We start from the raw sequence: 56,521 nt of genomic DNA, 5'->3' as shown, positions 1-56,521 counted from the left end.
GACACTATTGTGCGTCCGCCTTCCCTCAAAAATGGCTTGCTTGCGTATCACTGCGGGGCAGCGGGAGGAAGGGGTCGCAAACTTGACGAAAGGGGGTGCATGTTATGGCCCAGAACGTTCCGACGCTTACAGCAGGGGAAGGCGGTCTTAGCCGGTATCTGGACGAGATCCGCAAGTTTCCGATGCTTCAGCCGCAGGAAGAGTACATGCTCGCCAAGCGCTACAAAGAGCATGAAGACCCTGAAGCTGCAGAACGCCTAGTCAATTCCCATCTACGCCTCGTCGCCAAGATTGCCATGGGTTACCGCGGGTATGGCCTGCCGATCGGAGAAGTCGTTTCCGAAGGCAACGTCGGCCTGATGCAAGCGGTCAAGCGCTTTGAACCGGACAAGGGGTTCCGGCTCGCGACCTATGCCATGTGGTGGATCAAGGCGGCTATCCAGGAATACATCCTGCGCTCATGGTCCCTCGTGAAAATGGGAACCACGGCCAACCAGAAACGCCTGTTCTTCAACCTGCGTCGCCTCAAGGGCAAGATCCAGGCGTTGGACGAAGGCGATCTGAAGCCGCATCAGGTCTCTGAGATTGCCACCAAACTCGGGGTGTCCGAGGAGGAAGTGGTGTCCATGAACCGCCGTCTGGGCGGCGATGCCAGCCTGAATGCGCCTGTGCGCGCGGAAGCTGATGCCGGTGAATGGCAGGACTGGCTTGTCGATGAAAGCGACAGTCAGGAAACCCTGCTTGCCAATCAGGAAGAGCTGGACATGCGTCGCAAGATGCTGAACGACGCGATGGACGTACTCAACGAGCGCGAACGGCGCATCTTTGAAGCACGCCGCCTGGCCGAAGATCCGATGACGCTGGAAGACCTTTCGGGCGAATTCGGTGTCAGCCGCGAGCGCGTCCGCCAGATCGAGGTTCGCGCTTTCGAAAAGGTTCAGAAAGCCGTGCGCAACAGCGCCCGCACCATGGACCAACCCACGGCCTGAGATAGCCAAACCTGGAAAAAACAAAAAAGCGCTGGAGCCCAGGCTCCAGCGCTTTTCTTTTGCTTGAAAGTCCTTCCCGGTGTCATCCCGGACGCAGCACAGCGAAGATCCGGGATCGGAGAGCCCGGAAGCCATCGCCTGAAAACCACAGACACTTACAGAGACTTCCGCCTCCCCGGCCCCGGCTCGCGCTACGCTTGGCCGGGGTGACGACGGAGAGAGGGAGCTTCTTTGCCGGTGGTCAGAAGCGCTGGAGACTGGCTCCAGTGCCGTCTTGTCCCTGGCAACGTTCCTTCAACCCCTCAGCGGATTTCGGCCGTGTAGCTCTCCACCGGCACGACCTTGCTGATCAGACCGGCTTCGGCCATGAACTCTGCAAAGCGCTGGTAGCGGCCTTCATCAAGTGCAGCCGGACGCTTGGCGAACCGCGGCAACGTATCGAACCATGCACGCCTGTTCAGCTCGTCATTGAGGTTCGGATACGCTTCTATGAAGGCATTCCAGGCTTCTTCCGGGTGATTGCTCAGGTAGATGGTGGCCGCTTCCACGGCTGCCAGGAACTTGGCGAAGCGCGGATCGTCCGTCTTGTCCTTGTTGACGACATAGATCAGCTCATCAAAGATCGGCACGCCGTTTTCTTCGGGGAAGAAGGCCTTGCCGGGTTTGCCTTCGATTTCGAGCTGGGTGAGCTCGAAATTCCGATATGCGCCGATCACCGCATCCACCTGACCGGCAAGCAGAGAGCCTGACAACGCGAAATTCACGTTCACCAGCTCGACATCATCCATGGTCAAACCGGCCGAACGCAGCATCTGGCCCAGCATCGCGTCCTCGAAGCCGGAAACGGAAAAGCCGACACTCTTGCCCTTGAGGTCCTTCAGTTCCTGTATCGGGCCGTCCTTCAGCACGATGAGAGAATTGAGGGGCGTTTCCACCAGCGTACCGATCCATTTCAGCGGCAGCTCTTCCTCGATTTGCGCATGAAGCGTCGGCTGATAGGACACTGCGATATCGCCCTGCCCGGCAGCAACCAGTTTCGGCGGCATTGCCGGGTCCGCCGGTTCGATGATCTCAACCTCGAGACCTTCTGCCTCGAAGAAACCCTTGGTCTGCGCAGTTACCAGCGGCGCGTGATCCGGATTGATGAACCAGTCGAGCAGCAAGGTCAGTTTCTCACTGGCCTGTACCGGCCCCGATGCCAGCAGCCCGGCGGCCAATGCGAGTGACAGGATTTGTTTTTTCATGAGGTCCTCCGTAGAGCGGCAGCTAGGTGAGCGGCTGCCAGGGAACAAGAAGTCGGGTGAGATGGTTCACGGCAAAGCGCATGATCAGCACCATCGCCGCGAGCAGGATCAGGGCGGCGAACATCATGTCCGCCTGCATCCGGTTGCTGCTTTGAAGCATGATGAAGGCAAGGCCTCCTTTTGCCCCGGCCCATTCGCCGATGATCGCCCCCATGGGAGCGAACACCGCGGCCACCCGCAGGCCGGAGGCAAACGCCGGCAAGCCTGACGGCAGGCGAAAGAACCAGAGTTCCTTCAGGCGAGACAGACGATAAAGCCGGGCGAGATCGCACAAACCCGGGTCAAGCCGCTGCAGGCCATCGAAAAACGTCGATGTAACCGTGAAGAAGATGACCAGGATGATGACGACGATCTTGGAGGCCAGCCCGAAACCGAGCCAGAGCACCAGGATCGGCGCGATTGCGAAAACAGGCAGGGCCTGCGTCACCAGAATGGGCGGCATGGCGAACCTTGCAGCAATCGGAAACAGCCACAAAAGAACGGAAAGCAATGCCCCGGCGGCTGCCCCCAGCACAAACCCGAGCACCGTCTCATAGGCGGTGATGCCGGCATGATGCAGAAGGAAGCCTGCGTGTTTGACAAAGGCTGTAAAGACGCGGTCCGGACCCGGCAGGATATAATGCTGGGTGTCGAACACATGGACGATTGCCGCCCAGATAGCGACAGTCAGCAGGAGGCCGAGTATGGTCCTGGCAACAGCTTTCACAAACGCCATCATCCCGCAGCCCCCGCCGCCATTGGCCAACAGGAACGCATGAAAGCCGATACCGGCATTCGGATGTGCGGCGACCGCAGTGGTCGCAGACAAGTACGCATAGGATCTCCCGTCTTCGGACAAGCCGAAAATGACAATGGAGATCCGGGAATAGGCTAAGGATTCCGTCCCTTCGCCGGCATGACCCGGATCAGGTTCTAAGGGTTCGGCATTACGCCATCTCAGCTCCGGTAACCGGAACACCCCTCGGACCAAGGCGGACCATGCCTTGTGTGACGGAAAAAGGCAAGCCGCCGTGAGGCGGCTTCTTCAGATTTTGAAAGGAGGCAGGCTGGCGCTTAGCCGGCTTGCCAGGACGTGATCGCCTTTTCTACGGCTTCTGCACCGGCGGTTCCCTTTTCCAGGGTCAGGATGCCGCGCTTGCCGTTTTCGTAAAGCATCGGAATGTCGATCCAGCCGCGTTCACGCAGCAGGGCGAGATTGCGTTGCTGCTCGTTCGGCAAGCTGGAAAGGGCAATCCAGAAAAAGCCCGGAGACACTTTCACGGAAGCGCCGATCAGCGCATCGCCACGAGCTTCTTCCGTAGGCTTCATGACCAAGCCTGGCACGTTGACGACGTCACCCGGAGCGAAGTTTTCCGGGAACTCGTACTTGATCTCGACCAGATGGCTGGCGGGCAAGGAAGTATCGTCATTCGGCTTGATGCGAATATCGACCTTCACATCCCGCTCGGGGATTTCAATGGAGGCGCTCAGAACCGCGAGAGCCTTGCCGTCCAGATTCGTTTCTTCATCGACACCCCAAACGACTGCGCCTTGCGCAGCCGTTCCGGCACCACCGGACTCTTCCCCTTCTTCGTAAAGGATAGAGCGCTGCACCGAGGAATCCGCCGCCGTGGCGGACGGAGCCGGTGAAGTTTCGTCAGGCGAGATGGCCGAGAGATTGTCTTCCGGCACCGCAATCGGGCTTTCGGTGGTCGCAGAAGACTGATCGTTTTCTCCGCTCGTCACGATGGACGGCTGGGAAGGTTCGGGCGCAGCGGAAGCTGGTGTATCGACCTGCGGTGTATCGGCCGGCGCAGGCGAATCAGACTGTCCGGTAATCGTCGTCGTGGTTACCGTGCGTGCATCCGGGGCAACCACATCCGTCTCGCCTTCGTTCAACAGGCGGTCGGTGTTTTTCGAAGGCTCTTCACCTTCTACGGCAGGGGCAGCGGTCGAAGGCTCCGGCGTGGTGTCCGGCTGCGTATCGACAGGCGTTTGCGAAGAAGACGCGACCGGCACATTGCCGCTGTCGGCTGTCTCATCGCCCGCAGGCATCAGGAAATAGGCTCCGGCGCCCAGGATCACCAGCAACAGGAAACCCGCAGCAATGACGATCGGAACGGTGCGGCTGCCGGATGAATCACCGCGCAGCGCATCCGAAGCACTCGGCTTGGCGCGCTTGGAGCGGCTTTTCTTGGAGGCCGATTTGTCCTTCGGCTTGGCTGTTTCCTCGCCTGGATAAACCTGGTCGGCGGGATCGGCCGCACCGGTGGTATCTGCAGGCTCGAACAGGCCATCATCTGTCTGTTCCGGCTGCACAGGTCCGCCGAAAGAGGGCTCCTGGCGCACAGGCGCAGTGCTCGGGTCGGCAGCTTCCTTGGCGTGGTGAACAGCCTGGCTGGCCGCGGTGCCAAGCGCTTCGGCCTGTGTCAGGGTTTCCTTCAAGGGCGACGGAGCCGGGGTATCCACCACCGGTGCTGCAGTTGTTTCAGGTTCCTGTGGTGCAGGCGCAGGCGCTTCCGGCGCAGCCTCTGCCACCGGCTCAGCCGGAGGCGGTGTCACGGGCGGCGCGGAAACCTGCGGCGCCGGGGTCGGCGTTTCGACCTTCGGAACAGTGGGGCTGAGACCGAGGCTTTCGCGGGCGGCTTCGGCTTCCACCTTGCGAATGGCTTCTTCCAGACGCAGCTGCTCGGCCGTGATCTCGGACGGCGCCAGCGGCGGCTCATAGGCTTTCAGCTGATTGACGATGGCATTGCGCGCACGGCTGTAGACGCTTCTGCGTGCAGCACCATTGTTTTCAGGTAAAGACGCGATCGTTTTCTTCAGAATTGAATAGTAATCAGCCATCTTCCTGCCTACCGGCCGACTGCAAGGATCTGTTCTGCGGGCCCGAGATTTCGTTTCATTCTCAGGCTTATAGCAAGTTTTTCGAAAACCGGTGCTATTTCTTCAATAACTTCGCCGCGACAGAGAACCTCGCAGTACCCTTTTCCTAACACAGATTGTTTGTTCGGCACACACATGGAACGCCGAAAACGAAAGGTGGTTGCGTGCGGTGATTCGCGGCACGCAACCGCAGTCCTTAATAATGTGCTTCTAACGTCACAGATCTCAATCCTGGAAGGGATTCTGCACAAGAATTGTGTCGTCCCGTTCCGGACTTGTCGACAGAAGAGCGACCGGAGCACCGATCAGCTCTTCGACGTGACGCACATATTTGATCGCCTGCGCCGGCAGATCGGCCCAGGTGCGAGCACCTTCGGTCGATTCCTTCCAGCCCGGCAGGCTTTCGTAAATCGGCTTCACGCGCTCCTGGGCACCCTGCGAAGCCGGCAGATAATCGATGCGCTCGCCGTCCAGTTCGTAGCCGATGCAGATCTTGATTTCATCAAGACCGTCCAGAACATCCAGCTTGGTCAGCGCGATGCCGGTGATGCCCGAGGTGCAGACGGTCTGGCGCACCAGCACAGCGTCGAACCAGCCGCAGCGACGACGGCGGCCGGTAACCGTACCGAACTCGTGACCGCGCGTGCCGAGGAACTCGCCGATCTCGTCCTTCAGTTCGGTCGGGAACGGTCCCTCACCGACGCGTGTCGTATAGGCCTTGGTAATACCGAGCACATAGTTGATCGAATTCGGGCCAAGGCCACTGCCTGCCGCAGCCTGGCCGGCGACCGTGTTGGACGACGTCACGAAGGGATAGGTGCCGTGGTCGATGTCGAGCAACGCGCCCTGTGCACCTTCGAAAAGGATACGCTTGCCCTGACGGCGCAGATCGTCCAGCAGGTACCAGACCTTGTCCATGTAGGGCAGGACCTTGTCCGCAACGCTGGCAAGTTCGTCGTAGATCGCCTGGGCGGAAACCTCATCCTGGCCAAGACCCCGGCGTAGCGCATTGTGGTGCGTCAGCAAGCGGTCGATCTTGGCTGGCAGAGTGGCAAGGTTCTTCAGGTCCATCAAACGGATAGCGCGGCGGCCAACCTTGTCTTCATACGCAGGTCCGATACCGCGCTTGGTGGTGCCGATGCGCGTTCCGGTGTTGGAATTCTCGCGCAACGCATCAAGCTCGCGGTGCAGAGACAGGATCAGCGTTGCGTTCTCGGCAACACGCAGGCTTTCCGGCGTCACCACGACGCCCTGCTTGCTGAGGCGTTCGACTTCCTCTGCCAGCGCATGCGGATCCAGCACGACGCCGTTGCCGATGACGGACAGCTTGCCTTCGCGTGCAACCCCGGACGGCAGGAGAGACAGCTTGTAGCTGACACCGTCGATGACAAGGGTATGACCGGCATTGTGCCCGCCCTGGAACCTTACGATGACATCGGCTTGTTCCGACAACCAGTCGACAATCTTGCCTTTGCCTTCGTCACCCCATTGCGAACCGACAACAACCACATTCGCCATCTAGACTTTGCTCTCCTGAAGCAGCTTCCGCACCATCCAAAACTTGTCCGGGGTGCCAACACGACAAGCCCCGGCAACCGGACCGGGGCAAACGGCGCGGACTATAGACAGGTTTCCCTGCTCATGCGAGTCTCCGCAGGGAGATTGAGAGCCAAAAGCAGGTTTTTTTGCCAGCTCTCCTGATCGGCCCGGTCACCCCTGTGACAATTGACCAGTCATGACGTGCACCTGAACGGACTTTTCCCGGATTAGACTGCATTTGCGGCAATGTCGCGACGGCAGATTATTTAGCCGGTGGCTCACCTGCATCCGGCTTGTCGTTGCGCGCAAGCCTGAAGATCATCGGCGACGTGCGCAGCAGCCAGACAAAGCGATGCCGCTTGCTTGCGGGAACAGCGTCCCGGCTGACGATCCGCGCGAAGATGAACACCACGAGCGACAGGTGCAGCGTGGCGGTATAGAGGAAGAAGGCCGAGGGGCCGAATTGCTCCATCACCAGTGAGGCAATGAACGGCCCCGCCATGGCGCCGACGCCATAGGCAAGCGTGAGCCCTGCCACCACATCGATGAATTGTCCCGGCTCGGCATTGTCGTTGGCATGGGCCGCACAAAGCGAATAGAGCGGCAGGGCAAATCCGCCGAACAGGAAGACGCCTGCAAAAAGCTCCAGCCGGGTCGAAGACCCCGAAATGAAGAGACAGGCCAGCCCGGCACCGACGGTAAAGACACCGAGCACGACACGCCGGTCGAGCCGGTCGGACAGCCAGCCTGCGGGATACTGGAAGATTGCCCCGGCAAAGACCCAGATCGCGATGAACGCGGCAACCGTTTCAAGCCCCAGTCCAATTCCTTCCGCATAAACCGGACCAACCATGCGGAACGCACCGTTGGTGAGGCCAATGGTGAAGACGGCGACAAGGGCGACCGGAGACACGCGCCACAACATGAGCGGATCGAAGAACCGCGCGGGCGGCGCTGCGGGATTGCGCTCACTTGTCAGGGAGATCGGCACCAGCGCGAAACAGAACAGGATGGCCAGAACGATCAGAATATCCGGACCAAGCGGACCGAACGCGGGCAGCATGAACTGGCTGCCCATGACGGCGATCATGTCGACTATCCGGTAGACGGAAAGGATCCGCCCGCGGGACGAATTGGTGGCGATGGAATTGAGCCAGCTTTCCAGAACCATCGTCGTGCCGCAAAAAGCCGCCCCGCTCACCAGACGCACGACCATCCAGAGCCAGCCGGCGGGTGTGAAGGCAATCGCCAGAATGGCGATGGCGCTGATTGCAGCCAGCGTGGAAAAGACGCGAATGTGCCCTGCCCGCGCGATCAGAAAAGGTGTCAGCAGCACACCGACGATCATGCCGCCGAAATAGCACGACCCCAGCAACCCGATGAGCGCATCGGACATGCCTTCCGATTTGGCGCGCACCGAAATCATTGTCACGGAAAGTCCGTTCGCACCCAGGAGGCAAGCGGCAGCAACCAGCAACGGTGTCAAACGTCCGGCAAGCGATCTGGAATCCGCTGCGGGGGCAACCTGGGTCATGAATGAAGAACTCTTCCGAGCAGCCGAAGAAAACGCGGCCTCGATACTGTTGCCGGAGTGAACCGACTGCGCAAGCCCAGGACCGACGCTTGCACAGACAAAACGGACAGGCCGCCTCAATTCGTCGTCGAAAGCAGGAAGGCAGCCCGGACAATGCCCACCTTCACCTCACCGGTCTTGGCGGCCCGACGAACAAGGGGCGCCCCAAAGCATCACGCCCCATCCTCACAAGGTCCTCTACTCGCGTTTCGGGTGTTCTTCCTTCCGGTGGGGTGATACCTGAGAGACATCACTCAATCAGAGATCGTGCAATGCCACTTCGTAACTGGATCATGCTGACCGTCCTTGGCGCCATCTGGGGCGGGTCCTTTTTGTTCGCAAAGGTGGCCGTTGCCGAAATCCCGCCGTTTGTTCTCGTGTTCCTGCGTGTTTCCATTGCCTGCACGGTCCTGCTGATGATCCTTTGGCATCATGGCATGTTGAACCGGCTGGAGAAAAAATATGCCGTGCCGTTTCTGGTCATGGGACTGCTGAACAACGCCATTCCCTTTTCTCTCCTGTTTCTCGGACAGACAGAAATCGGTGCGGGCCTCGCATCCATCCTGAATGCAACGACGCCTGTCTTCACGGTGATCGTGGCTGGTCTGCTGACGAAACAGGAAACGCTTCAGGGCAACAGGATTGCCGGTGTGGTGCTGGGTGTTGCAGGTGTCGCCATCATGTTGTGGAGCAGCCTGTCGGGCCTTGCGAGCGACCCGTTGTGGGCACAGCTTTGCTGCCTGGGTGCCGCGATCTCCTATGCCTGCGCGGCGACCTTCGCCCGCCGCTTCAAGACGCTGCCGCCGCAAGTGACGGCAACGGGTCAGTTGCTCGGCTCGACCACCCTCATGCTGCCGGTCGCTCTTCTGACTGCCGGTAGCTGGACCATGGCCGATCCCAGCCTGACGGCCTGGCTCAATGTGCTCGCGCTCGGCGTATTGGCAACCGCCCTTGCCTACCTGATCTATTTCCAGATTCTGGCCGAAGCCGGCGCGACCAACGCTTCGCTGGTCACGCTCCTTGTCCCGGCAAGCGCTCTCTTCTTCGGCTGGCTGATCCTGGGAGAAAATCTGGGTGTGCTTCAGCTTGGCGGCTTTGCCGTGCTGCTGGCAGGCCTCGTTGTCCTTGACGGGCGCATCCTCAAAAAGCGCCGCGCGCCAGCGGTCTGAGCGGCTCGGGAAAAAAGGAGCCTTCTGCAAAAGGCAGAAGGCTCAAGCGCCAGGAACTTGGGCTGCACCTGACGTACATCCGGAAGGCGCGATTAGGGGCACGCACCCTTTTTGACCGGATAGCGGATCAGCGGGCGTTCCGTTGAACGCCAGCCATTCTAGAAATGCAGGGCCTTGACCTGCTTGACGTGGGAAACGGCCTCCAGCCGTGCCAGAACCTCCGCAGACACGTCGCCATCCACCTCCACAAGGCAGATCGCATCGTCACCGGGGGCCAGACGGCCGAGATGGAAGGTCGCGATGTTGACGCCGCTGTTGCCGAGTTCCATCCCGAGGTGTCCGATGAAGCCCGGCTTGTCCTCGTTGGTGATGTAAAGCATCTGCGGGCCGAGCTCGGCCTCCATGTTGATGCCCTTCACCTGGATGATCCGCGGTTTTCCGTCGGCAAAGACCGTGCCTGCGACCGAACGTTCCTGACGCTGGGTGATCACCGTAAGGCGCATGTAGGTCTCGTAGGCGCCGTCTTTTTCGCGGCGGATTTCCTCGATTTTCATGCCCCGTTCCTTGGCAAGGATGGGCGCGGAAACCATGTTGACCGTCTGCAGGAGCGGCGTCAGCAGCCCCGTCAAGGCAGCTGCAGTCAGCGCCTGTACGTTCATCTCGGCAACGGCACCGGCATATTCCAGGCGAACCCCTTCGATGCCGGTCTCCGTCAGCTGCCCCGCGAAAGAGCCCAACTGTTCGGCCAACCGCACGAACGGCACCAGCTTGGGTGCTTCCTCGGCAGTAATGGACGGCATGTTGAGCGCGTTGCGGACTGCGCCCTGTAGCAGGTAGTCGCACATCTGCTCTGCCACCTGCAGCGCAACGTTTTCCTGGGCTTCCGTGGTGGAAGCCCCCAGGTGCGGCGTCGAGACGAAGTTCGGCGCGCCGAACAGCAGGTTTTCCTTGGCTGGTTCCTCGACAAAGACGTCGAACGCCGCCCCGCCAAGTTTGCCCGCGTCCAGGGCCGCCCGCACTGCCGCCTCATCCGCAAGCCCGCCTCGGGCACAGTTGATCAGATACGCGCCCTTGCGCATCTTCTCGATGGCCTTGGCATCGATGATGTTGCGCGTCTTGTCGGTGAGCGGTGTGTGCAGTGTGATAAAGTCGGACCGGCACAAGAGGCCGTCAAGCTCGACTTTCTCGACACCTAGCGCAACGGCCCTTTCCGGCGTCAGGAAGGGATCGAAGGCGATCACTTTCATCTTCAGGCCGATAGCCCGGTCCGCCACGATAGAGCCAATATTGCCGCAGCCGATCAACCCGAGGGTCTTCCCGGTAAGTTCACGGCCCATGAAACGGGATTTCTCCCATTTGCCTGCCTGGGTCGAGGCATCCGCCGCCGGGATCTGACGCGCAACCGCCATCATCATCGAGATGGCATGTTCGGCAGTGGTGATCGCGTTGCCGAAGGGCGTGTTCATGACGATGATACCGCGCGCGGTCGCCTTGGGAATGTCGACATTGTCGACGCCGATCCCGGCACGGCCGATCACCTTCAGATTTTCAGCCGCTGCAATGATTTTTTCCGTAACCTTGGTGGCCGAACGGATTGCCAGACCATCGTATTTTCCGATGATCTCCAGCAGTTTTTCCTTGTCCTTGCCGACGTCCGGCAGGAAGTCCACGTCGATGCCGCGATCCTTGAAGATCTGCACGGCAGCGTCCGACAGCTTGTCGGAAATTAGTACCTTGGGAGCCATTGGAGCCTCTCCTTGAATACGAGAAACGATCCGGGCAGCGCACCGCCCGGGACTTTTGTCGTTGAAGGATGAACAGGCTCAGGCGGCCTGGGGCAGCTTCGCTTTTTCCGACTGGAACGCCCAGTCAAGCCAATGGGTCAGGGCCTGAAGATCGCTCGTCTCGACGGTCGCGCCGGCCCAGATCCGAAGACCGGACGGTGCATCGCGGTAAGCGCCGATGTCATAGGCGATGCCTTCAGCGTCGAGCGTACCGGCAAGAGCCTTGGCAAAAGCGGCCTGCTGGTCTGCAGTGAGCGAAAGAATGCCCGGATCCGTGACCTTGAGGCAGACGGACGTGTTCGACCGCGTTGCCGGGTCAACTGCAAGAAAATCGACCCAGGAGGTCTTTTCCGCCCAGTCGGCAAGCACCTTGAGGTTGGCATCAGCGCGGGCACGCAGGCCGGACAGCCCACCCAGGCCGTCGGCCCACTTGAGGGCGTCGATATAGTCTTCGACACAGAGCATGGACGGCGTGTTGATGGTCTCGCCCTTGAAGATGCCCTCGATCAGTTTGCCGCCCTTGGTCATGCGGAAGATCTTCGGCATCGGCCAGGCCGGCGTATAGCTTTCGAGACGCTCGACCGCGCGCGGGCTGAGGATAAGCATGCCATGTGCAGCTTCCCCGCCCAGCACTTTCTGCCAGGAGAATGTCACGACGTCGAGCTTGTCGAACGCAAGGTCCTGCGCAAATGCGGCGGAGGTCGCATCGCAGATGGTCAGGCCTTCGCGGTCGGCCGGGATCCAGTCGCCGTTGGGAACACGGACGCCGGAAGTGGTGCCGTTCCAGGTGAAAACAACGTCCTTGGAGAAATCGACCGAGGCAAGATCCGGCAGTTCGCCGTAAGGCGCTTCCAGGACCCGGGCATCATCGAGCTTGAGCTGTTTGATGACGTCGGTAACCCAGCCGGAGCCGAAGCTTTCCCAGGCGAGCATTTCGACGCCACGTGCACCGAGCAGCGACCAGAGCGCCATCTCGACAGCGCCGGTGTCGGACGCCGGGACGATACCGATCCGATATCCGTCCGGCACGTTCAGCACCTTGCGGGTCAACTCGATGGCTTCGGCAAGTTTGGCCTTGCCGGGCTTGGCCCGGTGAGACCGCCCAAGCGGCGCATCGCCCAAAGCCTCAAGCGACCAGCCGGGACGCTTGGCACAGGGACCAGAAGAAAAATTGGGATTGGCCGGACGCACGTCCGGCTTGGCGGTGAGGTCTGTCATATCCGTCTACCCTCGCAGATAGTTGCCTCTCGTTGGGGAGAGGTGGCCCACCTATGGGGATAGGACCTTCCTGACCTTTGGTCAATTCAAATCACGGGTGAACGGAAAAATTCGGTCACGCCCCCTCGCCTTCCGGAAGCGTTCTCTCAGACAAGCCACCCGCACCTGAAATCAGGATTGGCTTCGCTTGGCTCAGGAGAACTCAAGGGAAAGTGTGAGCGCAAACAGGAAAAGGCCGGTCGATTGACCGGCCTTTCAAATTCGCTGATCGGAAGATCAGAAGTTGCTGGTGATCGGACCCTGAGGCTCGTAGTAGACCGGGCCGGCTGGGGCTGCGAACGTGTTGAAGGTGTAGCGCGCACCAAGGCGGAACTCGTGAGCAGTGAGATCCTCCCATTTTTCTCTCGTTCCGCCGGTGCCAGCATCCTCAAGCCTAACACTCTTTGCTTCCCCGAGGTTCTTATACCGGTACCCCGCATCCAGGCTCCAATTAGGAGTGAAAGCGTACTCAGCACCGGCCATCAAAGCCCAAGCAAAATTCCACTGACCGTTGTCACCGTCATAAGTCGGGTTTGAACCATCAGGGTTAAACGATTTCTTGTTGCTGGTGTTAACGTAGGCTGCACCGATACCAGCACCCACGTAAGGCGTAATCCTGTTCCAGGTACCAACGTCAACGTAAGCATTGAGCATTACTGTCCAGACGTCGATGTCTGCTTGCTCTTTTGAATACTGGCCGGAAGTGGCACAACCAACGCACTCTGCGTAGCCCGTTGCAGTTGCCCGTGTCTCATAATCCAGCGTCAAGTCTGTTCGAAAGTAGTCGTTAAACTGGTAACCAACACCAACACCAAACATCCAGGCGTTGTCCATGCTGGTTCGTTCATATCGCAGATCCCCAATATCAGGATCGTTAAAGCTACCGTCCGGGTCACTGTATAATTTGTAGCCAATATCGCCACGCAGGTACCAACCGCCAGCAGCCGGGACTTGCGGGATGTGCTCGATGACCGGGGTTGGCAAATCCGCGGCATATGCAGCAGTGGAAAGCGCAACAGCAAAGCCGGTCAAAGACAAACGCTTAAAGAAATTGTCCATGTCCTCGTCCTTTTCCAGTGAGCGTCCGCGTTAACCAATGCCGGACACATCAAACTTGAAAGCATACTGACGGGAATTCATTAATTGTGACTTAACTCTGTTCTTTAACCGCGTTTTTTTACCTTAAGGAAACCTTAACAGCCGAAGAAACGTCGAAAGATCAGAAACAGGCCTGCAAAATTATCAGGCAGGCCGGGGACATAGCTGCCAGAGCCGCTTGTTGTCATCCAGGTCAAATGAAACACGATGCGGATCCGGGAGGCCACCTGTCGCCACGTTTTCATGAACTTGTTAGGACTTCCCGAGAAAGTGGCATCCAGTCGCCCTGTCCAGAGGCTGTATTCCAGGTGTCATCCGGGGTTCTCCGCGGATAAGGCGCAACAAAAAAGCCGCCTCACATGGGCGGCTTTTCTTATCACTTGTTGTCTCGCCGATCAGGCCGCGGTTGTTGCCACCACGCCGGCGATATCATTGACCACCTGCTTGACCAGCTCCGCATCGTCGCCTTCCGCCATCACGCGGATCAACGGTTCGGTGCCGGAAGCTCGAATCACGAGGCGGCCGGAATTGCCAAGGCGGGCTTCGCCATCCTCGATCGCGGATTTGACCAGATCCTGCTCAAGCGGCTTGCCACCCTTGTAGCGCACATTCTTGAGGATCTGCGGTACGGGTTCGAACCGGCGGCAGACTTCCGACACGGGCTTGTCCTGATCCTTGACGCACGCAAGAACCTGCAGGCCCGCGATCAGGCCGTCGCCGGTCGTGGCAAAGTCGGACAGGACGATATGGCCGGACTGCTCGCCGCCGACATTGTAGCCGTTGGCACGCATATGCTCGACCACATAGCGGTCACCGACCTTGGTCCGGGCAAGGCCCAGCCCGAGGCTCTGAAGGTATCGCTCCAGTCCAAGATTGGACATGACCGTCGCCACGATCCCGGGCGCGGACAGGCGGTTGCTTTGCTGCCAGGACTGCGCCACCACGGCCATCAGCTGGTCGCCATCCACCACTGAACCGTTTTCATCGACGATGATGACCCGGTCCGCATCCCCATCGAGCGCAATGCCGATGTCGGCGCGTACTTCATGCACCTTGCGGGACAAGGCATCGGTCGACGTCGAGCCGCATTCCTTGTTGATGTTGAAGCCATCCGGGGTGACACCCATGGTGATCACATCCGCACCCAGCTCCCACAACGCCTCGGGCGCGACCTTGTAGGCAGCCCCGTTGGCGCAATCGATGACAACACGCAGACCTTCCAGGCTCATTTCGCGTGGCAGCGTCCGCTTGGCAAATTCGATGTAGCGCTGCTGCGCACCGTCGATCCGCTTTGCACGGCCTAGCTCGCTGGCGCTCGGCAGACGAGATGTCAGGTCGCTTTCCATCAGCTCTTCGATCGTCTTTTCGATCTGGTCGCTGAGCTTGAAGCCATCCGGGCCGAAGAACTTGATACCGTTGTCCTGGAACGGATTGTGCGAGGCAGAGATCATCACACCGAGATCGGTTCTGAGCGAGCGTGTCAGCATCGCAACCGCGGGCGTCGGCAGCGGGCCCAGCAGGAACACATCCATGCCGACCGAAGTGAAGCCTGCCACGAGGGCGTTTTCCAGCATGTAGCCGGAAAGGCGGGTGTCCTTGCCGATAACCACCCGGTGGCGGTGTCCGCCGTTCTTGAAAGCCAACCCGGCGGCCATGCCAACCTTCAGCGCCATCTCGGCGGTCATGGGATAGCTGTTCGCCTGACCGCGGATGCCGTCGGTGCCGAAAAACTTGCGCATCAAATATGCCTTGCTGATCTATCTGTCTTGGTTGCGCTCTTTGTAACGCAATCAGCCGAAGTCACGATTCAAAATATGTGAGCAATTGTTACCATTCCCTGATGGCTGGCAACCCTGTTCTTTCACCGCAAACGAAGATGCCCGGCGCAGGCCGGGCATCTGGGTTGTTCAGAATATCGGAACCGATCAGGACTGCGGCTGCGGCTCCATGCCACCGCTGGCCTCGTCGCCGCCACGCTTGGCACCGGCGGTCGGTACCGCGGACGACCGGCCGACCGGCTGGTCGTCGTCCGTGTCGCGCACCGGCGGCTTGCCATCGAGCAGACCCTTGATCTCGTCACCCGACAGGGTTTCGTACTCCAGGAGACCCTTGGCGATCGTATGCAACTGGTCTTCGTGGTCGCCCAGGATCTTCTTGGCGGTTTCATAGCCCTGATTGACGAAGGACTTGATTTCCGCATCGACGATCTTCTGGGTTTCGTCGGAAACGTGCTGGTTCTTTGCCACGGAATGCCCCAGGAACACTTCTTCCTGGTTTTCCCCGTAAAGCAGCGGACCGAGCTTGTCGGACATGCCGAACTGGGTCGCCATCGCGCGGGCCAGCTTGGTGGCCATCTGGATGTCGCCAGACGCGCCCGAAGTCACTTTCTCGTAGCCGAAGATCATTTCTTCGGCGACACGGCCACCCATGGCAACAGCAAGGTCGGCCTTGCACTTGGCGCGGGTAAGCGACACCTGGTCCTTCTCCGGCAGGCGCATGACCATGCCAAGCGCACGTCCACGCGGAATGATGGTCGCCTTGTGGATCGGATCGGAAGCTTCCTGGTGCAGAGCCACCAGCGCGTGACCGGCTTCGTGATAGGCGGTCAGCTTCTTTTCTTCCTCGGTCATCACCAGCGTGCGGCGTTCCGCACCCATCATGACCTTGTCCTTGGCGTCTTCGAACTCTGCCATGGTCACCAGTCGCTTGGAGCGGCGGGCAGCCAGAAGCGCGGCTTCGTTGACGAGGTTCATCAGGTCCGCACCGGAGAAGCCCGGAGTACCGCGTGCCAGCGTCTTGACGTCGACATCCGGTGCCAGCGGAACTTTCCGCATATGCACTTTCAGGATCTTTTCGCGGCCGGTGATATCCGGGTTCGGCACAACGATCTGGCGGTCGAAACGGCCCGGGCGCAGCAGCGCCGGGTCCAGAACGTCCGGCCGGTTGGTCGCGGCGATGATGATGATGCCTTCGTTCGGCTCGAAACCGTCCATCTCGACCAGCAGCTGGTTGAGCGTCTGTTCGCGCTCGTCGTTACCGCCGCCGAGACCGGCGCCACGATGACGGCCGACCGCGTCGATTTCGTCGATGAAGATGATGCACGGAGCATTCTTCTTGGCCTGTTCGAACATGTCGCGGACGCGGGACGCACCCACACCGACGAACATTTCCACGAAGTCGGAACCGGAAATGGTGAAGAACGGAACGTTGGCTTCACCGGCGACCGCACGCGCGGTCAGCGTCTTACCGGTACCCGGAGGGCCAACCAGCAGTACACCGCGCGGGATCCGGCCACCAAGACGCTGGAACTTCTGCGGGTCGCGCAGAAACTCGACGATTTCCTGAAGGTCTTCCTTGGCTTCGTCGATACCGGCCACGTCCTCGAAGGTTACCCGGCCGTGTGCTTCGGTCAGCAGCTTGGCCTTGGACTTGCCGAAGCCCATGGCCTTGCCGCCGGAACCCTGCATCTGGCGCATGACGAAAATCCAGATACCCAGGATGATCAGCATCGGCAGCCAGGAGAACAGCGCACCAAGCAACGGAGAGCTTTCCGCCGGCGGGCGGGCATTGATCAAGACGCCCTTGCTGCGCAGCTCATCGACATATTGCGCACCGTCAGGAGCGTAGGTCTGGAAGGCACTGCCACTGCTGTAAGTACCGGTGATCTTCTGTTCCTGAATGATGACCGATCGGATCTCGCCGTTGTCGACCTGCTTCATGAAGTCCGAATAAGCAATGTCATTCGTTGCGCCATGCTGCGCGGGACTTTGAAAAAGCTGGAACAATGCGATCAATAGCAGGGCGATGATCACCCAGAGAGCGAAGTTGCGAAAATGTGCGTTCATTTCGTTTCCTTAACCGCCCAACGCGACTAACTGCACGCGGTTACGTTTCTTTAGAGCGAAGATAGGTCGCCCAAAGCCCGCTGCCAAGGCGGTGCGCCATAGTTGCGCAGATGCGCTGACTATTTTCTTAAGCACGGACCTCTAACAGATGTTCCAGATGGGGAAAACCTCAGATTTCCTCGTCTGCGTCCTCATTGTCCATAAAGTTATCCGGCAATTTACCTTGGATCGGCATTCGCTCCAAATTCAAATCTGCGCTGCTGCAGGAATTGCCAATGGTCAAAACAGCCGTTGCGGAAGCCGGGGTCAGGATCTCCCCTGCCCGCCACAGGACCGGCGCGCAGTCGAAGGCGGCCTTGGGCCAGCCCGCCGGCCAGTCGATTTCCCGGGACGCTACAGGCGCGTTCATCAGCGGCCCCAGGCACAAGGGGGCATTACTCTCGCCAACAGGACGTGTGGGGACCCGGTAAAGGTAGCGGCCATCCCATGTGCCGGTTCCAGCAAGACCCGTGAGAATGCCCGGCGGCTCGCGCCCCGGTTCTTTCCACACTCTGATGACGCTTGCGTCTGCGTCGAAAACCGATCCTTGAAAGGTCTGACGGTTCGCCTCACCGGACATCAGAACCCCATCCAGAGCCTGAAGCCTGGCAAGTCTTGGTCGGGAATTCTTGCCCGAGACACGCGCCATCAGATAGACGAGCAGCCGGAGACGGAGTTCTTCCGGCTGCTCGCGGTAGGCTTCACGCTCCAGGCGCGCGGGTCCTGCCGGGTGTTCGGTGATCAGCCGAGCGACCAGGTCATCGGCGGTCCGCTCCAGGGCTTCCCGCGCCCGGCGGATATTGGCAGCGGTCTGCGCAAGACGCTCTGCGCTCAATCCCTCCTCGGTCAACAGCGACAAGATGGCGCGGAGCCGGCTGCGCTTGTATTTCGGGTTCCGGTTCGAAGGATCCGTGCACCAGGAACAGCCGCGCTCTTCAAGCGTTGCCTCGAGGTCGGATTTCGAAACACTCAGGAGCGGACGCAGCAGGCGCAGACCTTCCGGACCGCAGTCTTCGTCAGCCGCCATCCCGCTGAGGCCGGTAACGCCGCTCCCCCGGGTCAGACGGTCCAGAAAAGTTTCCGCCTGATCGTCAAGGTGATGACCAAGAACAAGCGCCTCCGCGCCGATGTCCCGCATACGCGCTGCCATCAACCAGTAACGGGCAATGCGTGCCGCTTCCTGGAGGTTTGCAGCCGGTTTGGTGCCGGTCCAGCGCAACACCGTGCAGGCAAGGCCGCACGCGCGCGCATTCGCCGCAACGAATTCTGCCTCCTGACCACTTTCGGGCCGGAGTTGATGATCCACACACAGCACTTCGGCAGCACCCTGCCAGCCGGTGCGTTTGCGCCATTCATCGAAAAGGACAAGAAGACAAAGGGAATCCGAGCCGCCGGACACTGCCAGCGCCAGATTGGAAAAAGAGCTTAGCTTTGAAAAAAGAGCATCGACGCGATCGGCCGGGAGCCTCTCGGGCTCAACCGGCCCGTCAGGAGCACTGGGCACGACGGCGTTCATCCCGCGCCTGGGACAAAACGGCTGGAGCGGCATTCGGATATTTGTTCAGCAGTTCGGAAAACGTTGCGCAGGCCGCATCCGCTTCGCCGAGACCACGCAGCGAGACACCCAGCTTGAGCAGGCTGTCGGGGCTCTTGGCGTTGCCGGGATGGTCCGTGTAGGTCTTCAGGAAAGCATCGGCTGCCTCGCGGTAGTTCTGCTGTGCCAGCAGGCTTTCGCCCAGCCAGTATTGAGCGTTCGCTGCCTGTGCATCGTCGGGATAGGTTTCCAGAAAGTTCCGGAACCCGCGCTCGGCACCCGCGTAATCGCCATTGACCGCCAGGGAATACGCCTGATTGTAGTCAGAGCTCGGGTCGCCGCTGCCGATGACGCTGGCAATCTGGTCATCGTCGGTGGCAAGACCGGGATCAGGCGCGATTTCCTGACCGGTGCCAGGCAGGTTTTCAAGCCCGTTGGCCAGCCTCGAAAGGTCGATCGGACCGTCGCTCGGCAAACCGCTTTCATAGCCGCCGGACTGATCCCAGTTGCCGTCTCCAGATCCGTCCGTAGGGAGGGTCGCAAAACCTCCACCCGGCGCGATAAGGTTGCCCGACTGCGGAGTACCGTCCGGGCCTAGGCCCGGAGCGGTCGATCCTGGAGCGACATCCGAGCGCTTGCCCGGGGTGCCGCCTTCCAGCTGCTGGAAGCGGTATTCATTGTCTTCCTGCATGCGGCGCATCTGATCCTGCAATTCCCGCATCTGATAGGACAACTGTTCGATCTGACCGGTCAAAACCCGGATCCGTTCCTCAAGCTGACCGATCCTCACGCTGGAATCGTCATTCTTGCGTCCGAACAGCTGGGCTTGCGACGGTGTGGCAGTGGCGAAGGTGATGACCAACGCCATGATGAGACCTGCCAGTCCCTTTAGTTTCAGCATTCGCTCCTCCGGTTGGATTTGCTGTACCAGTGTCTGGCCGTGGTCCGACAAACGCCAATACTCAAGCAGATCCACGCGCATGATGTCTTACCATGCCCGGCTTCTTACTCAAGTGCACAGAGCGCTTCGACTTCGGCCAAATTTTGACGTTACCGGCTGACATTGAAGTGATTTCGTCATTTCCGGCCGGCCCAACAAAAAAGGCCGGGCAAGCTGCCCGGCCTTTTTGTTCGGCATTTGCCGGATCAGTTGGTCGCGTTGTTCAGGACAGTCACCGCACGGCGGTTCTGCGACCAGCAGCTGTTGTCGTTACAGACAGCAACAGGCCGTTCCTTGCCGTAGGAAATCGTCCGGACTCGCGAGGCGTTCACGCCCTGTGCCACCAGATAGTCACGTGCGGACTGGGCACGGCGTGCTCCCAGCGCGATGTTGTACTGACGCGTGCCGCGTTCATCCGCATGCCCCTCGATCGTGATCGTGTACTGGGGATAGCGGTTCAGCCACTTGGCCTGATTGGCAAGGGTTGCCTGACCCTGCGATGTCACCACCGACTGGTCTTCTTCGAAGAACACGCGGTCACCCACGTTCACGACGAAGTCCTGGCCCGTGCCGGGCTTCACATTGCTCGACAGCCCGTCCGGTTTGTTCTGGGCACATGCTGCTGCGAACAGAACCACGAAGCAGACTGCAATCCAGCGCGCGCCCCGTCCGGCGTTTAAACTCTTGAACATTCCTGTCTCCTACACCCCAGCCCGCCAACCTGACATTTCATCCGTCCGGTTCTTGGTAAACGCTTTCTAGCCAAAACCGGTAAAAAACGCCTTTTCAAACATGGTTAGCGAAAGCTTAACACGGCCTGCCTTCACAGGCCGCATGTCTCCATCAGTCGATCAGCGGCGACCAGGAGGGATCCGACGCGAAGGCCGGGGTCTCCACCCGCTGTTCGTTGTATCCTGTCAGGTCCACGGTCCAGACCTGCGGCCCGCCATTGGCACCCGGCGTATCCCGGAAAAACACCAGCACACGGCCGTTCGGCGACCAGGCAGGACCTTCGTTGTGATAGCCCTCGGTCAGGATACGCTCGCCCTTTCCGTCCGGCCGCATGACGCCGATCATGAAGCGGCCCTGGTGCTGCTTGGTAAAGGCGATCAGGTCTCCACGCGGCGACCATACCGGCGTGGAATACCGGCCAGGCCCGAAGGAAATACGCTGCGCACCACCGCCGCCTGCGCTCATCACATAAAGTTGTTGTGTGCCGCCGCGGTCGGATTCGAACACGATCTGGCGTCCGTCCGGTGAGAACGACGGGCTCGTATCGATGGCTGCGTCGTTCGTCAGACGCGTCGTCTGGCGAGAGCGCAGGTCCATCTTGAAGATGTTGGCATTGCCACCCTGCTGCAGGCTCATCACCACGCTTTGGCCATCGGGCGAGAACCGCGGGGCAAAGGTCATGCCCGGGAAGTTGCCGACGATTTCGCGCTGACCCGTTTCAATATTCAGCAGATAGACACTCGGATCGGCGCCGCCATAGGACATGTAGGTGACTTCCTGGCTCGTCGGCGAGAACCGCGGTGTCAGCACCAGATCGTCGCCGCGCGTCAGGTAACGCACGTTTGCGCCGTCCTGGTCCATGATCGCCAGGCGCTTGACGCGCTTGTCCTTCGGGCCGGTTTCGTCGACATAGACGATGCGGGTGTCGAAGTAGCCCTTTTCACCGGTCAGCCGCTCATAGATCGCGTCAGCGATGATATGCGCCAGACGCCGCCAGTTTTCGGGTGTCGTGTAGAACTGCTGGCCCAGCATCTGCTCTGACGCGAAAACGTCCCACAGACGAAACTCCGCCCGCAGACGCCCGTCCGGCTGCTTGATCACCGTACCGGTGACAAGCGCCTGGGCACTGATCTGACGCCAGTCGCCGAAACGCGGCGTGGAATTCACGCTCATGTTCTTCTGAATGAAGCTGGCCGGGTCAAGTGGCCGGAACAGGCCGGAGCGTTTCAGGTCGGCGGCAATGACGTTGGTCATGTCCGCGGCCAGCTTGCCGTCTCCGCCTTCGGCGGAAAACGACGGCAGTGCGATCGGCAAGGGCTCGATGTTGCCCTGGGTAATATCGATTTCGACAAGCGCTGCCGCCGGCAGCGGAGCAATCACCACAAAAGAAGCGAGAACAAATGCGAGCCCTCTGGCTTTCCGGCTTGTGAAAACAGAAAGTTTTTTCAGTATTCCGCGCATGAGCACAACAGCTCCCTTATGGACGTTTGAACTGGCCGGGCCAGTCTATCCCCCGAGCATCTCTCTGGGGTCGAAATTGATGATGACTTCCTGCCAAGCTTCATACTTGGAAATTGGCAGATTGTATGGCTGGCAGCGCATGATCGCGCGCACGGCACTGCTTGAGGCTGCTCCGAACGCCGGATTGCCGCTGGAATTCATGACTTCCGGCTGGCCAGAAACCTGACCGTCCTGGGACAGGTTGAAACGGACACGAACCTTCAGGTCTTCCGCACCGACGGCACCCACCGGCGGGTTCCAGCATTGCGCCACCATTCCGCGCAGCGCATCCAGCTCGGACTGGCTCATACGCACGTTCTGCTCCCCGCGCCGGGAACCGAGAGAGGCCGGGTTCTGGCTGGTTTCGCCGGTCTGTTTGGCCGGTTCGACCTTGTTCAGAAGCGCAGCGATATCGGTGCTGTCGAAATTATCCTTCGGCGGCTCGGGCGCATTCCTCGGCGGCGTCGGCTTGGAGCGCGGCGAAACCTTGGTCACGATCGGCTGGGGCGCAGGCGCGGCCTCCTGCTGCGGCACAGGCTCTGGCGCCGGGGCAGGATCCGGTGCAGGCGCAGGTTCGGCCACCGGCGCTGGTTCGGGCGTAGGCGCCGGAGCCGGCTCCGGATCTGCAACGGGAGTTGGTTCCGGTGCCGGAGGAGGCGTCGGAGACGGCGAAGGTGTCGGCTGCGTCGGCTGCTCAACCTTGCTCTCGCCCGGCTTGTCGGCCGGTTTCGGAGGTTCCTCGGCCGGGGTATCGCTTGGGTTCACCGCCGCGACATCCCGGACTTCGGCGGTCTTTTCGCCGACCCGAAGCCTGGTGATTTCCTCGATGGGCACCAGTTCGACAGGCAGAGAATCCACCTGCGGAACCGCAAAGCTCTCAGCGTCCGGAAAGGCGATCAAGCCCCAGAGCAGGAAAGCCGAGTGACCGGCTAGAGACGCGATGAGACCTGCGCGCATGACGCGTTACGAGTCCCGTTCTTCCAGAGTGACAAGACCGAGGCGTTTAAACCCGGCCGCGCTGATGCGGCCCATCAGCTTCATCATGGTGCCGTAGTCGGCATCCTGATCGCCGCGCACGTAGATACGTTCCTCGTAACCATTGGCGGCAATGGCTTCGAGCTTTGGCACGATCTCCTCGATCGTGATCGGGGTATCCTGGATGAAGATTTCACCAGCCGCGTTCACCGAGATGGTTATCGGCTCGGTATCGCCTTCCAGGGCCTTGGCGCTGGTCTCCGGCAGATCGATCGGCACGCCGACCGTCAAGAGCGGAGCAGCCACCATGAAGATGATCAGGAGCACCAGCATCACGTCGACCATCGGCGTGACGTTGATTTCGCTCATGGGTGCGTGGCGACGCCTGCGCCGCCCGCGCCGTCCGCTTCCTGCCTGACCTGAACCGACCTGCATGGCCATGGATCAGCCCCTCTCGTCGATCTGACGGGACAGGATGGCGGAGAACTCGTCCGCAAAGCCTTCCATGCGCGAAACCGCCTTGCCGACGTCGGCCGAGAACTTGTTGTAGGCGATAACTGCCGGAATCGCGGCCAGTAGACCAAGCGCGGTCGCAAACAGCGCTTCGGCAATACCGGGTGCCACGACGGCAAGGTTGGTGCTTTCCGATGCCGCGATCGCCTGGAACGCTGTCATGATGCCCCAGACCGTTCCGAACAGACCGATGAACGGTGCCGCGGAGCCAACGGTTGCCAGGATCAGCAACCGGCTTTCAAGCCGCTCGGCTTCGCGCTGGATGGTCACATCCATCACCCTGTCGATACGCTGCTGCAGGCTGCCGATGGCAGGCCGCGCGCCCTCGTGGCTGCGCTTCCATTCGCGCATGGCTGCGACGAACAGTGCCGCCATGGAATGGTTCACACGATTGTGAAGCGTATTATAGAGTTCTTCGAGAGACTGACCGGACCAGAACACCGTTTCGAACCGGCTCATCTGGCGCCGTGTCCGGCCGACCAGCATGATCTTGTCGACGATGATCGCCCAGCACCACACCGAAGCGCCCAAAAGGCCGAGCATTACGACCTTGACGACGATATGCGCCTGCCAGAACAGCGCAAAAAACGAAATGCCGCTCTCTGGCGCCAATGTCGATTGGACAAGTGTTTCCATAAATTCAATGACCCCTTGGCCGTCTGACGCTGTTTTGCATTCAAGGTTTCGAAAACGACAGCGAGGAACCGGAATCAGCCGGCCGGCTCTTGTAACCTGCCGCCTCTCTGACGTTTGATTTTGTCAAAACTGGGACTTTTCCAATCAAAGAAAGTCCCTCTCTAAAGGAATCAATTAAGGTTACTGCAAGATTAACGCAGTAATGGGTTTTGAAAGTATTTTACCGCCGCCAAGCAGCTTGCCTGCTCTTTCAGAGCCAAGCCCTTCAACCGTCGGTGTTTTCTCCAGGTGCATGCTGCACGAGTTTTTCCGAAAGGACCTGCGGCAGTCGGGTCGGACGTCCCTGCGAGGTGATGATCGCAACGGTGACGGCAGCCGAAATCAGCAGCTCTTCGCCGCGGTAAATCAGCTGATCGAGCAGGATTCGGGCGCCTTTGTACTCCGCAAGGCTGGTATGAACTTCCAGCACATCGTCAATCCTGGCCGGTTTCTGGAAGTCCAGCGTCATTGTCTTGACTGCGAAGGCCAGCGAAGCACCGTGGGTACCTTCTGCCATCTCACGATGGTGAATGCCGATGAGACGGAGGAAATCCGACCTGGCGCGCTCGAAGAAGCGCACATAGGCACCGTGATAGACGATGCCTGTGAAATCCGTGTCCTCGTAGTAGACGCGAACAGGAAGCACATGACCGCCATCTTCCAGGCGGCCGGCGAGATCCGGCCAGTCCGACACGCTTTGTCCCTCGAAAGCTGAATGAAAAAGCCCCCCGGTCGACCGACCGGGAGGCTCGTACCTGGCCCTTAGGTAGGCCGTATCTTATGCAGCGGCAACCTCGGAGAGGAATTTCTCGACGGACGCACGAAGCTGTTCCGCCTGCTGTTTCATCTCGATGGTCGCGTTCAGCATGTCGCCAACCGCTTCCGAGTTTTCGGCAACGCCTTCGTTCAGCGACGCCACAGTCTCCGCAACGCTGCGGGTACCTTCCGCGGCTTCTGCAACGTTTCTGGAAATCTCACCGGTGGCAGCGCCCTGCTGCTGCACGGCGTCCGAAATCGTGGTGGTGTAGGAGTTGACCTCCTCGACCGATTCCGACACCCGGGCAATCTCTTCCACCGCTTCGGTGGTAGAGGCCTGGATTGCCGCGATCTGCGCGGAGATTTCTTCCGTTGCCTTGGCGGTCTGGCCGGCGAGCGACTTGACCTCGGAGGCAACGACCGCAAAGCCCTTGCCGGCATCGCCCGCACGTGCAGCTTCGATCGTCGCGTTCAGCGCCAGCAGGTTGGTCTGTTCGGCGATCTCTGAAATCAGCGACACGACGTCGCCGATCTTGTTGGCCGCTTCCGCAAGGCCGGAGATCTTGGAATTGGAGCTCTGCGCGGCGGTGGTGGTCTGGGCCACGATGCTTGCCGTGGTTTCGACCTGTCGGGAGATCTCCGAAATCGACGCGTTGAGTTCCTCGGTGGCGGAGGCAACCGCCTGAACGTTGGAGGAAGCGTTTTCCGAAGTCGACACCGCGGTCTGCCCCTGGTCTGACGCGGCAGTGGACCGGTGACTGAGGGCGGAAGAGACTTCTTCCACACGGGCAATATTGGTTTCCACCAGCTCCAGAACCGCCTGCGACTCGGCCCGGAATGCAGCGATCAGCGCATCGATGGTCTTTTCACGCTGTTCGCGGGCGATGTGGCCAACCTTGCGCTCGGATGCCAGACGCTCGCGTTCGATCGAACTGTCCTTGAACACTTCGATACAGCGCGCCATGCGGCCGATCTCGTCCTGGCGTTCGGTCGCTTCGACACCCACTTCCAGGTCGCCGTCGGCGATCTTGCGAGCCGCGACGGCAAGGCGTTCCATGGGAGCGAACATGCGCCGGGTTACCCACCAGATCAGGCCGACGATCGGAACCAGACAGAGGAAACCGGAAATGATCGCGCCATAGGTGATGCGATCGGCGGCAGCCGACAGTTCCGTCTGCTTGACGGCATCGACAACACCGAAAGGCGAACCGACAAACGTGTTGCTTGCTTCCGCAAAGCGGTAGTCACCGTCTTCCAGGCGGATCAGCCGGTCATTGACCTTGATATCGGAGATCATGTGGACGGCGCTCGCGCGGCCCATATCGTCGAGCTGAACCAGCTTGCCATCGGAATCGGCAAGGAAGATGCGCTCGCTGTCGCCGAGGCCGGTCTTCTCGTTCAGCAATCCTGCCAGATGCTCCATGTTGGTCGTGAACGCAATCGCACCGAAGAACCGGTCCAGATAGAACACCGGCACAGCGAGAACTTCCGAGACGGTGCCGTCTTCGGTCGTCACAAAGCCTGAGGAATAGATCTGCCCGGCCGCCAGCGTCTCGTTTTTCGAGGCCTCGAACAGCTTGCCCATGGCGATCTGCACCGGATGGCCCTTGATCTGCGCGTCTTCCACGTGGAAGGCGAATTCCGGACCCTTGCGGAAAGTATAGGTGATGAACCCGTCCGGATTGGCCAGCGCCGCATCGGAAAACAGGCCCTGATCGACCAGTTCCTGGTAGATCGGATGAACGACCTTGTGGTTGTTCACGTAGTAGTTGGACTCTTCCGGCTCCACCAGAAGGTGACGCTCACCTTCGGGATGCGGATTGTCGGTCACGAAGATCTTCCGGAGCAGTTCGTTCTGCCCTTCTTTCAGGTTCTTCCACCCGACCATGGTCTTCATCAGACTGTCCTTGGCGCCTTCCAGCGTGGAGAAGAACGCAGCGCTGTCCTTCACCTGCCCAAGGGAGAGTTCAATAACCTTCTGTTTCGCCTTGGTAGCACTTTGCAGGCCGGCATCTGCCTGACCGTTTGCAACATCCCGCGAAATGGTCGACGTGACCGTGACAATTGCCACGCACATAGTGAGTGCGCCGGCTAAAAACATTAAAGCCAGTTTAGATGATAGGCGCTTCCGCATGGTTTCCCCCGCATAGTTAACGCGACGATACGGCAGGATTCGCGAATAAATGCTTAATCGCTACGCAGAGCTGGATGTAACCGACAAGACCTTGTCTTATAAATACTACGTAAACTATTCGGGATCGGTGAACAGTCCCATTTGCGGAGCATCCGGTCTGGATGGGGCCGCAAGACCCAGGTGTTCGAACGCCATCGGCGTCAGGATACGTCCCCTTGGCGTCCGCTGCAGAAACCCGTTCTGGATCAGGTAGGGTTCGACGATCTCCTCGATGGCGTCACGAGGCTCGGAAAGCGCCGCCGCAATTGTCTCGATCCCGACCGGCCCACCACCGAAATTCACCGCGATCTGGCTCAGGTAGCGACGGTCGAGACTGTCGAGCCCGGCACCATCGACCTCCAGCTGCAGAAGCGCCCTGTCGGCGAGTTCCCTGTCGACCCGCTCGACGCCGGCGACAATGGCAAAATCCCTTACCCGCCGCAGCAGTCGCCCGGCGATACGCGGTGTCCCACGGGAGCGTTTGGCAATCTCGCGGGCACCGTCTTCAACCATGCCGATGCCCAGAATGGCGGCGCCACGCTTGACGATGTGCTCCAGCTCCGGAACCGTATAGAACTGCAGCCTGACCGGAATGCCGAAGCGATCGCGCAGCGGAGTGGTCAAGAGGCCCAGCCGCGTCGTCGCGGCAACGAGCGTGAACTTCGCCAGGTCGATCTTGACTGAACGCGCAGCCGGTCCTTCACCGATGATCAGGTCGAGCTGGAAGTCTTCCATCGCCGGATAAAGCACTTCCTCGACTGCCGGATTGAGCCGGTGGATCTCGTCGATGAAGAGGACGTCGCGCTCTTCCAGGTTGGTCAGAAGGGCCGCAAGGTCGCCCGCCTTGGCAATGACAGGACCGGAGGTCGCCCGGAAATTGACCCCCAGCTCGCGCGCCATGATCTGCGCCAGCGTCGTCTTGCCGAGACCGGGAGGCCCGACGAACAAGACATGATCCAGCGCCTCACCCCGCGCCTTCGCCGCACCGATAAAGACCTTCAGATTGGCGCGCGCCTGGGCCTGACCGACAAAATCATCCAGCACCTGGGGGCGCATGGTTGAATCGATCTCGTCCCCCCGGATTTCCGGCGTCACGATGCGAGTGTCATCCGACATGGCTTACGACCACAAACAGCAACACCAGAAGAGCCAGGGAATAGGCCACCCGGAGTGCATAGAATTTCTTGAACTGGCGCAGGACAAACGGGTCGTCCGACTCCACACGGCGTCCGTTGACAGTAAACGGACGATCCCCCACCGAGGCACTGAAACGGTGATCGAGGTACATGATACCGCCGATCCCCAGAACCACGAACACGACGGCAATGATGCCATAGGTAACGGCGATCATCCGGCCAATTCCTTCAAGCCAAGGCGGATCAGCGTTTCCGTGGTCGCGTCCTCACCGACTGACTGCAAGGCCTTTGCGACGGCGCCACTCGCCTGCGCCTGTGCATACCCCAGATTGGTGAGCGCCGAAACCGCCTCGGCCACCGGCCGGGCAGCCACGTTGTCGGCAACGTTCTGGGAAACCGCAATCGTGCCCTGGTCCACTGTGGCAAGTCCCGGTGCCTTGTCCTTGAGTTCGGCAATGATGCGTTCAGCAACGCGCTTGCCGACGCCAGGTGCCCGCGAAATCGTTGCCTTGTCGCCAAGCGCAATCGCGTTGGCGACTTCGCTTGCCTTCAAGATCCCCAGAATGCCCAGCGCAACCTTGGCGCCGACACCCTGAACGGTCATCAGGATACGGAACCATTCGCGCTCCGCCTCTACTCCGAAGCCATAGAGCCGGATCATGTCCTCACGGACGATTGTCTCGATGAAAAGGACAGCCGCTTCACCTGCGCGCGGCAGACCCTGAAGAATGCGCGAGGGACAATGGACCTGATAGCCCACCCCGTGCACATCCAGGATCACGTGATCCTCGCCATAGCTGTCAATGGTGCCTTTCAGCTTGCCGATCATATTGCCCCCATGGCGGCAAGCCGCGCTGTACTGTTGGACCGGTGCTGCGCATGGCAAATGGCAATTGCCAGTGCATCGGCGGCATCGTCCGAATTGAAAGTGGCCCGCGGCATCAGAACCTTGACCATGGCCCGGATCTGTTCCTTTTCCGCATGACCGGTCCCGACCACCGTCTTCTTGACGAGGTTCGGCGCATATTCGGCAACCGGAAGTCCAGCGAGCGATGGCACCAGCAGAGCGATCCCGCGTGCCTGCCCGAGCTTCAGTGTTGCTCCGGCATCCTTGTTGACGAACGTATGTTCAACCGCGGCTTCGGATGGCTCGTGCTGGCGCACGACCTCGCTGAGGCCGTCATGCAGCTGCACCAGGCGCTCGGCCAGGCTCTTCTTGTTGTCGGAGGTTACCGTTCCGGAAGCGATGAAGGACAGGCGATTTCCCGTCGCCTCGATCATGCCCCAGCCGGTACGCCGCAGCCCCGGGTCGATGCCCAGCAAACGAATCGCGTGTATCATGGAACAAATCGGTAACAAAACTTCCCCGTTGACGCCAGCCAAAGCGCGGCTTACCACCGGAAAGCCTGTCAAAAACACCTCACAACGTGTTTAATCCGGCCTTGCCCTTACCGGCAGGCCACCTCCCCCGCCAAGGCCCGCCATCTGCCGGGCCAATCCCTTTCTGATCCCGTCCGTTCCGCGAGTTTCCATGGCCGACATCTTCAGCTCCTTTCCGCCCGGCCTTCTGGTGTTCCTCGCCGTGGTCCTGTTTGTGGCCGGTTGCGTGCGCGGGTTTGCAGGGTTCGGTGCGGGAATGATCTTCATGCCGGTGGCCGCCAGCGTCATGCTGCCGTCAACCGCGGCCGCCACCTTTCTGTTCATCGACGGCATTGTCGCACTGCCTTTGGTGGTCAGGGCGCTCAGGCTGTGCAACTGGTCGACAGTGCTTCCCGCGGTCGTTGGTGCCGTGGTCTTTGTTCACGTCGGCGCCTGGCTTCTGGCCAACGCGGACGTGCTGGTTCTGCGCTGGACGATCTTTGCAATCGTGACCGGACTGCTACTGCTGCTGGTGTCCGGCTGGCGCTATGAACGCAAACCCTCCAGGCCGGTGTCGCTTGGGGTTGGCGCAGTTGCGGGCATCCTCGGCGGCATCTCGCAGGTCTCCGGCCCGCCAGTGGTTGCCTTCTGGCTCTCCAGCGCCAAGGAACCGGCAATCGTCCGCGCCAACCTGATCGTGTTCTTCGCGCTTGCGAGTATCGGAACCTTCGTTGCCTATATCTTCAACGGCTTCTTCACGCTGGAAGTGTTCCACCTCCTGATCATAGCGATCCCCGTCTATGCCCTTGCGATCTATTTCGGCTCCAACGGCTTCAAGCACGCCGACCCGAAACTCTATCGCAAGCTCGCCTATGGACTGATCGCCCTCGCCGCCCTCTCCAGCATGCCCCTGCTGGATCCGCTTTTCCGGTAGGCGGTTCTTGGCGTTATGTTTGTGTGGAGGAACACCCAGACACCCTCATCCTGAGGAGCCGCGAAGCGGCGTCTCGAAGGATGGGCCTCTTGTTCCGGAGTATGTAGCCCATCCTTCGAGACAGCGCTTTGCGCTTCCTCAGGATGAGGATGAGTATGGCCACGACCATCCGATCAAGTTGGCAAAACTCGCCCCAAAAACGCGGCGCAAACCTTACTTACCCGCGCTTTCCTGCAGCTTCTCCTGCCATTTGGCACATTTTTCCGCCATCAGCCGCGTGAGTTCCGCCTCGAACTCTTCCCTGCTTGAAGAAGCCTGCGCCAGAACGCTCATCGCCACGATCGCAGCATCGGCGGCTTCTTCACGGACATCTGCCAGCGTCTGGTTCTTGTATTCGCTGCCCGGCGCCTTTGTTGCCGAAAGAACGGCCTGCGCCAGCTCTCCGGCTTCCTCCGCCAGCTTCAGCGCACGCTCCTGCAAGGTTTTCGGGTCTTTCTGCGTCAGGTCGAAGATATTGAACATGCGATCGGTCTCCTTGGTTCAAGGAAGGCGGGAGCCTCAGGAACGCCAAAACAAAAACCCCGGCAGGGCCGGGGTTTTCAGATCCATATCCTGTGTTACTCAGGAAGCCAGAGAGGCCATGGTTTCTTCGTCGACATCGAAGTTGGAGTAGACGTTCTGGACGTCGTCGTCGTCTTCCAGCATGTCGATGAGTTTCATCATGGTCTGGGCCTTGTCCGCATTAACCGGCGTCAGGTTCTGCGGCTTCCAGATGATCTTGGTCGAATCCGCTTCGCCCAGTGCCTTTTCCAGAGCGGCAGAAACATCGTTCAGATCTTCAAAGGCGGTGTAGATCGTGTGACCGCTCTCGTCGGACTGAACGTCTTCCGCGCCAGCTTCGATCGCAGCTTCCAGAACCGCATCGGCTTCACCGGCTTCCGGCTTGTAGATAATTTCGCCAACACGATCGAACATGAAGGAGACCGAGCCCGTTTCCCCCAGCGACCCACCGCATTTGGTGAAATAGGAGCGGATGTTGGATGCGGACCGGTTGCGGTTGTCGGTCAGGGCTTCGACGACCACGGCAACACCTGCCGGGCCGTAGCCCTCGTAACGGACTTCCTCGTAGTTGTCGTCGTCACCGGACTGGGACTTGTTGATCGCCCGCTGGATGTTTTCCTTCGGCATGGACTGGGCCTTGGCGTTCTGGACGGCAAGGCGCAGGCGCGGGTTCGCGTCCGGATCCGGGTCGCCCATCTTCGCGGCGACGGTAATTTCCTTGGACAGCTTGGAGAACATCTTGGAGCGGGCCGCGTCCTGGCGTCCCTTGCGGTGCATGATGTTCTTGAATTTTGAATGGCCTGCCATGGCTCTTCTCGGTTCTTTACAGGTGATGTCAGTGAAAACTGCGCCGCTTATAGGCAAGTTGACCCGGAAAATCCAGCGCAGAGAAATTCTCGGCCCTGGTCAGGCCCCGTTCGGCCAGAAGGACGGGATCACAGGCTCCAGCCGGCCGCCTATGCGAAGCGGCGCAACCCGCTCGGCAAGCCCGGTCCGATCGTCCGTCTCGATGGCGACACCGCAGATGGTCGGATCGCCTGTTGCCGGTGTGAACCGGGAGCTCGGGATCTTGCGCTGGAACCGGTTGACCGGCTCTTCCTTGTCCATGCCCAACACGCTGTCATAAGCACCGCACATGCCCGCGTCGGACATATAGGCCGTGCCGTTTTCCAGGATCTGGTGATCGGCCGTCGGCACATGGGTGTGCGTTCCGACAACGAGACTGACCCGGCCATCCAGAAAGTGGCCCATGGCCTGTTTCTCGCTGGTGGCCTCGGCATGCATGTCGACGATGATGGCATCGGCCACATCGCCAAGCGGACACCCGTTGATGACGTTGTCGATGGCGGCAAAGGGATCGTCGAGCGCATCCATGTAAACGCGACCCATCACATTGGCCACCATCACCCTTGCGCCGTTTCTGGCCGTGAAGAGGTGCGCGCCGCGCCCAGGTGTCCCGGAGGGGTAATTGACCGGCCGAAGCAGCCTGTCCTGTCGCTCGATATAGACCAGGGTGTCACGCTGGTCCCAGACGTGGTTGCCGGTGGTCACGACGTCGGCGCCCGCATCCAGAACGTCCTGCAGGATCGTCTCGGTAATGCCGAACCCGGACGCAGCGTTCTCACCGTTGACGATCACGAAATCGAGCTGGTTGCTTTCCACCAGCTCCGGCAATTGCTCAATGACGGCGGTACGGCCCACGCGGCCGACAAGATCGCCCAGAAACAGAATACGCATATATCCTCACTGGGCGGCCTGCTTCGGCGATCACTTTCGCCGTCAGCCGAACGCCCGGTACCCCTGCTCGGTCAGAATCCCATTCAACGGCTTGTCATGCGCTTCCGCGGGGACGCGGTCAACCTCCTGCACGGAAAAGGCAAGCCCGATGCACAAAAGGGGCCCGGAGTGTTGCAGCTGCGCAATTGTAATGTCGTAAAAAGCCTTGCCGTAACCGATGCGCGTGCCTTTGCCGTCAAAGCCGGCAAGCGGCATCAGAAGTACGTCCGGGCGCACTTCCTCGGCGGAAGGGCCGGGCTCGGAGGTACCGAAACCGGCGGAAACCAGTTCCGTATCCCGCTCCAGGCGGCGAAAGATGAGGCTCGGGCCGGTCATCACGGGCAGGCACAGGGGGTGCCCAAGCTGGCGCAGGCGGTCCATCAGCGGGCGCGGGTCGATTTCGTCCCGGATCGGCCAGAACCCGGCAACAACTGCTCCTGCCGGCAGCGGCAGATCTTCGGCGTGATCGCTGAGCATCAGGCTGTGTTCGATCCGCTCCACCTCCGGCATTGCCTTGCGGCGGGCAAGCACCTGCTTGCGAAGACTGTCTTTTTCGGCAGCAATGGAGGAAAGGTCGGTCATGGGGCCTCGAATAGAATGGATCGGCCCGCGTCCTGAAAAGGAAACGCGCAGCCGCCCGACCGTTGGATTTGCAATCCCGGGAAACCTACAATGTAGGTGGGCGCCGTATGCAACGGACCACGGCCCAGCGCAGGGACAGCTCCCAAGGGAATGCGTAAGGCCCCGGGGATAATGTTCCTGACGTATCGGGCAGCCGCAAGTACCGCATATAATCCGGTGCGACGGCAATTACCAGTGCGGCATGGATTTCATCACAAACGAAGTTGCGGGCACTCTCCGTCGCCGTCTGGCCGGATCGGCAGTCGCCTCAGGCGTTGTCCTGGGCCCGCAAGCTCTTGGAAAGACCGTCCGTAAGGCTTTCGATCCGAGCGGCGGCAGTATTGACGGCACGCGACAGCTCTTCCTCGTTCTGGCTCATGTTGTCGAGCGCAGCCACCTGCTGTTTCTTGGCATCGGCCAGCTGTTCTTCAAGCCGGGCGACCTTGCGCTCCAGTTCCGAAAGCTGGTCGGCCGCCATGATGCCGGCCATTACCGTCAGGCGCTGGTCGCCGATTTCGCCGAAGGCGCCTCGCAAGTCGTTGATCCAGCCATCGAAACGGGCAGCAAGGCCCATCAGGCGCTCTTCCTCGCCGTCATCGCAGGCCATGCGGAAGGACTTGCCGTTGATGGTAACCGTGATCTGAGCCATATGCGCCTAGCCTCCGTGCGCGTCGAGCACGCTGCGGATGGTTTCCATTGCCGAGACGAGCCGCCGGGAGACATCCCGGTTGGCCTCTTCCAGCCGGGAAGCCCGTGCTTCGCTTTCATCGAGTGAGGCTGCCAGTTGGGAACGGTCTTCGCCGAGCCGCTGCAGGTCGTCCTGCAGGGCATTAAGCGACCTGTCTGCATCAAGACGGCGCTGGACAGCCGCTTCGAGATTGCCGACGGCTTTGTCCAGCCGCTTTACCGCATCGGCCAGGCTGGTCTTTTCCATGCAGTCGACATCCGCCATTAATTACGTCGTCCCAATCGTTCTTCTGCGGCGGTCCGCCCATTCCTTCCTAGGTCAGACTGGAGATTTGGCACTTTCGACCCTAGAGTTGCTGCTCAAATTACGGGCATTTCAGAGAATGCGCGGCAAAGCACGTTTCACGGCGAAAAAGCAAATCTTTGTTAGAGCGTCGAGCTTAGGCACCGCAACTTCTCTCAGTCAATGCCACCATTGGCAGAATCCTCAACTCTATAACGCGTGGAAGAAAAAATTCTTCCCCGGCAATGCCCTCAAAAGACCCAAACCAGCTTTATTGACTCGGGTGCCGTTCCTGATATTTGTCTGGCGCCTGTTCGAGATTGACGAGTGTTAATTCTTGAGCAACGCACCTCAAAACAACCTTGCCGGGCTCTCTGCTTCGGCCAAGGGGGGCTCCAAAGCAAGCAACGGGACCACGATGACCGATCTTGATAAACACCAGCGCATGGCAAATGCGATCCGCTTTCTTGCCATCGATGCCGTGGAAAAGGCTAATTCCGGTCACCCCGGCCTGCCCATGGGCGCTGCGGATATCGCGACAGTTCTTTTTACCGAATTCCTGAAATTCGATCCGACATCCCCGAACTGGGCCGACCGCGACCGCTTCGTTCTGTCCGCCGGTCACGGCTCGATGCTGCTTTACAGCCTGCTGTATCTGCTGGGCTATGAAGACTTCTCCCTCGACGAGATCAAGAATTTCCGCCAGCTCGGCGCACGCACTGCCGGTCACCCGGAATACGGCCACGGCGCCGGTATCGAGACCACCACCGGCCCGCTCGGCCAGGGTCTCGGCAACGCGGTCGGCATGGCCATCGCCGAGCGCCTGCAGTCCACCCGCTACGGCGAGGATCTTGTCGATCACTACACCTATGTACTGGCCGGTGACGGCTGCCTCATGGAAGGCATCAGCCAGGAAGCCCTGTCGCTGGCAGGTCACCTGAAGCTCAACAAGCTGATCGTTATCTGGGACGACAACGGCATCTCCATCGACGGCAAGGTCGAAATCACCGATTCAACCGACCAGCAGGCCCGTTTTGCCGCCTCCGGCTGGAACACGCTCAGCGTCGACGGTCACGACCCGGTCGCCATTTCCGCAGCGATCCGCCAGGCACAGGCCAGCGACCGCCCGACCCTGATCGCCGCCAAGACCACCATCGGCTTCGGTGCACCTACCAAGGCCGGCACCGCGAAGGTTCACGGCTCGCCGCTTGGTGCAGACGAAATTTCCGGCACCCGTGCCGCGCTCAACTGGCCGCACGCGCCGTTTGAAGTTCCAAGCGACATTCTGGACGCCTGGCGCATTGCCGGCCTTCGCTCCGCACAGGCTCACAAGGACTGGCAGAAGCGCTTTGCCGAAGCTGACGCCGAGACCCGCGCCGAATTCGAGCGCCGCAATCGTGGCGACCTGCCGGCCGGCTTCACCCAGGCCGTTCTGGACTACAAGAAGAAGCTCGCCGACGAACAGCCGACCATGGCGACCCGCAAGGCTTCCGAAGCTGTTCTGGGCGTCATCAACGAAGTTGTTCCGGAAACCATTGGCGGCTCCGCCGACCTGACCGGTTCCAACAACACCAAGACGCCGCAAACCGCGCCGGTCACCCCGGACGATTTCTCCGGCCGTTACATCCATTACGGCATCCGTGAACACGGCATGGCGGCAGCCATGAACGGCATGGCTCTGCACGGCGGCCTGATCCCCTATTCCGGCGGCTTCCTGATCTTCTCCGATTACTGCCGTCCGTCGATCCGTCTCGCAGCCCTCATGGGCCAGCGGGTCATTCACGTCATGACCCATGATTCCATCGGTCTTGGCGAAGACGGTCCGACCCACCAGCCGGTGGAACATTTCGCCGCCCTGCGCGCGATCCCGAACCTGACCTTCTTCCGTCCGGCCGACATCACCGAGACACTAGAGTGCTGGCAGCTGTCGCTGGAAAACCGCGACGGACCGTCGGTCCTGGCACTGACCCGTCAGAACCTGCCGTCGCTGCGCAAGACCTACGAGGAAAACAACCTCTGCGCCAAGGGTGCCTATGTGCTGATCGACAGCGACGAAGACGCGGCCGTGACCATCTTCGCGACCGGTTCGGAAGTCGAAATCGCCGTCAACGCGCAAAAGGACCTGAGCACGGCCGGCATCGCCGTGCGCGTTGTCTCCGTTCCGTCGTACGAGCTTTTCGAAGCACAGTCAGACGACTACAAGGCCGCCGTCATCGGCAACAGCCCGGTCAAGATCGCCGTTGAAGCCGGCATCCGCATGGGCTGGGACCGCTTTATTGGTGCGGACGGTATCTTTGTGGGCATGACCGGCTTTGGCGCGAGCGCGCCATACAAGGAACTCTACGAGCATTTCGGCATCACGGCGGACGCCGTGGTTGCAGCCGCCAAGGCAAAGCTCAGCGTTTAACCGAAATCAATTCCCGGCACCAAGACTTCCTCCTATGGTGCCGGGCCTACGGGCACATCAAGTGCTTTTCAAGTGACCACACTATGTGGTTTTTAAATCGGTTTAGCCCCTTCTGAGGCACACCGAAGATTGCGGGAGTGGATTATGGTAACCAAGGTAGCAATCAATGGATTTGGACGCATCGGCCGCAACGTGCTGCGTGCGATCGTCGAATCCGGCCGCACCGACATTGAAGTCGTTGCGATCAACGATCTCGGCCCGGTCGAGACCAACGCGCATCTGCTGCGTTACGACAGCGTGCACGGCCGTTTCCCGGCAGAGGTCAAGGTCGATGGCGACACCATTTCCGTCGGTGGCGGCAAGCCGATCAAGGTGACCGCGATCCGCGACCCGAAAGAACTGCCCTGGGGCGAGCTTGGCGTTGAAGTCGCCATGGAATGCACCGGCATCTTCACCGCCAAGGAAAAGGCCTCCATGCACCTGGAAGCCGGCGCCAAGCGCGTTCTGGTCTCCGCCCCGGCCGACGGCGCCGACAAGACCATCGTCTACGGTGTCAACCACGATGCGCTGACAGCGAACGACCTGGTCGTATCCAACGCGTCCTGCACCACCAACTGCCTGTCCCCGGTCGCCTATGTGCTGAACGAAACCATCGGCATCGAAAAAGGTTTCATGACCACGATCCACTCGTACACCGGTGACCAGCCGACGCTGGACACCATGCACAAGGATCTCTACCGCGCCCGTGCTGCGGCCATGTCCATGATCCCGACCTCCACCGGCGCTGCAAAGGCCGTCGGCCTGGTACTGCCGGACCTGGCCGGCAAGATGGACGGTGTGGCCATTCGTGTCCCGACGCCGAACGTTTCCGTGGTCGACCTGAACTTCATCGCGAAGCGCGACACCACCGTTGAGGAAATCAACGAAGCCATCAAGGCAGCCGCAAACGGCAAGCTGAAGGGCGTGCTCGGCTACACCGAAGACAAGCTGGTTTCGATGGACTTCAACCATGACAGCCATTCCTCGGTCTTCCATTGCGACCAGACCAAGGTTATGGACGGCACTTTCGTGCGCATCCTGTCCTGGTACGACAACGAATGGGGCTTCTCCAACCGCATGGCCGACACGGCCGTGGCGATGGCAAAGCTCATCTGATCCCTGCCTTCGAAAGACGCCGGTTCATCCGGCGTCTTTTTTGTCGGTATGGATGTCTTTCCGGCAAAGCCGCAAAAAACTTTCTCGATTCAGGCATAGCCCCGGGGCAAAGGTCATGTAGACTGGAGCTGCAGACTTGCAGTTCAATCCTGGAGACGCCGTCATGACCGCTCTACTGGTCATTCTTGGGTCGTTGTTCGCGGTTGGTTGCCTTGTGGGTTTCGGGTTCTACTGGCTCGATATGAAGCGGGACAACGAACGGTTCCCTTCAGATCAGGACGATGAGCCTGATATGGGCAGCCTCAATACCGATGTCTTGCGAAAGCCGGATTCCCCGGCTGGAAATTCCTGAGTCCAATTGAAGGATCCTGGCCATGACCACGCTGACTTTTCTGATCGTATTTGTTGTCCTGATCGGCGTCGGCTTCTATTTCGTGGAACGGTCGAAGGAACGCTCCGCAAGAAACACCAAACGGTCCTGGCAGCCGGATGTTGATGGCCAAAAGTCCGAAACGATGGCCAACCTTCAATCACCGCCAGATCGATAACTCTCCCTGTTCGATCCTTATCCTTCCCGGAGTTCCCTGCTTGCTCGAACTGCTCACCGTCATTTCGCTGACCGTCGTGGTCGCAATCGTTCCCGGGCCCGACTTTGCCGTTGTCCTGCGCAATGCCCTCATCGGCGGACGGCTCGCCGGCATCATGACTGCGCTCGGCATCGCTCTGGCCCTCGGCGTACACGTCACTTACGCACTGGCGGGTATCGGCCTGATCGTTTCCCAGTCGATCCTGCTCTTCAACGCGCTGAAACTGATCGGCGCTGCCTACCTCGTTTTCCTGGGCGTCACCATGTACCGCACGGCATCTAAGGAGATGCCGGCCGACGGTGCCCTGTCCGGCATGTCGCCCTTCCGCGCGCTTCGCTGGGGCTTCTTCACCAACGTGACCAATCCGAAAGCCACCATGTTCGCCCTTTCGGTGTTTCTGCAGGTGACGTCTCTCGAAACGCCGCTCTGGACCCAGATCGGTTATGGCGTGATCATGGCGGGCGGCGTGTTCCTTTGGTTTGTTCTGGTGACCGTCTTCTTCACGCTTCCCGCCGTACGCCTCAAGTTCATGCGTGCCAAGCTCTGGATGGAACGGTCCTTCGGCATTCTCCTGACCTTGTTCGGCATCGGCATCGCCGTTTCCACCAACTCCAGCCGTCCTTGAAGACGGGCGATTTCCAACAGGTAAATCAATGGCTTTCAAAACTCTCGATGATCTGACTGACATTGCCGGCAAACGCGTTCTGGTCCGCGTCGACCTCAACGTACCGATGGATGGCGGCAAGGTTTCCGATACCACCCGTATCGAGCGGGTCCTGCCGACCATCCGCGAACTGTCCGACAAGAAGGCAAAGGTCATCCTGCTCGCCCATTTCGGCCGCCCGAAGGGCGCGCGCGTTGCCGACATGTCGCTCGGCCCGGTCGCCCTGGCGGTTGCCGGTCGGCTTGGCAGACCCGTGGTCTTTGCAGACGACTGCATCGGCCAGGCGGCAAAGGATGCTGTCGACGTCATGGTCGATGGCGATGTCCTGCTGCTCGAAAACACCCGCTTCCATGCCGGTGAAGAAAAGAACGACCCGGACTTCGCCAAGGCTCTGGCCGCCAATGGCGACATCTATGTCAACGACGCCTTTTCGGCGGCACACCGGGCCCACGGTTCCACCGAGGGCATTGCCCGGCTTCTGCCAGCCTATGCCGGCCGCACCATGCAGGCGGAACTTGAAGCCCTGGGCTCCGCGCTCGGCAATCCTGTTCGTCCGGTTCTCGCCGTTGTCGGCGGTGCGAAGGTTTCTTCCAAGATCGATCTGCTGGAAAACCTCGTTGCCAAGGTCGACATGCTTGTTATCGGCGGCGGCATGGCCAACACCTTCCTGGCCGCGCAAGGCACGGACGTCGGCAAGTCGCTGTGCGAACATGATCTGGCCGAAACCGCAAAACGCATCATGACCGCAGCCGACAAGGCCGGTTGTGAGATCGTCTTGCCTGCCGATGCCGTTGTTGCCAGGGAATTCAAGGCCGGCGCTGACAACGAAACCGTTTCGCTCGACGCCATCCCGGCGGACGGCATGATCCTCGATGTCGGCGCAGCATCCATCGAAACGGTGAAAACCAAGATCGACGCCGCCAAGACCCTGGTCTGGAATGGCCCCCTGGGCGCGTTCGAAATCGCCCCGTTCGACACCGCAACCGTTGCGGCTGCCAAGCATGCCGCTGCCAACACCAAGGCGGGCAAGCTGAACTCCGTGGCCGGTGGCGGCGACACCGTCGCAGCGCTCAACCACGCGGGAGCGGCTGACGATTTCTCCTATGTCTCCACAGCCGGCGGTGCCTTCCTGGAATGGCTGGAAGGCAAGGAACTGCCGGGGGTGAAGGCACTCGAAGCCTGACATCGAAGCGGGGTGAAATCTGTCATGCAACGCTGTTTCACCAACATTCTGACCGAGGAGGTCGCCGCAACGGCGGCCTTCTATCAGGACCTCCTGGGCCTGCAGCCGCAATTCGTGTCCGACTGGTTTGTAAACCTTGCCGATGCCGATAACCCGGCCCTCGAGCTGGGCATCCTGAAACAGACCAGCGAGATTGTCCCGGCACGTGCCCAGCGCGCCACCGCAGGAGTGATCCTGACCTTTGTCGTCGACGACTGTTCAACGGCATACGAGCGTGCCCTGACACTCGGTGTGAACGTGGTCGAGGCACCTCGCGAAATGCCCTATGGCCAGATGAGGATGATTGTCAGAGATCCGGCCGGAACATTTGTCGATATCAGTTCGCCGGTTTAAAACTCGCCGGGCGGTGGTGCCGACCGCCTCAATTTAATTCGATCCGCAAATTAAATCTGCCAACACGATTTCCGGCAGACCCTTGTATTTTAATTGATTTAAGCGAAGCCGGCCCTCTTTAAATGGCCACAAATCTTGTTAGAACCAGCGGGACTTGACGCACCGCAAAATAGGTGTCGTGATTTTTCGCGAACCTTGTCGGCTCATTGGAACCGGACCCTCTGGAGATTTTTGATGGCACGTATCACCCTCCGCCAGCTTCTTGATCATGCTGCTGAACACGACTACGGCGTTCCGGCGTTCAATATCAACAACATGGAGCAGGCACTGGCGATCATGGCTGCGGCGGACCAGACCGACGCCCCGGTTATCATCCAGGCCTCCCGCGGTGCCAGGTCCTATGCCCACGACGTGATGCTGAAGCACATGATGGACGCAGTCGTGGAAATCTATCCGCATATTCCGGTCTGCGTGCATCTGGACCACGGCAATGCTCCGCAAACCTGCATGACGGCCATCCAGGCCGGCTTCACCTCTGTGATGATGGACGGTTCCCTTGAAGCCGACGGCAAGACCCCGGCAAACTGGGACTACAACGTCGGCGTCACCAAGACCGTGACCGACATGTCCCATCTGGGCGGCATCTCCGTTGAGGGCGAACTCGGTGTTCTGGGGTCTCTTGAAACCGGCATGGGCGACAAGGAAGACGGCCACGGCGCGGAAGGCAAGCTCAGCCATGACCAGTTGCTGACCGACCCGGAAGAAGCCGTCAAGTTCGTGCAGGAAACCAAGGTCGACGCTCTTGCCATCGCCATGGGCACCAGCCACGGCGCCTACAAGTTCACCCGCAAGCCGGACGGCGAAATCCTTGCCATGCATGTGATCGAGGAAATTCACCGCCGCCTGCCGGAAACCCACCTTGTCATGCATGGGTCGTCTTCCGTGCCGCAGGACCTGCAGGACATCATCAACCAGTATGGTGGCCAGATGCCGCAGACCTGGGGTGTGCCGGTGGAAGAAATCCAGCGCGGCATCAAGAACGGTGTGCGCAAGGTCAACATCGACACCGACAACCGCATGGCGATGACCGGTCAGATCCGCAAGATCCTGAGCGAGAACCCGGGCGAGTTCGATCCGCGCAAATATCTGAAGCCTGCCCGCGATGCCATGCAGAAGCTGTGCATCGAGCGTCTGGAAGCCTTCAATACGGCCGGCCAGGCGTCCAAGATCAAGAAGATCGTTACTCTTGCCGACATGGCGAAACGCTATCAGACTGGCGACCTGGATCCGAAGATCGCCTGATTTTCGGCCGGACCGGCAGAGAAATTCTTTCACTTTATTGAAAGAGGGGCCTTGCGTCCCTCTTTCGCCGTCTTTAGGGACAAAATCCCGATCAGATATCAATCAGGACCGCACAAGTGAACCGTCCCCGCCTCTTTCTCGTGACGCCGCCGGAATTTGACACCGCTGACATGGCGGCAAAGCTCAAACAGGCCTTCACCGGTGGCGACATCGCTTGCGTGATGATCTACCGCCCTGGCGCCAGCACCAAGGATCTGCAAGCCGCTGCCAGCGAACTTGTTCCGATCATCCAGGAAGGCGGTGCGGCGGCCATCGTCTATCGCGATACCCAGGCAGCCGGCCGCAGCGGCGCCGACGGCGTCCACGTCGACACCTCGCTGGAAGACCTGAAGCTGGCCGTGGAAAGTTTCAAGCCTGATCGTATCGTCGGCACAGGCGGCACCAAGCTGAAACATGATTCCATGGAATGGGCCGAAACCGGGGTCGACTACATCTTCTTCGGCAAGCTGGACCTGCCTGAAAAGGCCGAGGCCCATGACAGAACCCTGTCCAGCGCCTCCTGGTGGGCAGAACTGTTCGAAACACCCTGCGTCGCACTTGCCGGCAACACGCTAGAAACTCTGGGAGACGTTGCCGCGACCGGAGCAGATTTTGTTGCCCTCAAGGATGCTGCCTGGCAACCGGACACGGATATTTCATCCGTGATTGCCGAAGCCAATCGTATTCTGGACGCCCATCCCTTTCCTGAAGTCGAATAGCGAGAGCTGGATGCATGCCGACACCTGAAACGAGCCTACGCCGGAAACTTCACGTCCCCTTTCTGCTTGCGGCAGGGTTGCTGGCAGCTGGAATGCTGTCATCCGTGTCGTTTTCTCCGGCCATTGCCCAGGACAACACCGGCACCAGCGAAACAACAGAGGCCGGTGACGCGGCGCCAGAGCCGGACGTACCAGTAGGCCCGGATGGCAAACCGTTACCGGTGCTGATCGACGTCACGACCAAGGACAAGACACTGCTGAGCATTGTCGACGCGGGTCCGCCGAAACTGGAAGAAGGCGAAGTCGCCAACGCTGATACCGCGTACACCGCTTTTCAACGCGGCTGGTTCCTGACCGCGCTCGGTCTTGCGACCCCTTTGGCGGAACAGGGCGACAAGGCCGCCCAGGCCCTGCTAGGCGTGCTGCACGAGGCCGGGCTCGGTATTCATCAGGACAAGGCCAAGGCTGCCGACTGGTACAGCCTGGCCGCCGCCAAGGGTGATACCGGCTCTGCCATGCAGCTGGCCCAGCTCTATCTGCTCGGCACCGGTGTCGAAGTCGACAAGAAGAAGGCAGCAGACCTGTTCGAAGAGGCTGCCAACGCGGGCAATGCGTCTGCGCTCTACAATCTCGCCCTGCTCTACGAGGAAGGCGAAGGCCGCCCCTTCGACGAAAAGAAATCGCGAGAACTTCTGGAAGAAGCCGCCCAGCTAAACGATCCGGAAGCGCAATACGCGCTTGGCCTCTCCTATCTGGAAGCCCAGACCGGGCTGAACGACCCCGGCCTTGGTGCGTTCTGGCTTGGCCGTGCAGCCCGCCGCGGACACACCTCCGCGCAGGTTTACTACGGCATTCTGCGGTTCCAGGGTAAGGGCGTCGATCCGAACGAGACGGAAGCCGCCGACTGGTTCGAACGGGCCGCCACATCCGGCAACCCAGTCGCGATGAACCGGCTGGCGCGGACCTATGCCTACGGCCGTGGTCGGGAACAGGATTTTGCCGCCGCAGCGGGCTGGCACCTGATTGCCCGCACCTTGGGTGTTTCCGATTTCTCGCTCGACCGGATTATCGAAAGTCTGGACGAAACCACAATGGATGAAGCGCGCAAGCTGGCCGAACAATATTCGGCCACATTGATGGCCCCGTCGGAGGAGCCCGGCAAGGAATCTCCGTAAACCTTGCGAGGAAGCGCGGAATCGTAAGGATGTTTGCCTTTTTTCCTTGAACTCCACCGGCTTTTGTGGTGGACAGGCGCGAGCAAATTTCAGGCGCATCGGCGGCCCGCCGGTCTCGCCCTGCTAAAGGTTCTGTTGAGTTTTGGAGTTTTGTCGTGGTTTGGGTGGAGTTTCCACCGGACGCGGCGGATTTCTAATGGTCAACAGACCCTAAGATCCAAACAAATCAAACAGTCGGTCGTTCCATGAAAATCAACGGAAACGAAATAAAGCCCGGTAACGTGCTTCAGCACCAGGACACGCTTTGGGCGGTTGTCAAAGTCCAACACGTCAAGCCAGGCAAAGGCGGTGCCTTCGCACAGGTTGAAATGAAAAACCTGCTCGATGGCCGCAAGCTCAACGAGCGTTTCCGCTCCGAAGACAAGGTCGAGCGCGTCCGTCTGGAGCAGAAAGACTTCCAGTATCTCTTCACCCAGGAAGACATGCTGATTTTCATGGACACCGAAACCTACGAGCAGCTGGAACTTCAGGCTGATTTCGTTGGCGACCGCGCCGCTTTCCTGCAGGACGGCATGATGGTGACCGTGGAACTGCATGAAGAGCGCCCGATCGGCATCACCCTGCCGCAGTTCGTGACCCTGGAAATCCGGGAAGCCGACGCGGTGGTGAAGGGTCAGACCCAGTCTTCGTCCTACAAGCCCGCACTCATGGAAAACGGCGTCCGCGTGATGGTACCTCCGTTCATCACCGCCGGCGAAAAGATCATCGTCGACACCGGTTCACTGGAATACGTCCGCCGCGCGGACTGATCTCCTCCCGGCAAGACTTCAAATTGGCGCGCCCGGATTTTGCCGGGCGGCGCCCAACAACAAGTGACAAACAATGGCCCGCACAGCTCTCCTCAACGTGATGGTTCAAGCCGCAACGAAAGCCGGACGTTCTCTGGTTCGCGATTTCGGTGAAGTTGAAAACCTTCAGGTGTCCCGCAAGGGACCCGGCGATTTCGTCTCGGCTGCAGACCGCCGCGCCGAGGACATTGTGCGCGCCGAACTGACCAAGGCCCGCCCGACCTTCGGGCTGGTCATGGAAGAAAGCGGTGAAGTTGAAGGAACCGACGGCCAGCATCGCTGGCATGTCGACCCGCTCGACGGCACCACCAACTTCCTGCACGGCATTCCGATCTTCGCCACCTCCATCGCACTGGAACGGGCTGGCGAGATCGTGGCCGGGGTCATCTACAATCCGGTGATGGATGAGCTCTATACCGCTGAACGCGGTCGCGGCGCCTTCCTGAACGACCGTCGCCTGCGGGTTGCCGGCCGCTCCGAATTGCATGAGATGGTGTTCGGCACCGGCCTGCCCTTCATCGGGTCGGGCGACCATGGCCGGACACTGCGCGAGCTGCGCTACATCATGCCGGAAGTCGCTGGCATCCGCCGCTGCGGCGCAGCTGCCCTCGATCTTGCCTGGACCGCGTCCGGCCGTCTCGACGGTTTCTGGGAGCGCAACCTGAACAGCTGGGACATTGCGGCCGGCCTCCTGATGGTGCGCGAAGCCGGTGGTTTCGTCACCGATCTTCAGGGCAAGAACAAGATGCTGGAAAGCGGCGATGTGGTTGTCGGCAACGAAGACGCCCACAAATACCTGCTTCAGCTCCTGAAAAAGGCGGCAACCCCGGCTCAGGGCTGATTGCCTCCAGCGCTTCCCGGTAGCACCGCGACGCGAACACCCTCATCTTCGAAAAGCGCATGACGCTGACCTGAAAGAGGTGCGGCGCAAACCGCCCACCCCGGGAGACGGGACCCACGGCCCGTCTCTTCATGAGAAGGCCTTTGGATAAACCCGGCGGTTTTCGGGCTTTCCAGACTTTATTCGGGTCTCTTCGGCAATTCGAGGTTTCCAAGCCGTTAAAAATCACGCTATCAATCAGTTACGTCCAATTCAGGTGATTGATAACGCAATATGGCCCGTGAATTTGACCCTTATAGCCTGTCCAGTCCGCGGGCCTATCTGACCTTCATGATCATCTTTCTGGTGATCGTTGCCTTCATCGCCTTCATCCTGTTCCCGCAGATTTCGACGGCCTTTATGAGCAACCCGGGTCTGAATGGCCTGATCGTGCTTGTCGGCGTGTTCGGTGTGCTGCTGCTCTTCGGCCGCGTGATCCGCCTGTTCCCGGAAATCTCCTGGGTCAACAGTTTCCGGATCGGCGACCCGGGCCTCGACACGCGTTCGCCGGTGCTGCTGGCGCCGATGGCTGCCCTGCTCGGCAACAAGTCCGGCGACATGGCCCTGACGCCAACCACCGCCCGCTCGATCCTCGATTCCATCGGAATGCGTCTTGAGGAAAGCCGCGAGATGTCGCGCTACCTCACAGGCCTCCTGGTGTTCCTCGGCCTGCTCGGTACGTTCTGGGGCCTGCTGCAGACCGTCAGCTCGGTCGGCGCAACCATTCAGTCGCTCGACGTCGGCTCGGGTGATGCCAACGTTATCTTCGAGGACCTGAAAGCAGGCCTGGAAGCGCCGCTCTCTGGCATGGGCACGGCCTTCTCGTCCTCGCTCTTCGGTCTGACCGGCTCGCTTGTGCTCGGCTTCCTGGATCTTCAGGCGGGACAGGCCCAGAACCGGTTCTACAACGAGCTTGAAGACTGGCTGTCCACGGTCACTGACATCGACCCGGAAGAAAGCCTGTTCAATGCCCCGGACTCACCTGGCGTCGAACAGATACAGGCCTCGATCTCCGCCCTGCAGAAAAGCGTTGAGGAAGGCGGCAGCAAGAATGCCAACCAGGCCATGGCCAATCTGGCCGAAGGCATTCAGGGCCTCGTCAAACACGTTCGCTCCGAACAGCAGATGATGCGCGACTGGGCCGAGGCCCAGGGCGAACAGCAAAAGCGCATCGAAGGGCTCCTGTCCTCGATCGCCGCCGCTTTCGACCGCGCGAAGGAGTAGACGATGGCCGGACTGGCAGGATTGCGCGCTCGCCGAAGGGCCCAGTCGACCGATTACTGGCCCGGCTTCGTTGATGCCATGGCGACACTGCTGCTCGTCATCATCTTCCTGCTGTCCATCTTCATGATCGCCCAGTTCTTCCTGTCGCAGCAGCTATCGGGCCGCGACACGGTGCTGAACCGGCTGAATGCCCAGATCAGCGAGCTGACGGAGCTTCTCGCCCTGGAGCGCGCCAATTCCGGGGAGCTGGAAGACACGATCCTCGGCCTGCAGGCCAGCCTTTCCGATGCACAGAGCGAACAGACCCGGCTGCTTGGCCTTCTGGAAAACAGTTCCGGTGCAGCCGATGCGGCCGGCGGACGCGCCACCCAGCTGGAAAACCTGCTCGACGACGAACGTCAGATCAGCCAGGACGCCCTTGCCCAAGTGGAGCTGCTCAATCAGCAGATCGCGGCACTACGCCGCCAGATAGCAGCCGCTAACGCTGCTCTTGAAGCTTCCGAGGCAAAGGAAGCCGACAGCCAGGCCAAGATCGCCAGCCTCGGCAAGAGGCTGAACGCCGCACTGGTTCAGCGCGTGCAGGAACTGTCGCGATACCGCTCGGACTTCTTCGGCCGCCTGCGCGAAATCCTGTCCCAGCGTTCCGACATCTCCGTCGTTGGCGACCGGTTCGTGTTCCAGTCCGAAGTGCTTTTCGACAGCGGTCAGGAAGACATCAATCCGGAAGGCCGGCAGGAGCTCGACAAGCTCGCAGACGCCATCCAGGAGCTCAGTGGTCAGATTCCGGACGAAATCAACTGGGTGCTGCGCGTAGACGGGCACACCGACGCCCGCCCTCTGTCGGGCACGGGGCGCCTTCGCAACAACTGGGAACTCTCCGCCGCCCGCGCCATTTCCGTGGTCCGCTACCTGATCGAACGCGGCGTCGACCCCAAGCGGCTTGTCGCAGCCGGGTTCGGCGAATTCCAGCCGCTGGAAGAAGGCGAAACACCGGACGCCCTGGCCAAGAACCGCCGGATCGAACTGAAACTGACGGAACGCTGAGCCTGACGTCAGCTCAACGGATCCTGAGGAATGCACGCGTGATGTCGGGCGAACCGGGCCTGCCGGCTTGACTTTTCCGCCCTCAGACGGGTTTTTCAATTTCATGCAGATCCTCAAAGGCCATTGGCAGCTCATTCTGATCACGGCGGTCATGTTCCTCTTCTGGAACACGATCTTTGTTGTGCCCCTGAAGATCCTGATCGTCTATCTCCATGAATTGTCCCACGCGCTGGCGGCCATCCTGACCGGTGGTTCCGTGGAGGAGATCTCTCTCTCGCCGTGGCAGGGTGGACATGCGATCACACGCGGTGGCAGCCGGTTCCTGACGTTGACGGCCGGGTATCTCGGCTCGCTCGCCATCGGCATGGCACTCTTGATGATTGCCCTGAAAACAAATGCGGACCGCATCGTGCTGGGCCTGCTCGGCGCCTTCACCTTGCTGGTCGCGCTGCTCTATATCCGCGATCTCTTTGCCCTCGCCTTCTGCATCGGCACCGGCGTGGCCATGCTGGCGGCAGCGAGGTATCTCAGTGTCACGGTCAACGACCTGATCCTGCGCGTCATCGGCCTGACCAGCATCCTCTACGTGCCTTTCGACATTTTCGACGACACCATCCGTCGCTCAGGTGCCCGTTCCGATGCCTACATGCTGGCGGAAGAGTTTGGTGGCCCCACGATTTTCTGGGGAGCTCTCTGGCTGCTGGCAAGCCTCGCCATCATTTACCTGTGCCTCAGACACGGCCTCGGGAAGAGCAGCAACGTCGATTTCGGAAAGCGCGTTCAAAAGGGCTAGCGATTGCCGCTTGACCTGACCGACCGCAAAGGATGACCCTTGGCGGACACATCCTTACCGGAGACCGCCATGCTGGATCTGCGCCCCAATTGCGAATGCTGCAACAAGGACCTTCCACCGGAATCGGAAGAAGCCTTTATCTGTACTTTCGAATGTACGTTCTGTGCGGACTGCGCCCAAAATGTTCTCAATGGCGCGTGCCCCAACTGCGGCGGCAATTTTCAGCAACGCCCAATTCGGCCGGCAGCAGCCCTGCTGCGCCATCCAGCTTCGACACAACGGATTTTCAAGCCGGAAGGCTGTGGCCAGGGTACCTAGGGCGACTGCCTAGAGCAGATTGCCCCCGACAAAGATAATCAGAAGGCCGGCGCCGCTTGCGGCCAGCCTCTGCAAGGGCTTCCTGAAGCCTATGACACCGTAGGAAACAAGGCCCAGCCCGAGGCCGATCTTGGCAGCGGCAAGCAGCGCCGGCAGCGGGCGGGCCGCAAGCTCCAGCACCGCCGGATTGGCGACCATGGCCAGAGGAATGATGTAGAGGCCAATGCCGAGCGCCATGGCGGAAAGAGCGACCTTCAGCCAGTTTTCACCAATCATCCCGGCGGCGATGAAGACGGCTCCGCAGACCGGCGGCGTGATGGTCGACAGCAGCGCGAACCAGAAGACGAAAAGATGCGCCTGCAAGGGTTCCAACCCCTGCTGCATCAAGGCCGGTCCGGCAACGGAAACACAGATGACATAGGCCGCGGTCGTCGGCACTTCCATGCCGAGGATCAGACAGGCAAGCGCGGTCAGGAACAAGGACGGCCACAGGTATCCACCCGACCCGGACAGAATGAGCGAAGTGATCTTGACGCCGAGCCCGGTGATCGCCAGCACGCCGATGATGATCGAAGCACAGACGATGATCGCCGCGATGACCGATACCTGACGGGCCGAGTTCAAAGCCGCGCTTTCCAGCCGCAGCAGGATGTCCTTGAGTGCAAAGGTTCCTTGGGCGTTGAAGAAAAGCAGCGCGAACCCGGCCAGAATGGCAATGCAGGCAGCGTATTGCGGTGTATAGCGCGCGACGAACATGCCCCACAGCAGCACGGAGAACGGCACCAGGAAGAAGGCTGAGGTAATGGCCACCTGGCGCATTTGCGGCTGATCGCCCTGGTCGATGGCAGCAAGGTCATACCGCTTGGCATAGGCATTGATGCCCACCCAGACCGCGAAGAAATAAAGAATTGCCGGCAGCAAGGCTGCTGCCATGATCTGGGTATAGGGCACCCGTGTCAGCTCCACCATGACGAAGGCCCCTGCCCCCATCAAAGGCGGCATGATCTGGCCGCCAGAGGACGCAACTGCCTCGACGGCTGCCGCCAGTTTTTTCGGGTAGCCGAGCCGCGTCATGGCCGGAAGAGTGATTGCACCGGTGGAAGCCACATTGGCAGACGCGGAGCCTGAAATGGAGCCGAACAGCGCCGAGGACAACACGGACACCTTGGCCGCCCCGCCCTTGAGCCGGCCTGCCGCCGCAGCAGCGACGTTCATGAACCCTTGTCCGGCTTCCCCGGCATTCAGAACCGCGCCGAAAATCACGAAAATGGCGACCACGCCCACCGAGACACCGGTCAGGCTTCCCCAGACCCCGCCTTCAGCAATGGTCAGCGTGCCGAGAAAACTCGCAAGCGGCGTGCCGGAGTGACCGAATTCACCCGGAATATGCTGACCGAACATGCCATAGGCCAGTGCCAGTGCCGCCACCACCGGCAGCGGCCAGCCGATTGCGCGACGCGCGCCCTCAAGCACAACCAGCAACAGGGTGCCGGCCATCCAGAACTGGAAGTCACCTTCCAGAAAGCCGTATTGGTCCGAAAGCGCGGACTGGTTGGCCACGATCCACAGACAGACGGCCACACCTGCAGCACACAGGATTGCACCGCTCACGCGCGTGAGAAAACCGCCTTTGGCAAAGATGAAGATCCATGGCAGGGCAAGTGCAAGATGAAGCGGCCGACTGACGAGGTTCGGCACCAGACCGGAGAAGATCAGCCCGAGATGAAATACGACAAGCGCCGTTGCGAGAAGAAGCATGGCCATTCGCTGGAAGGGCGATGTCGCGGTGTCACCACTGATCATGGGCTGGTATTTCTATCTGGTTGCGCAGCTTATCTGCCGAAGGGGCGACATGCCGCTGCACGGTTTCATTCTGTCAGAGCGCTCTCCCGCGCAAGGCAGGAAACTGATGCTTTTGGACAGTCCTGGAAGGGCCCGTTGGACGATTTCCGCCGGACCATTATGTCTGCTCGAACGATACGGGGCGCCATTTTCCGGCAGATCCTGCCATGGCGCCCCGCGTTCGGTCTTTTGATTTATTTCTGGGCGTCGGTCAATTCGATGCCGGCTTCCTGATAGTAGCGTGCGGCACCCGGGTGGATCTTGCCGGTGATATTGGCCATCAGTGCCTGATCGACACCGTTCCACCACGGGGCTTCTTCGCCCATCTTGGCTTTTTCGTCCCAGAAGGTCTTGGTCAGGGCATAGGCCGTGTCGTCGTCCATGGCGCTGGTCGTATAAGCAACGACCGGCAGCGAGGTGGTGACGATGTCCTCGGCCTGACCGGCATAGGTCCCGGCCGGAATGACCAGTTTAGAACGCTTGGTTTCGGCAATCTGGTCGTCGCTGAGCGAAAGCACCGTCACGTCCGCGGAGGCAGCCGCCTCGATAACATTCGGCGCGGGCCAGGAACCGGCGGTCACGAAACCATCGATCTGGCCATTCTTGAGAGCGGCAACCGCATTGGAAAGTTCCGCGTCAGCGATGTTCACCTTGCCTTCGAGACCGAACATCTTCAGATATTTCTCGCCTTCCGTCGCACCGAAGGAGCCCTTGCCGAGAAGGATCGTCTTGCCTTCCATCCCGGCAAAGTCGGAAACACCGCTATCGGCCGACATGACGAAATGCATGGTCAACGACGGGATCGGAAACAAGGCACGGATTTCATCGAACTTCGGATCGCCCTTGCCTTCGAACATGGCCTTGCCGCCCTGGGCAAGGGAAACGAGCGCTGGCGGCGTCGTGAAGACATAGTCACCACCGCGCGCCTTGGCTTCCATCACGTTCTGAACGGAGCCCTGGCTTTCTTCCACGGTGACGATCATGTCGCCGTTGCTGCCGGCCTTGATGGCCTCCGCGATCTGGACACCCATCTGGTAATAGGAGGAACCGGTCTTGGCGGATTTATAGGTGATCCGCGTTTCCGCGTGAGCCTGGAACGAGCCAAAGGCGAGGGTCAGGCCAAAAGCAAGTTTCAAAAGTCTGTAGGTCATGAGCGTCTCCCGAATTTTTCAGGGAGATTATTGTGTGATCCTCAACGTGGCAACGCGTTTTCATATGATCTGGGTACGGCTCATGTCGAAAATTCAGCCATTCCACACCCTGGGCGGGCAAGCCGGAAACATGCGTCTGGAAGGTCAAACAAAAACCGCCGGCTGAACTCAGCCGGCGGTTCCAGAATTTGCAGAAAGCGGGAAGCGATCAGCGGTTTTCGTCGTCTTCTTCGTCTTCGTCCTGAGTTTCGCTCTTCAGCGAGTTCAGTTTGGCGAACACGGCATCGGCGTCGATTTCCTCTTCTTCCTCGCGCTGGATCGGCTTGGACGGATCGAGCGAGAAAGCAGCTGCGATAGCGTCTTCGCTGGTGCTGTCTTCGACGGACATCAGGGTCTCGTTCACTTCGCCTGCCATCGGCAGCGGAGCATTCTTCGCCGCCTTTTCGACTTCCATGTCCAGCTCAAGCTGGCTGCACAAGCCCAGGGTAACCGGGTCGGACGGCGTCAGGTTGGCAGAGTTCCAGTGGGTCCGGTCGCGGATTGCGGCAATGGTCGGCTTGGTGGTGCCGACAAGGCGCATGATCTGCGCATCCTTCAGTTCCGGATGGTTGCGCACCAGCCACAGGATCGCATTCGGACGGTCCTGACGACGGGACACCGGCGTGTAACGCGGTCCCTTGCGCTTGGATTCAGGCACGACCACCTTCGAACCCTGAAGCTTCAGCTGATAGTTCGGATCTCTCTGAGCCTTTTCGACTTCTTCACGGGAGAGCTGGCCGGTCAGGATCGGATCAAGGCCCTTGATCCCCTGTGCGGCTTCGCCATCGGCAATTGCCTTCACTTCAAGCGGGTGCAGTTTGCAGAAGGAGGCGATCTGAGTGAAACTCAGCGCGGTATTGTCCACGAGCCAGACGGCGGTTGCCTTCGGCATAAGCGGCGTGTTCGCCATCAGATAAATTCCTCTCGTCTGCTCCCTCGCCCGGCAGGGCGAAAAAGCGGTGTTCCTTGATCAGTTTCCTGGAAAGTGGCCGGAATATATGTCGAAAAACACGGAAACGCAAATACTCGCGTAACAATCGCGCAGTTGCAGGTTTCCATCCGGCATCAGACATCCACCGTCAGGACGATTTTTCCAATATGGCCAGAGCCTTCCATGCGCCGATGGGCTTCCGCGGCCTCGGCCAAGGGGTAGGTGGAATCCATCACGGGCGCGACTTTGCCCGATTCGAGCAGCGGCCAGACCTTCTCTTTCAGGCTTTCGGCAATTGCCGTCTTGAACGCATCGCTGCGTGGACGCAGCGTCGACCCCGTATGGGTCAGGCGCTTGACCATCAGGCGAGAGAAATTGACGTTCTCCGCAATGCCGTTCAGCGTCGCGATCTGGCAGATACGCCCTTCCACCGCTGCGGCTTTCCAGTTCCGTTCAACATAGTCACCACCGACCATGTCCAGGATCACGTCAACCCCTTCGCCACCCGTGATCTCCAGGATCACCTTTTCGAACTCCGCTTCACGGTAGCTGATGGCGTGGTCCGCGCCGAGCTTTTTCACCGCCTCGGCCTTTTCCGCCGACCCGACAGTGGTGAAGACTTCGGCGCCGAAAGCCTTCGCGAGCTGGATTGCCGTCGTGCCGATGCCCGAAGTGCCGCCATGCACCAGGAAGCGCTCTCCGCTTTTCAGGCCGCAGCGATCGAACACATTGGTCCAGACAGTGAAGAAGGTTTCCGGAACGGCTGCGGCCTCCACCATGGAAAGCCCCTTGGGAACCGGCAAGGCATGTCCTTCCGGCACCTTGCAGTAGGTCGCATAGCCACCGCCAGGGGCGAGCGCCGTTACCTTGTCACCGATCTTGTGCCGACCTGCTCCCTCGCCCAGAGCCACCACTTCGCCAGAGACTTCTAGCCCCGGCAGGTCGGACGCGCCCTTCGGCGGCGGATAGGCCCCCTTGCGCTGCAGGACATCCGGCCGGTTGACACCGGCAGCCGCCACCTTGATCAGGATCTCACCTTGTCCCAATTCGGGAATGGACCGCTCTTCAACGCGCAGAACCTCCGGTCCTCCGGGCTCTGAAATGGCAACGGCGGTCATGCGATCCGGCAGATTCTGCATAGAGGCGTTTCCTTTTTGGTTCATTTTGGGACTGGCTAGGCCAACTGTGCCTGGCATATGGTAAATCGAGCGTCTGTCTATTTGCAGGAAAACAGCCCGGCGAGGCAACCCGCCCGGGCTCGGGTTAAATAACGGTCGGAAACGCGGCCGGACCCCGATCTGGGACCGCAGAGGAGGAAACCGATGAACCTGTTTGATGAAGATGTCCCCAAAAAATCACCACTTGGCGCAGTTACCGTAGGGGAAGAACTGTCTCGTCTTTCCGAGGCGGAGCTGCAGGAACGGATCGAAGCCCTGAAGGGTGAAATTAACCGTACCCAGAAGGAGCTTGAGCAACGCGGCACTATTCGCGATGCAGCCAACTCAATTTTCCAGAAGTGACCCTGTAAATTATTACAGAAATTGAGTTTATGTCCTTTTTTGACACGCACTTACAGTAAAGCTGATAGGTAAAAATTTACTCGTTTACCTCTTATTAATCTTTCTAAAATATAAATATAGCTATCCAGTCATCTGGATGTGAGTGGCTCCTGTCCACTCTGTTTGACGCCTCCCTGTTAAAGACTCAGAGCCGCAACCAAGCGGCTCTTTTTTTTGCCAACGCCTCATAGTATCTTGTCAATGTTCTGGTTAATGGCCGTTTACTTGTCCGTTTGGCACGCGCTTTGCTGGATACAGGCCATGAAGACCTGCATCGTTCCAAAAAGGAACACCTGAAACGGGATGTCATATTCCGGGACAGACCAAGAAGAGATGGCAGGATAACCGGAAGAGTAATTGAGGCTTAGCAATCCTATGACGGACGACATCAAAAAAGCCGGTGACACAGGAAGCGCAGTTCATATCGCGCATCACCTTGCCAGCTCCGACAGCTTCCAGAGCCTGTTTCAGGAAGGCATGTCGCTGGTCGAGGAAACCGCAATGTACCTGGACGGCAACGGCCGCGAAGAAGCCAAGCAGCTTCCGCGTCCTGCCTCCCTCGCCTACGCGACGGAATCCATGCGTCTGACCACCCGGCTCATGCAGCTGGCTTCCTGGCTGCTGCTGCAGCGTGCGGTCAACGAGGGAGAGATGTCCCGTGAGCAGGCCGGCAGCGAGAAGAACAAGGTTCGCCTCGACAAGCTGTCCACAGCCGCCGGCGGCCCAACCTGGACTGATCTGCCGGAAACGTTGCGCGAGCTGGTCGACCGCTCTTCCCGGCTGCAGGAACGCGTCGTCCACCTCGACAAGATGCTGTACCGCAAGGACGCAGAGCAGGTCGAGGAAGCCACGAACGACAATCCGGTCGCTTCCCAGATCAACAAGCTGCACGCCGCATTCGGCAAGTTCGGCTAAGACCGATCAACCTCTTTCGAATTCGAAAAGCCGCCGCAAGGCGGCTTTTTGTTTTGGGTGAGCCTACGCTGGATCCCAGTAAAGCTGCAGGATGCCTCCCGAGTAGCGAAGCGTAGATCCGAAGGCTGCTTTCAACGCCGGGTGCCGAAGCGCCAGGGTTTACTGATGAAGGTCAACACGCTCCAGTTTTCTGGCCAAGTCACTTGTCAGGTCTCTGACCAGCTCTCAGGAAACGAGTAAACCCAGGATCTCGCGGCGCTCGCCCGGGTTGACATTGTATTTGCTGCGCTTCCTGCAGACCTCAAAACACAAAAAAACCCGGCCAGAGGCCGGGCTTTTCGTTTGAAACTGTCGTGGCTGAAGCTTAGGAGCCCAGGAAGCCAGCGAACTTGTTCTTGAAGCGGGACACGCGGCCGCCGCGGTCCATCAGCTGACGGTCACCACCGGTCCATGCCGGGTGGGACGTCGGGTCGATGTCGAGCGTCAGGGTGTCGCCTTCCGCACCATACGTGGAGCGGGTGGTGTATTCGGTGCCATCGGTCATGACGACCTTGATGGTGTGGTAGTCGGGATGAATATCCGCTTTCATGGCCGGTCCTTTCAAGCGCCCTGTGACAACCTTCCGGGAAAGCCGCCAAGCAAACGCAAAACGAAATGAGGGGCCGCCGATCCGGTTGCGGACGCCGCCCTCAGAAACATGAGGCGGGGATATACCCCATGGAAGGAGCCAAGACAA

At 60.0% G+C, this 56,521-nt stretch carries 55 protein-coding genes, 1 other RNA gene and 1 riboswitch; of the genes, 21 read left to right on the top strand and 35 right to left on the bottom strand.

The genetic code is table 11. From position 1 onward, the window contains the following. The first annotated feature begins 104 nt into the window (after positions 1–104). On the top strand, positions 105–989 hold the full coding sequence (rpoH, locus tag ACP90_RS04945; RefSeq protein WP_062487082.1) for an RNA polymerase sigma factor RpoH: 885 nt from the start codon (positions 105–107) through the stop codon (positions 987–989). Positions 990–1,291: 302 nt separating this feature from the next. On the opposite strand, the gene ACP90_RS04940 is transcribed toward rpoH, so the two are convergent. The 5 genes from ACP90_RS04940 to ACP90_RS04920 all read right to left on the bottom strand — a co-directional run bounded on the left by ACP90_RS04940 (position 1,292) and on the right by ACP90_RS04920 (position 8,231). After that, positions 1,292–2,233: an ABC transporter substrate-binding protein gene (locus tag ACP90_RS04940; protein ID WP_023003424.1), complete on the bottom strand. Its 942-nt coding sequence runs from the start codon at positions 2,231–2,233 to the stop codon at positions 1,292–1,294. Positions 2,234–2,255: 22 nt separating this feature from the next. Further along, on the bottom strand, positions 2,256–3,101 hold the full coding sequence (locus ACP90_RS04935) for an ABC transporter permease (protein ID WP_322853542.1): 846 nt from the start codon (positions 3,099–3,101) through the stop codon (positions 2,256–2,258). A 57-nt stretch (positions 3,102–3,158) separates the two neighbouring features. Continuing rightward, positions 3,159–3,265: riboswitch (TPP riboswitch) on the bottom strand. Positions 3,266–3,346: 81 nt separating this feature from the next. Further along, positions 3,347–5,119: a hypothetical protein gene (locus ACP90_RS04930; protein ID WP_062487079.1), complete on the bottom strand. Its 1,773-nt coding sequence runs from the start codon at positions 5,117–5,119 to the stop codon at positions 3,347–3,349. Positions 5,120–5,383: 264 nt separating this feature from the next. Then, a complete protein-coding gene (locus tag ACP90_RS04925; protein ID WP_023003427.1) occupies positions 5,384–6,676 on the bottom strand; it encodes an adenylosuccinate synthase in 1,293 nt (430 codons plus the stop codon). A 283-nt stretch (positions 6,677–6,959) separates the two neighbouring features. Continuing rightward, a complete protein-coding gene (locus tag ACP90_RS04920) occupies positions 6,960–8,231 on the bottom strand; it encodes an MFS transporter (RefSeq protein WP_077291776.1) in 1,272 nt (423 codons plus the stop codon). A 311-nt stretch (positions 8,232–8,542) separates the two neighbouring features. Here ACP90_RS04920 and ACP90_RS04910 point away from each other — a divergent pair, with 311 nt between their 5' ends. Next, positions 8,543–9,439 (top strand): DMT family transporter, encoded by an 897-nt coding sequence (locus ACP90_RS04910; RefSeq protein ID WP_062487077.1) that lies wholly within the window; start codon positions 8,543–8,545, stop codon positions 9,437–9,439. Between the two features lie 158 nt (positions 9,440–9,597). Here the strand turns inward: ACP90_RS04910 and serA are convergent, their stop codons facing one another. From serA to ruvC, 18 genes are all read right to left on the bottom strand, one after another. After that, positions 9,598–11,184 (bottom strand): phosphoglycerate dehydrogenase, encoded by a 1,587-nt coding sequence (gene serA / locus ACP90_RS04905; RefSeq protein ID WP_062487075.1) that lies wholly within the window; start codon positions 11,182–11,184, stop codon positions 9,598–9,600. A 78-nt stretch (positions 11,185–11,262) separates the two neighbouring features. Beyond that, complete coding sequence (locus tag ACP90_RS04900) at positions 11,263–12,441, bottom strand: phosphoserine transaminase (protein WP_023003431.1); 1,179 nt, start codon at positions 12,439–12,441, stop codon at positions 11,263–11,265. 276 nt (positions 12,442–12,717) lie between these two features. After that, the gene (locus ACP90_RS04895; protein WP_055661206.1) at positions 12,718–13,539 is read right to left on the bottom strand and encodes an outer membrane protein; all 822 of its coding nucleotides are present in this window, start codon (positions 13,537–13,539) and stop codon (positions 12,718–12,720) included. Between the two features lie 434 nt (positions 13,540–13,973). After that, a complete protein-coding gene (glmM, locus tag ACP90_RS04890; protein ID WP_023003434.1) occupies positions 13,974–15,317 on the bottom strand; it encodes a phosphoglucosamine mutase in 1,344 nt (447 codons plus the stop codon). A 186-nt stretch (positions 15,318–15,503) separates the two neighbouring features. Then, positions 15,504–17,423, bottom strand: a complete 1,920-nt coding sequence (ftsH, locus tag ACP90_RS04885) for an ATP-dependent zinc metalloprotease FtsH (RefSeq protein WP_023003435.1) — start codon at positions 17,421–17,423, stop codon at positions 15,504–15,506. 169 nt (positions 17,424–17,592) lie between these two features. Continuing rightward, a complete protein-coding gene (gene tilS / locus ACP90_RS04880) occupies positions 17,593–18,861 on the bottom strand; it encodes a tRNA lysidine(34) synthetase TilS (protein ID WP_158514158.1) in 1,269 nt (422 codons plus the stop codon). Between the two features lie 88 nt (positions 18,862–18,949). Beyond that, a complete protein-coding gene (gene ybgF, locus ACP90_RS04875; protein WP_031270520.1) occupies positions 18,950–19,897 on the bottom strand; it encodes a tol-pal system protein YbgF in 948 nt (315 codons plus the stop codon). 245 nt (positions 19,898–20,142) lie between these two features. Next, positions 20,143–20,628, bottom strand: a complete 486-nt coding sequence (pal, locus tag ACP90_RS04870) for a peptidoglycan-associated lipoprotein Pal (RefSeq protein ID WP_023003438.1) — start codon at positions 20,626–20,628, stop codon at positions 20,143–20,145. A gap of 151 nt (positions 20,629–20,779) precedes the next feature. Further along, the gene (tolB, locus tag ACP90_RS04865) at positions 20,780–22,129 is read right to left on the bottom strand and encodes a Tol-Pal system beta propeller repeat protein TolB (RefSeq protein WP_023003439.1); all 1,350 of its coding nucleotides are present in this window, start codon (positions 22,127–22,129) and stop codon (positions 20,780–20,782) included. 45 nt (positions 22,130–22,174) lie between these two features. Continuing rightward, positions 22,175–23,125 carry a cell envelope integrity protein TolA gene (locus ACP90_RS04860; RefSeq protein WP_062487071.1) on the bottom strand — a complete coding sequence of 317 codons (951 nt, stop codon included), beginning with the start codon at positions 23,123–23,125 and terminating at the stop codon, positions 22,175–22,177. 6 nt (positions 23,126–23,131) lie between these two features. After that, positions 23,132–23,584: a protein TolR gene (gene tolR, locus ACP90_RS04855; protein WP_023003441.1), complete on the bottom strand. Its 453-nt coding sequence runs from the start codon at positions 23,582–23,584 to the stop codon at positions 23,132–23,134. Positions 23,585–23,587: 3 nt separating this feature from the next. Continuing rightward, complete coding sequence (gene tolQ, locus ACP90_RS04850) at positions 23,588–24,292, bottom strand: protein TolQ (RefSeq protein ID WP_023003442.1); 705 nt, start codon at positions 24,290–24,292, stop codon at positions 23,588–23,590. Positions 24,293–24,557: 265 nt separating this feature from the next. Continuing rightward, positions 24,558–25,025, bottom strand: coding sequence for a tol-pal system-associated acyl-CoA thioesterase (gene ybgC, locus ACP90_RS04845; protein WP_062487069.1), 468 nt, complete (start codon positions 25,023–25,025; stop codon positions 24,558–24,560). Between the two features lie 84 nt (positions 25,026–25,109). Next, positions 25,110–27,164, bottom strand: coding sequence for a methyl-accepting chemotaxis protein (locus ACP90_RS04840; RefSeq protein ID WP_208993455.1), 2,055 nt, complete (start codon positions 27,162–27,164; stop codon positions 25,110–25,112). Positions 27,165–27,335: 171 nt separating this feature from the next. Continuing rightward, positions 27,336–28,376, bottom strand: coding sequence for a Holliday junction branch migration DNA helicase RuvB (ruvB, locus tag ACP90_RS04835; RefSeq protein ID WP_023003445.1), 1,041 nt, complete (start codon positions 28,374–28,376; stop codon positions 27,336–27,338). Beyond that, complete coding sequence (locus ACP90_RS04830; RefSeq protein ID WP_023003446.1) at positions 28,366–28,611, bottom strand: hypothetical protein; 246 nt, start codon at positions 28,609–28,611, stop codon at positions 28,366–28,368. The genes ruvB and ACP90_RS04830 overlap by 11 nt, the downstream gene beginning before the upstream one ends. Next, complete coding sequence (gene ruvA, locus ACP90_RS04825) at positions 28,608–29,225, bottom strand: Holliday junction branch migration protein RuvA (protein WP_062487064.1); 618 nt, start codon at positions 29,223–29,225, stop codon at positions 28,608–28,610. The genes ACP90_RS04830 and ruvA overlap by 4 nt, the downstream gene beginning before the upstream one ends. Further along, positions 29,222–29,737 (bottom strand): crossover junction endodeoxyribonuclease RuvC, encoded by a 516-nt coding sequence (gene ruvC / locus ACP90_RS04820; protein ID WP_062487062.1) that lies wholly within the window; start codon positions 29,735–29,737, stop codon positions 29,222–29,224. The genes ruvA and ruvC overlap by 4 nt, the downstream gene beginning before the upstream one ends. Positions 29,738–29,927: 190 nt before the next feature. On the opposite strand from ruvC, the gene ACP90_RS04815 reads away from it, so the two are divergent. Further along, complete coding sequence (locus ACP90_RS04815) at positions 29,928–30,689, top strand: sulfite exporter TauE/SafE family protein (protein ID WP_062487060.1); 762 nt, start codon at positions 29,928–29,930, stop codon at positions 30,687–30,689. Positions 30,690–30,902: 213 nt separating this feature from the next. On the opposite strand, the gene ACP90_RS04810 is transcribed toward ACP90_RS04815, so the two are convergent. The 7 genes from ACP90_RS04810 to ACP90_RS04780 form a co-directional block, all read right to left on the bottom strand. Continuing rightward, on the bottom strand, positions 30,903–31,211 hold the full coding sequence (locus ACP90_RS04810; RefSeq protein ID WP_062487058.1) for a MazG-like family protein: 309 nt from the start codon (positions 31,209–31,211) through the stop codon (positions 30,903–30,905). Positions 31,212–31,310: 99 nt separating this feature from the next. Next, on the bottom strand, positions 31,311–32,057 hold the full coding sequence (locus tag ACP90_RS04805) for a YebC/PmpR family DNA-binding transcriptional regulator (RefSeq protein WP_062487056.1): 747 nt from the start codon (positions 32,055–32,057) through the stop codon (positions 31,311–31,313). Positions 32,058–32,156: 99 nt separating this feature from the next. Then, a complete protein-coding gene (locus ACP90_RS04800; protein WP_055661200.1) occupies positions 32,157–32,987 on the bottom strand; it encodes a TIGR00282 family metallophosphoesterase in 831 nt (276 codons plus the stop codon). Between the two features lie 42 nt (positions 32,988–33,029). Next, positions 33,030–33,608: a 5-formyltetrahydrofolate cyclo-ligase gene (locus tag ACP90_RS04795; protein WP_062487054.1), complete on the bottom strand. Its 579-nt coding sequence runs from the start codon at positions 33,606–33,608 to the stop codon at positions 33,030–33,032. A 44-nt stretch (positions 33,609–33,652) separates the two neighbouring features. Continuing rightward, positions 33,653–33,807: non-coding RNA, 6S RNA (ssrS, locus tag ACP90_RS04790), on the bottom strand. Positions 33,808–33,915: 108 nt separating this feature from the next. After that, positions 33,916–34,296 carry a cell division protein ZapA gene (locus ACP90_RS04785; RefSeq protein ID WP_062487052.1) on the bottom strand — a complete coding sequence of 127 codons (381 nt, stop codon included), beginning with the start codon at positions 34,294–34,296 and terminating at the stop codon, positions 33,916–33,918. A gap of 6 nt (positions 34,297–34,302) precedes the next feature. After that, the gene (locus ACP90_RS04780) at positions 34,303–34,599 is read right to left on the bottom strand and encodes a DUF4164 domain-containing protein (protein WP_077291769.1); all 297 of its coding nucleotides are present in this window, start codon (positions 34,597–34,599) and stop codon (positions 34,303–34,305) included. A gap of 436 nt (positions 34,600–35,035) precedes the next feature. Here ACP90_RS04780 and tkt point away from each other — a divergent pair, with 436 nt between their 5' ends. From tkt to ACP90_RS27875, 16 genes are all read left to right on the top strand, one after another. Then, positions 35,036–37,024 (top strand): transketolase, encoded by a 1,989-nt coding sequence (tkt, locus tag ACP90_RS04770; RefSeq protein WP_062491363.1) that lies wholly within the window; start codon positions 35,036–35,038, stop codon positions 37,022–37,024. A 144-nt stretch (positions 37,025–37,168) separates the two neighbouring features. Beyond that, positions 37,169–38,179, top strand: coding sequence for a type I glyceraldehyde-3-phosphate dehydrogenase (gene gap, locus ACP90_RS04765; RefSeq protein ID WP_023003466.1), 1,011 nt, complete (start codon positions 37,169–37,171; stop codon positions 38,177–38,179). Between the two features lie 163 nt (positions 38,180–38,342). Next, on the top strand, positions 38,343–38,531 hold the full coding sequence (locus tag ACP90_RS04760; RefSeq protein WP_023003469.1) for a hypothetical protein: 189 nt from the start codon (positions 38,343–38,345) through the stop codon (positions 38,529–38,531). A 22-nt stretch (positions 38,532–38,553) separates the two neighbouring features. Beyond that, the gene (locus ACP90_RS28395) at positions 38,554–38,727 is read left to right on the top strand and encodes a hypothetical protein (protein WP_023003470.1); all 174 of its coding nucleotides are present in this window, start codon (positions 38,554–38,556) and stop codon (positions 38,725–38,727) included. A gap of 40 nt (positions 38,728–38,767) precedes the next feature. Continuing rightward, positions 38,768–39,391: a LysE family transporter gene (locus ACP90_RS04755; RefSeq protein ID WP_062487050.1), complete on the top strand. Its 624-nt coding sequence runs from the start codon at positions 38,768–38,770 to the stop codon at positions 39,389–39,391. 28 nt (positions 39,392–39,419) lie between these two features. Then, positions 39,420–40,613, top strand: coding sequence for a phosphoglycerate kinase (locus ACP90_RS04750; protein WP_062487048.1), 1,194 nt, complete (start codon positions 39,420–39,422; stop codon positions 40,611–40,613). 24 nt (positions 40,614–40,637) lie between these two features. Next, positions 40,638–41,006: a VOC family protein gene (locus ACP90_RS04745; protein ID WP_062487045.1), complete on the top strand. Its 369-nt coding sequence runs from the start codon at positions 40,638–40,640 to the stop codon at positions 41,004–41,006. A 234-nt stretch (positions 41,007–41,240) separates the two neighbouring features. Continuing rightward, positions 41,241–42,308: a class II fructose-bisphosphate aldolase gene (gene fba / locus ACP90_RS04740; protein ID WP_062487043.1), complete on the top strand. Its 1,068-nt coding sequence runs from the start codon at positions 41,241–41,243 to the stop codon at positions 42,306–42,308. A 116-nt stretch (positions 42,309–42,424) separates the two neighbouring features. Next, a complete protein-coding gene (locus ACP90_RS04735) occupies positions 42,425–43,066 on the top strand; it encodes a thiamine phosphate synthase (protein WP_062487041.1) in 642 nt (213 codons plus the stop codon). A 92-nt stretch (positions 43,067–43,158) separates the two neighbouring features. Further along, positions 43,159–44,241 (top strand): tetratricopeptide repeat protein, encoded by a 1,083-nt coding sequence (locus ACP90_RS04730; RefSeq protein ID WP_023003476.1) that lies wholly within the window; start codon positions 43,159–43,161, stop codon positions 44,239–44,241. A gap of 245 nt (positions 44,242–44,486) precedes the next feature. After that, complete coding sequence (gene efp, locus ACP90_RS04725) at positions 44,487–45,050, top strand: elongation factor P (RefSeq protein ID WP_006932138.1); 564 nt, start codon at positions 44,487–44,489, stop codon at positions 45,048–45,050. Positions 45,051–45,123: 73 nt separating this feature from the next. Further along, complete coding sequence (locus tag ACP90_RS04720) at positions 45,124–45,930, top strand: inositol monophosphatase family protein (protein ID WP_023003477.1); 807 nt, start codon at positions 45,124–45,126, stop codon at positions 45,928–45,930. A 273-nt stretch (positions 45,931–46,203) separates the two neighbouring features. Then, positions 46,204–47,193, top strand: coding sequence for a flagellar motor protein MotA (locus ACP90_RS04715; protein WP_023003478.1), 990 nt, complete (start codon positions 46,204–46,206; stop codon positions 47,191–47,193). Between the two features lie 3 nt (positions 47,194–47,196). Continuing rightward, complete coding sequence (locus ACP90_RS04710) at positions 47,197–48,237, top strand: peptidoglycan -binding protein (RefSeq protein ID WP_023003479.1); 1,041 nt, start codon at positions 47,197–47,199, stop codon at positions 48,235–48,237. A gap of 103 nt (positions 48,238–48,340) precedes the next feature. After that, positions 48,341–49,030 carry a M50 family metallopeptidase gene (locus ACP90_RS04705; RefSeq protein ID WP_062487036.1) on the top strand — a complete coding sequence of 230 codons (690 nt, stop codon included), beginning with the start codon at positions 48,341–48,343 and terminating at the stop codon, positions 49,028–49,030. Between the two features lie 69 nt (positions 49,031–49,099). Then, positions 49,100–49,348 (top strand): DUF1272 domain-containing protein, encoded by a 249-nt coding sequence (locus ACP90_RS27875; RefSeq protein WP_081713250.1) that lies wholly within the window; start codon positions 49,100–49,102, stop codon positions 49,346–49,348. Positions 49,349–49,357: 9 nt separating this feature from the next. On the opposite strand, the gene ACP90_RS04695 is transcribed toward ACP90_RS27875, so the two are convergent. The 4 genes from ACP90_RS04695 to ACP90_RS04680 form a co-directional block, all read right to left on the bottom strand. Continuing rightward, positions 49,358–51,151, bottom strand: coding sequence for a TRAP transporter fused permease subunit (locus tag ACP90_RS04695; protein ID WP_286145737.1), 1,794 nt, complete (start codon positions 51,149–51,151; stop codon positions 49,358–49,360). Positions 51,152–51,384: 233 nt separating this feature from the next. Then, positions 51,385–52,341 carry a TAXI family TRAP transporter solute-binding subunit gene (locus tag ACP90_RS04690; protein ID WP_023003484.1) on the bottom strand — a complete coding sequence of 319 codons (957 nt, stop codon included), beginning with the start codon at positions 52,339–52,341 and terminating at the stop codon, positions 51,385–51,387. Between the two features lie 208 nt (positions 52,342–52,549). Next, a complete protein-coding gene (locus tag ACP90_RS04685; RefSeq protein WP_055661191.1) occupies positions 52,550–53,290 on the bottom strand; it encodes a cell cycle transcriptional regulator TrcR in 741 nt (246 codons plus the stop codon). Between the two features lie 155 nt (positions 53,291–53,445). Next, positions 53,446–54,450, bottom strand: coding sequence for an NAD(P)H-quinone oxidoreductase (locus ACP90_RS04680; protein ID WP_062491361.1), 1,005 nt, complete (start codon positions 54,448–54,450; stop codon positions 53,446–53,448). A 183-nt stretch (positions 54,451–54,633) separates the two neighbouring features. Here ACP90_RS04680 and ACP90_RS04675 point away from each other — a divergent pair, with 183 nt between their 5' ends. Together ACP90_RS04675 and ACP90_RS04670 are read left to right on the top strand one after the other, a co-directional pair. Beyond that, positions 54,634–54,831 (top strand): DUF1192 family protein, encoded by a 198-nt coding sequence (locus ACP90_RS04675; RefSeq protein WP_023003488.1) that lies wholly within the window; start codon positions 54,634–54,636, stop codon positions 54,829–54,831. 414 nt (positions 54,832–55,245) lie between these two features. Further along, complete coding sequence (locus ACP90_RS04670; RefSeq protein WP_023003489.1) at positions 55,246–55,785, top strand: DUF1465 family protein; 540 nt, start codon at positions 55,246–55,248, stop codon at positions 55,783–55,785. 364 nt (positions 55,786–56,149) lie between these two features. Here the strand turns inward: ACP90_RS04670 and rpmE are convergent, their stop codons facing one another. Further along, the gene (gene rpmE, locus ACP90_RS04665; RefSeq protein WP_006932159.1) at positions 56,150–56,374 is read right to left on the bottom strand and encodes a 50S ribosomal protein L31; all 225 of its coding nucleotides are present in this window, start codon (positions 56,372–56,374) and stop codon (positions 56,150–56,152) included. Positions 56,375–56,521: the final 147 nt, after the last annotated feature.

This window comes from Labrenzia sp. CP4 (assembly GCF_001579905.1).
Taxonomy (GTDB): Bacteria; Pseudomonadota; Alphaproteobacteria; order Rhizobiales; family Stappiaceae; genus Roseibium; species Roseibium algicola.
This window is presented reverse-complemented; position numbering and strand designations above follow the sequence as displayed.

Coding starts and splice junctions, on each gene's coding strand:
- ACP90_RS04760 (WP_023003469.1), top strand. CDS start 38,343: ATGACCGCTCTACTGGTCATTCTTGGGTCGTTGTTCGCGGTTGGTTGC.
- ruvC (WP_062487062.1), bottom strand. CDS start 29,737: ATGATACACGCGATTCGTTTGCTGGGCATCGACCCGGGGCTGCGGCGT.
- ACP90_RS04695 (WP_286145737.1), bottom strand. CDS start 51,151: ATGATCAGTGGTGACACCGCGACATCGCCCTTCCAGCGAATGGCCATG.
- rpmE (WP_006932159.1), bottom strand. CDS start 56,374: ATGAAAGCGGATATTCATCCCGACTACCACACCATCAAGGTCGTCATG.
- ybgF (WP_031270520.1), bottom strand. CDS start 19,897: ATGCTGAAACTAAAGGGACTGGCAGGTCTCATCATGGCGTTGGTCATC.
- tkt (WP_062491363.1), top strand. CDS start 35,036: ATGACCGATCTTGATAAACACCAGCGCATGGCAAATGCGATCCGCTTT.
- ACP90_RS04830 (WP_023003446.1), bottom strand. CDS start 28,611: ATGATCGCCGTTACCTATGGCATCATTGCCGTCGTGTTCGTGGTTCTG.
- rpoH (WP_062487082.1), top strand. CDS start 105: ATGGCCCAGAACGTTCCGACGCTTACAGCAGGGGAAGGCGGTCTTAGC.
- tolB (WP_023003439.1), bottom strand. CDS start 22,129: ATGCGCGGAATACTGAAAAAACTTTCTGTTTTCACAAGCCGGAAAGCC.
- fba (WP_062487043.1), top strand. CDS start 41,241: ATGGCACGTATCACCCTCCGCCAGCTTCTTGATCATGCTGCTGAACAC.
- ACP90_RS04685 (WP_055661191.1), bottom strand. CDS start 53,290: ATGGCGAACACGCCGCTTATGCCGAAGGCAACCGCCGTCTGGCTCGTG.
- ACP90_RS04750 (WP_062487048.1), top strand. CDS start 39,420: ATGGCTTTCAAAACTCTCGATGATCTGACTGACATTGCCGGCAAACGC.
- ACP90_RS04895 (WP_055661206.1), bottom strand. CDS start 13,539: ATGGACAATTTCTTTAAGCGTTTGTCTTTGACCGGCTTTGCTGTTGCG.
- tolR (WP_023003441.1), bottom strand. CDS start 23,584: ATGGCCATGCAGGTCGGTTCAGGTCAGGCAGGAAGCGGACGGCGCGGG.
- ACP90_RS04785 (WP_062487052.1), bottom strand. CDS start 34,296: ATGGCTCAGATCACGGTTACCATCAACGGCAAGTCCTTCCGCATGGCC.
- ACP90_RS04800 (WP_055661200.1), bottom strand. CDS start 32,987: ATGCGTATTCTGTTTCTGGGCGATCTTGTCGGCCGCGTGGGCCGTACC.
- ruvB (WP_023003445.1), bottom strand. CDS start 28,376: ATGTCGGATGACACTCGCATCGTGACGCCGGAAATCCGGGGGGACGAG.
- gap (WP_023003466.1), top strand. CDS start 37,169: ATGGTAACCAAGGTAGCAATCAATGGATTTGGACGCATCGGCCGCAAC.
- ACP90_RS04805 (WP_062487056.1), bottom strand. CDS start 32,057: ATGGCAGGCCATTCAAAATTCAAGAACATCATGCACCGCAAGGGACGC.
- ACP90_RS04730 (WP_023003476.1), top strand. CDS start 43,159: ATGCTGTCATCCGTGTCGTTTTCTCCGGCCATTGCCCAGGACAACACC.
- ACP90_RS04930 (WP_062487079.1), bottom strand. CDS start 5,119: ATGGCTGATTACTATTCAATTCTGAAGAAAACGATCGCGTCTTTACCT.
- ACP90_RS27875 (WP_081713250.1), top strand. CDS start 49,100: ATGCTGGATCTGCGCCCCAATTGCGAATGCTGCAACAAGGACCTTCCA.
- efp (WP_006932138.1), top strand. CDS start 44,487: ATGAAAATCAACGGAAACGAAATAAAGCCCGGTAACGTGCTTCAGCAC.
- ACP90_RS04680 (WP_062491361.1), bottom strand. CDS start 54,450: ATGCAGAATCTGCCGGATCGCATGACCGCCGTTGCCATTTCAGAGCCC.
- ACP90_RS04900 (WP_023003431.1), bottom strand. CDS start 12,441: ATGACAGACCTCACCGCCAAGCCGGACGTGCGTCCGGCCAATCCCAAT.
- ACP90_RS04840 (WP_208993455.1), bottom strand. CDS start 27,164: ATGTGCGTGGCAATTGTCACGGTCACGTCGACCATTTCGCGGGATGTT.
- ACP90_RS04675 (WP_023003488.1), top strand. CDS start 54,634: ATGAACCTGTTTGATGAAGATGTCCCCAAAAAATCACCACTTGGCGCA.
- ACP90_RS04940 (WP_023003424.1), bottom strand. CDS start 2,233: ATGAAAAAACAAATCCTGTCACTCGCATTGGCCGCCGGGCTGCTGGCA.
- ACP90_RS04710 (WP_023003479.1), top strand. CDS start 47,197: ATGGCCGGACTGGCAGGATTGCGCGCTCGCCGAAGGGCCCAGTCGACC.
- ACP90_RS04720 (WP_023003477.1), top strand. CDS start 45,124: ATGGCCCGCACAGCTCTCCTCAACGTGATGGTTCAAGCCGCAACGAAA.
- ACP90_RS04910 (WP_062487077.1), top strand. CDS start 8,543: ATGCCACTTCGTAACTGGATCATGCTGACCGTCCTTGGCGCCATCTGG.
- ACP90_RS28395 (WP_023003470.1), top strand. CDS start 38,554: ATGACCACGCTGACTTTTCTGATCGTATTTGTTGTCCTGATCGGCGTC.
- ACP90_RS04670 (WP_023003489.1), top strand. CDS start 55,246: ATGACGGACGACATCAAAAAAGCCGGTGACACAGGAAGCGCAGTTCAT.
- ACP90_RS04925 (WP_023003427.1), bottom strand. CDS start 6,676: ATGGCGAATGTGGTTGTTGTCGGTTCGCAATGGGGTGACGAAGGCAAA.
- tolQ (WP_023003442.1), bottom strand. CDS start 24,292: ATGGAAACACTTGTCCAATCGACATTGGCGCCAGAGAGCGGCATTTCG.
- ACP90_RS04795 (WP_062487054.1), bottom strand. CDS start 33,608: ATGACCGACCTTTCCTCCATTGCTGCCGAAAAAGACAGTCTTCGCAAG.
- ACP90_RS04920 (WP_077291776.1), bottom strand. CDS start 8,231: ATGACCCAGGTTGCCCCCGCAGCGGATTCCAGATCGCTTGCCGGACGT.
- ACP90_RS04815 (WP_062487060.1), top strand. CDS start 29,928: ATGGCCGACATCTTCAGCTCCTTTCCGCCCGGCCTTCTGGTGTTCCTC.
- serA (WP_062487075.1), bottom strand. CDS start 11,184: ATGGCTCCCAAGGTACTAATTTCCGACAAGCTGTCGGACGCTGCCGTG.
- ACP90_RS04690 (WP_023003484.1), bottom strand. CDS start 52,341: ATGACCTACAGACTTTTGAAACTTGCTTTTGGCCTGACCCTCGCCTTT.
- ACP90_RS04810 (WP_062487058.1), bottom strand. CDS start 31,211: ATGTTCAATATCTTCGACCTGACGCAGAAAGACCCGAAAACCTTGCAG.
- ACP90_RS04860 (WP_062487071.1), bottom strand. CDS start 23,125: ATGCGCGCAGGTCTCATCGCGTCTCTAGCCGGTCACTCGGCTTTCCTG.
- pal (WP_023003438.1), bottom strand. CDS start 20,628: ATGTTCAAGAGTTTAAACGCCGGACGGGGCGCGCGCTGGATTGCAGTC.
- ruvA (WP_062487064.1), bottom strand. CDS start 29,225: ATGATCGGCAAGCTGAAAGGCACCATTGACAGCTATGGCGAGGATCAC.
- ACP90_RS04745 (WP_062487045.1), top strand. CDS start 40,638: ATGCAACGCTGTTTCACCAACATTCTGACCGAGGAGGTCGCCGCAACG.
- ACP90_RS04715 (WP_023003478.1), top strand. CDS start 46,204: ATGGCCCGTGAATTTGACCCTTATAGCCTGTCCAGTCCGCGGGCCTAT.
- ACP90_RS04705 (WP_062487036.1), top strand. CDS start 48,341: ATGCAGATCCTCAAAGGCCATTGGCAGCTCATTCTGATCACGGCGGTC.
- ACP90_RS04780 (WP_077291769.1), bottom strand. CDS start 34,599: ATGGCGGATGTCGACTGCATGGAAAAGACCAGCCTGGCCGATGCGGTA.
- glmM (WP_023003434.1), bottom strand. CDS start 15,317: ATGCGCAAGTTTTTCGGCACCGACGGCATCCGCGGTCAGGCGAACAGC.
- ftsH (WP_023003435.1), bottom strand. CDS start 17,423: ATGAACGCACATTTTCGCAACTTCGCTCTCTGGGTGATCATCGCCCTG.